The organism is Streptomyces sp. HD, from assembly GCF_028369295.1.
Taxonomy (GTDB): Bacteria; Actinomycetota; Actinomycetes; order Streptomycetales; family Streptomycetaceae; genus Streptomyces.
Genome location: NZ_JAQMYP010000056.1, coordinates 1 through 57,075, shown reverse-complemented (window position 1 = coordinate 57,075; position 57,075 = coordinate 1). Strand labels below are relative to the sequence as shown.

52 protein-coding genes (1 of these 52 only partly in view) are annotated in these 57,075 nt (G+C 71.8%); 14 read left to right on the top strand and 38 right to left on the bottom strand.

Going from position 1 to position 57,075, the window contains the following annotated elements:
- A protein-coding gene (locus POF73_RS38000) for a restriction endonuclease (protein ID WP_272123865.1) crosses the window boundary here: on the top strand, window positions 1-876 show its 3' portion. Its footprint begins 159 nt before the window's first position; 876 of the gene's 1,035 nt are visible here — the last part of the coding sequence; the start codon falls outside the window, past its left edge; it ends in the stop codon at window positions 874-876.
- Between the two features lie 94 nt (window positions 877-970).
- On the opposite strand, the gene POF73_RS37995 is transcribed toward POF73_RS38000, so the two are convergent.
- Genes POF73_RS37995 through POF73_RS37970 form a run of 6 tightly spaced genes read right to left on the bottom strand, consistent with a single transcriptional unit; the run spans window position 971 to window position 5,422 of the window.
- Window positions 971-1,747, bottom strand: a complete 777-nt coding sequence (locus POF73_RS37995; protein ID WP_272123864.1) for a class E sortase — start codon at window positions 1,745-1,747, stop codon at window positions 971-973.
- Between the two features lie 6 nt (window positions 1,748-1,753).
- Window positions 1,754-3,073 carry a class E sortase gene (locus POF73_RS37990; protein WP_272123863.1) on the bottom strand — a complete coding sequence of 440 codons (1,320 nt, stop codon included), beginning with the start codon at window positions 3,071-3,073 and terminating at the stop codon, window positions 1,754-1,756.
- Window positions 3,070-3,708 (bottom strand): aminodeoxychorismate/anthranilate synthase component II, encoded by a 639-nt coding sequence (locus POF73_RS37985; RefSeq protein WP_272123861.1) that lies wholly within the window; start codon window positions 3,706-3,708, stop codon window positions 3,070-3,072. Before POF73_RS37985 ends, POF73_RS37990 begins: the two co-directional genes overlap by 4 nt.
- On the bottom strand, window positions 3,705-3,902 hold the full coding sequence (locus POF73_RS37980) for a hypothetical protein (RefSeq protein ID WP_272123881.1): 198 nt from the start codon (window positions 3,900-3,902) through the stop codon (window positions 3,705-3,707). The genes POF73_RS37985 and POF73_RS37980 overlap by 4 nt, the downstream gene beginning before the upstream one ends.
- A 17-nt stretch (window positions 3,903-3,919) precedes the next feature.
- A complete protein-coding gene (locus tag POF73_RS37975; protein ID WP_272123860.1) occupies window positions 3,920-4,627 on the bottom strand; it encodes a class E sortase in 708 nt (235 codons plus the stop codon).
- Window positions 4,628-4,645: 18 nt separating this feature from the next.
- Window positions 4,646-5,422, bottom strand: a complete 777-nt coding sequence (locus tag POF73_RS37970; protein WP_272123858.1) for a DUF881 domain-containing protein — start codon at window positions 5,420-5,422, stop codon at window positions 4,646-4,648.
- Window positions 5,423-5,563: 141 nt separating this feature from the next.
- Between POF73_RS37970 and crgA the strand changes: the two genes are divergently transcribed.
- The gene (crgA, locus tag POF73_RS37965; protein ID WP_272123857.1) at window positions 5,564-5,818 is read left to right on the top strand and encodes a cell division protein CrgA; all 255 of its coding nucleotides are present in this window, start codon (window positions 5,564-5,566) and stop codon (window positions 5,816-5,818) included.
- A gap of 271 nt (window positions 5,819-6,089) precedes the next feature.
- Here the strand turns inward: crgA and POF73_RS37960 are convergent, their stop codons facing one another.
- Together POF73_RS37960 and POF73_RS37955 are read right to left on the bottom strand one after the other, a co-directional pair.
- Window positions 6,090-6,974 carry a rhomboid family intramembrane serine protease gene (locus tag POF73_RS37960; protein WP_272123855.1) on the bottom strand — a complete coding sequence of 295 codons (885 nt, stop codon included), beginning with the start codon at window positions 6,972-6,974 and terminating at the stop codon, window positions 6,090-6,092.
- A gap of 121 nt (window positions 6,975-7,095) precedes the next feature.
- Window positions 7,096-7,629, bottom strand: coding sequence for a peptidylprolyl isomerase (locus tag POF73_RS37955; protein ID WP_272123854.1), 534 nt, complete (start codon window positions 7,627-7,629; stop codon window positions 7,096-7,098).
- 324 nt (window positions 7,630-7,953) lie between these two features.
- Between POF73_RS37955 and POF73_RS37950 the strand changes: the two genes are divergently transcribed.
- Complete coding sequence (locus POF73_RS37950) at window positions 7,954-8,667, top strand: DUF5324 family protein (protein ID WP_272123852.1); 714 nt, start codon at window positions 7,954-7,956, stop codon at window positions 8,665-8,667.
- Window positions 8,668-9,038: 371 nt separating this feature from the next.
- On the opposite strand, the gene POF73_RS37945 is transcribed toward POF73_RS37950, so the two are convergent.
- From POF73_RS37945 to POF73_RS37925, 5 genes are all read right to left on the bottom strand, one after another.
- Entirely contained in the window at window positions 9,039-10,031 is a 993-nt protein-coding gene (locus POF73_RS37945) for an aromatase/cyclase (protein ID WP_443049710.1), read from the bottom strand.
- A gap of 78 nt (window positions 10,032-10,109) precedes the next feature.
- Complete coding sequence (gene fabG, locus POF73_RS37940; protein ID WP_272123851.1) at window positions 10,110-10,898, bottom strand: 3-oxoacyl-ACP reductase FabG; 789 nt, start codon at window positions 10,896-10,898, stop codon at window positions 10,110-10,112.
- A gap of 54 nt (window positions 10,899-10,952) precedes the next feature.
- Entirely contained in the window at window positions 10,953-11,210 is a 258-nt protein-coding gene (locus POF73_RS37935) for an acyl carrier protein (protein ID WP_272123849.1), read from the bottom strand.
- A gap of 65 nt (window positions 11,211-11,275) precedes the next feature.
- Window positions 11,276-12,496, bottom strand: a complete 1,221-nt coding sequence (locus POF73_RS37930; RefSeq protein WP_272123848.1) for a ketosynthase chain-length factor — start codon at window positions 12,494-12,496, stop codon at window positions 11,276-11,278.
- A complete protein-coding gene (locus tag POF73_RS37925) occupies window positions 12,493-13,794 on the bottom strand; it encodes a beta-ketoacyl-[acyl-carrier-protein] synthase family protein (protein ID WP_272123847.1) in 1,302 nt (433 codons plus the stop codon). The genes POF73_RS37930 and POF73_RS37925 overlap by 4 nt, the downstream gene beginning before the upstream one ends.
- A 296-nt stretch (window positions 13,795-14,090) precedes the next feature.
- Here POF73_RS37925 and POF73_RS37920 point away from each other — a divergent pair, with 296 nt between their 5' ends.
- Entirely contained in the window at window positions 14,091-15,323 is a 1,233-nt protein-coding gene (locus tag POF73_RS37920) for a sensor histidine kinase (RefSeq protein WP_272123845.1), read from the top strand.
- A 12-nt stretch (window positions 15,324-15,335) separates the two neighbouring features.
- Here POF73_RS37920 and POF73_RS37915 read toward each other — a convergent pair whose 3' ends face one another.
- From POF73_RS37915 to POF73_RS37900, 4 genes are all read right to left on the bottom strand, one after another.
- Entirely contained in the window at window positions 15,336-16,304 is a 969-nt protein-coding gene (locus POF73_RS37915) for a Gfo/Idh/MocA family protein (protein ID WP_272123844.1), read from the bottom strand.
- Entirely contained in the window at window positions 16,297-17,697 is a 1,401-nt protein-coding gene (locus POF73_RS37910) for an NDP-hexose 2,3-dehydratase family protein (RefSeq protein ID WP_272123843.1), read from the bottom strand. The genes POF73_RS37915 and POF73_RS37910 overlap by 8 nt, the downstream gene beginning before the upstream one ends.
- Before the next feature lie 44 nt (window positions 17,698-17,741).
- Window positions 17,742-19,046, bottom strand: coding sequence for a lipopolysaccharide biosynthesis protein RfbH (rfbH, locus tag POF73_RS37905; RefSeq protein ID WP_272123841.1), 1,305 nt, complete (start codon window positions 19,044-19,046; stop codon window positions 17,742-17,744).
- A gap of 102 nt (window positions 19,047-19,148) precedes the next feature.
- Window positions 19,149-19,766 carry a dTDP-4-dehydrorhamnose 3,5-epimerase family protein gene (locus tag POF73_RS37900; RefSeq protein ID WP_272123840.1) on the bottom strand — a complete coding sequence of 206 codons (618 nt, stop codon included), beginning with the start codon at window positions 19,764-19,766 and terminating at the stop codon, window positions 19,149-19,151.
- 150 nt (window positions 19,767-19,916) lie between these two features.
- On the opposite strand from POF73_RS37900, the gene POF73_RS37895 reads away from it, so the two are divergent.
- Window positions 19,917-20,981: an NAD-dependent epimerase/dehydratase family protein gene (locus tag POF73_RS37895; RefSeq protein ID WP_272123838.1), complete on the top strand. Its 1,065-nt coding sequence runs from the start codon at window positions 19,917-19,919 to the stop codon at window positions 20,979-20,981.
- Here POF73_RS37895 and POF73_RS37890 read toward each other — a convergent pair.
- Entirely contained in the window at window positions 20,956-21,999 is a 1,044-nt protein-coding gene (locus POF73_RS37890; RefSeq protein ID WP_272123837.1) for a methyltransferase, read from the bottom strand. The genes POF73_RS37895 and POF73_RS37890 overlap by 26 nt on opposite strands.
- A 135-nt stretch (window positions 22,000-22,134) precedes the next feature.
- On the opposite strand from POF73_RS37890, the gene POF73_RS37885 reads away from it, so the two are divergent.
- Window positions 22,135-22,641, top strand: a complete 507-nt coding sequence (locus tag POF73_RS37885; RefSeq protein WP_272123836.1) for a PH domain-containing protein — start codon at window positions 22,135-22,137, stop codon at window positions 22,639-22,641.
- On the top strand, window positions 22,638-24,167 hold the full coding sequence (locus POF73_RS37880) for a PH domain-containing protein (RefSeq protein WP_272123835.1): 1,530 nt from the start codon (window positions 22,638-22,640) through the stop codon (window positions 24,165-24,167). The genes POF73_RS37885 and POF73_RS37880 overlap by 4 nt, the downstream gene beginning before the upstream one ends.
- Before the next feature lie 65 nt (window positions 24,168-24,232).
- Here the strand turns inward: POF73_RS37880 and POF73_RS37875 are convergent, their stop codons facing one another.
- The 10 genes from POF73_RS37875 to POF73_RS37830 form a co-directional block, all read right to left on the bottom strand.
- On the bottom strand, window positions 24,233-24,985 hold the full coding sequence (locus POF73_RS37875; protein WP_272123834.1) for an SDR family NAD(P)-dependent oxidoreductase: 753 nt from the start codon (window positions 24,983-24,985) through the stop codon (window positions 24,233-24,235).
- Between the two features lie 52 nt (window positions 24,986-25,037).
- Window positions 25,038-28,190 (bottom strand): AMP-binding protein, encoded by a 3,153-nt coding sequence (locus tag POF73_RS37870; RefSeq protein ID WP_272123832.1) that lies wholly within the window; start codon window positions 28,188-28,190, stop codon window positions 25,038-25,040.
- 46 nt (window positions 28,191-28,236) lie between these two features.
- Window positions 28,237-29,241 (bottom strand): Gfo/Idh/MocA family protein, encoded by a 1,005-nt coding sequence (locus POF73_RS37865; protein WP_272123831.1) that lies wholly within the window; start codon window positions 29,239-29,241, stop codon window positions 28,237-28,239.
- Between the two features lie 64 nt (window positions 29,242-29,305).
- Window positions 29,306-31,015, bottom strand: a complete 1,710-nt coding sequence (locus tag POF73_RS37860) for an FAD-dependent oxidoreductase (protein ID WP_272123829.1) — start codon at window positions 31,013-31,015, stop codon at window positions 29,306-29,308.
- A gap of 61 nt (window positions 31,016-31,076) precedes the next feature.
- Window positions 31,077-32,045 (bottom strand): dTDP-glucose 4,6-dehydratase, encoded by a 969-nt coding sequence (gene rfbB, locus POF73_RS37855; RefSeq protein WP_272123828.1) that lies wholly within the window; start codon window positions 32,043-32,045, stop codon window positions 31,077-31,079.
- Window positions 32,042-33,109 carry a glucose-1-phosphate thymidylyltransferase gene (locus tag POF73_RS37850; RefSeq protein ID WP_272123827.1) on the bottom strand — a complete coding sequence of 356 codons (1,068 nt, stop codon included), beginning with the start codon at window positions 33,107-33,109 and terminating at the stop codon, window positions 32,042-32,044. Before POF73_RS37850 ends, rfbB begins: the two co-directional genes overlap by 4 nt.
- 51 nt (window positions 33,110-33,160) lie before the next feature.
- Window positions 33,161-34,543: an FAD-dependent monooxygenase gene (locus POF73_RS37845; protein ID WP_272123826.1), complete on the bottom strand. Its 1,383-nt coding sequence runs from the start codon at window positions 34,541-34,543 to the stop codon at window positions 33,161-33,163.
- Window positions 34,544-34,595: 52 nt separating this feature from the next.
- Window positions 34,596-35,423: an SDR family oxidoreductase gene (locus tag POF73_RS37840; RefSeq protein ID WP_272123825.1), complete on the bottom strand. Its 828-nt coding sequence runs from the start codon at window positions 35,421-35,423 to the stop codon at window positions 34,596-34,598.
- On the bottom strand, window positions 35,416-36,093 hold the full coding sequence (locus POF73_RS37835; protein WP_272123824.1) for an antibiotic biosynthesis monooxygenase family protein: 678 nt from the start codon (window positions 36,091-36,093) through the stop codon (window positions 35,416-35,418). Before POF73_RS37835 ends, POF73_RS37840 begins: the two co-directional genes overlap by 8 nt.
- 71 nt (window positions 36,094-36,164) lie before the next feature.
- Window positions 36,165-37,718 (bottom strand): class I adenylate-forming enzyme family protein, encoded by a 1,554-nt coding sequence (locus POF73_RS37830; protein WP_272123823.1) that lies wholly within the window; start codon window positions 37,716-37,718, stop codon window positions 36,165-36,167.
- A 330-nt stretch (window positions 37,719-38,048) separates the two neighbouring features.
- Between POF73_RS37830 and POF73_RS37825 the strand changes: the two genes are divergently transcribed.
- The gene (locus POF73_RS37825) at window positions 38,049-38,492 is read left to right on the top strand and encodes a nuclear transport factor 2 family protein (RefSeq protein WP_272123822.1); all 444 of its coding nucleotides are present in this window, start codon (window positions 38,049-38,051) and stop codon (window positions 38,490-38,492) included.
- Between the two features lie 77 nt (window positions 38,493-38,569).
- On the opposite strand, the gene POF73_RS37820 is transcribed toward POF73_RS37825, so the two are convergent.
- The 6 genes from POF73_RS37820 to POF73_RS37795 form a co-directional block, all read right to left on the bottom strand.
- Window positions 38,570-39,412 carry a cyclase family protein gene (locus POF73_RS37820; protein WP_272123821.1) on the bottom strand — a complete coding sequence of 281 codons (843 nt, stop codon included), beginning with the start codon at window positions 39,410-39,412 and terminating at the stop codon, window positions 38,570-38,572.
- Window positions 39,413-39,457: 45 nt separating this feature from the next.
- A complete protein-coding gene (locus tag POF73_RS37815; RefSeq protein ID WP_272123819.1) occupies window positions 39,458-40,288 on the bottom strand; it encodes an AfsR/SARP family transcriptional regulator in 831 nt (276 codons plus the stop codon).
- 190 nt (window positions 40,289-40,478) lie between these two features.
- Window positions 40,479-41,084, bottom strand: coding sequence for a response regulator transcription factor (locus POF73_RS37810; protein WP_272123818.1), 606 nt, complete (start codon window positions 41,082-41,084; stop codon window positions 40,479-40,481).
- 215 nt (window positions 41,085-41,299) lie between these two features.
- Complete coding sequence (locus POF73_RS37805) at window positions 41,300-42,358, bottom strand: methyltransferase (RefSeq protein WP_272123815.1); 1,059 nt, start codon at window positions 42,356-42,358, stop codon at window positions 41,300-41,302.
- 26 nt (window positions 42,359-42,384) lie between these two features.
- Complete coding sequence (locus tag POF73_RS37800) at window positions 42,385-43,539, bottom strand: acyl-CoA dehydrogenase family protein (RefSeq protein WP_272123814.1); 1,155 nt, start codon at window positions 43,537-43,539, stop codon at window positions 42,385-42,387.
- Entirely contained in the window at window positions 43,536-44,567 is a 1,032-nt protein-coding gene (locus POF73_RS37795) for a methyltransferase (protein ID WP_272123813.1), read from the bottom strand. Before POF73_RS37795 ends, POF73_RS37800 begins: the two co-directional genes overlap by 4 nt.
- Before the next feature lie 174 nt (window positions 44,568-44,741).
- Between POF73_RS37795 and POF73_RS37790 the strand changes: the two genes are divergently transcribed.
- Window positions 44,742-46,397 carry an FAD-dependent monooxygenase gene (locus POF73_RS37790; protein ID WP_272123812.1) on the top strand — a complete coding sequence of 552 codons (1,656 nt, stop codon included), beginning with the start codon at window positions 44,742-44,744 and terminating at the stop codon, window positions 46,395-46,397.
- Window positions 46,398-46,507: 110 nt separating this feature from the next.
- On the opposite strand, the gene POF73_RS37785 is transcribed toward POF73_RS37790, so the two are convergent.
- Window positions 46,508-47,710, bottom strand: a complete 1,203-nt coding sequence (locus POF73_RS37785) for a nucleotide disphospho-sugar-binding domain-containing protein (protein WP_272123810.1) — start codon at window positions 47,708-47,710, stop codon at window positions 46,508-46,510.
- A gap of 82 nt (window positions 47,711-47,792) precedes the next feature.
- Window positions 47,793-49,328: an FAD-dependent monooxygenase gene (locus tag POF73_RS37780; RefSeq protein ID WP_272123808.1), complete on the bottom strand. Its 1,536-nt coding sequence runs from the start codon at window positions 49,326-49,328 to the stop codon at window positions 47,793-47,795.
- Between the two features lie 213 nt (window positions 49,329-49,541).
- Between POF73_RS37780 and POF73_RS37775 the strand changes: the two genes are divergently transcribed.
- The 4 genes from POF73_RS37775 (at window position 49,542) to POF73_RS37760 (ending at window position 54,034) form a co-directional block, all read left to right on the top strand.
- Window positions 49,542-50,303, top strand: a complete 762-nt coding sequence (locus tag POF73_RS37775; RefSeq protein ID WP_272123807.1) for an SDR family NAD(P)-dependent oxidoreductase — start codon at window positions 49,542-49,544, stop codon at window positions 50,301-50,303.
- Window positions 50,304-50,361: 58 nt separating this feature from the next.
- Window positions 50,362-51,579, top strand: a complete 1,218-nt coding sequence (locus tag POF73_RS37770; RefSeq protein ID WP_272123806.1) for a nucleotide disphospho-sugar-binding domain-containing protein — start codon at window positions 50,362-50,364, stop codon at window positions 51,577-51,579.
- A gap of 53 nt (window positions 51,580-51,632) precedes the next feature.
- Window positions 51,633-52,769: a nucleotide disphospho-sugar-binding domain-containing protein gene (locus tag POF73_RS37765; protein ID WP_272123805.1), complete on the top strand. Its 1,137-nt coding sequence runs from the start codon at window positions 51,633-51,635 to the stop codon at window positions 52,767-52,769.
- A gap of 68 nt (window positions 52,770-52,837) precedes the next feature.
- Window positions 52,838-54,034: a nucleotide disphospho-sugar-binding domain-containing protein gene (locus tag POF73_RS37760; protein WP_272123804.1), complete on the top strand. Its 1,197-nt coding sequence runs from the start codon at window positions 52,838-52,840 to the stop codon at window positions 54,032-54,034.
- Window positions 54,035-54,070: 36 nt separating this feature from the next.
- On the opposite strand, the gene POF73_RS37755 is transcribed toward POF73_RS37760, so the two are convergent.
- Together POF73_RS37755 and POF73_RS37750 are read right to left on the bottom strand one after the other, a co-directional pair.
- A complete protein-coding gene (locus tag POF73_RS37755; RefSeq protein ID WP_272123802.1) occupies window positions 54,071-55,273 on the bottom strand; it encodes a nucleotide disphospho-sugar-binding domain-containing protein in 1,203 nt (400 codons plus the stop codon).
- On the bottom strand, window positions 55,270-56,481 hold the full coding sequence (locus tag POF73_RS37750; RefSeq protein ID WP_272123801.1) for a nucleotide disphospho-sugar-binding domain-containing protein: 1,212 nt from the start codon (window positions 56,479-56,481) through the stop codon (window positions 55,270-55,272). The genes POF73_RS37755 and POF73_RS37750 overlap by 4 nt, the downstream gene beginning before the upstream one ends.
- Before the next feature lie 245 nt (window positions 56,482-56,726).
- Between POF73_RS37750 and POF73_RS37745 the strand changes: the two genes are divergently transcribed.
- Window positions 56,727-57,075 (top strand): ATP-binding cassette domain-containing protein (locus POF73_RS37745; protein ID WP_272123876.1); only part of this gene is annotated, 349 nt, incomplete at its 3' end.

Sequence of the window (57,075 nt, the reverse complement as noted above, 5' to 3'; positions counted from 1 at the left end):
GCCATCACCTCTCTAGTACATGATCACCGGGAAGAGCTGGAAGCCAATGGCTACCGTGTATTGGCAGGTACAGAACTGACTTCCTTCAAGGAACTCAGTGGGATCCAGTCACGCTCCCGCGCGCTGGCCCTGTTCCCCCGCCGCGCCGTCCTCAACGTCGCCATGTTGCTCCAGGACAGCGAAGTCGCACGCCAGGTGCGTGTGTACCTCCTCGACATGGAGTACCTGGCCCGCACACAGCCTGTGGAAAACCCCGCCCCCACTGAGGTCATCTCCCTCGATGACCGCATCGACCAGCGCATCACCCACATCCTCGGCAAGACCGTCGTCCCCATGTTCAACGCCCTGATCGAAACGTCCGGCGAGCACCGCAGGGAGCTGATCGCGCTCCGCGCAGGAGTCCAGCGCATCGAGCGACGGCTTCGGCACCATCACGCCCGGCTGCAAAGGCTTGAGGCACCGCTGGAGGAACGCCCCCTCGCCGGTGTCATGGCCGCGATGGACGCCATGAACAGCCGCAAGTTCGAGGAGCACATCGCCACACTGCTGAACCGTGACGGCTGCACGGATGTCGTCGTGCAGGGAGGGCCTGGCGATCGGGGCATCGACGTCATCGCGCTCACGGCCGACGGACGGCGCCTCGTCGCCCAGTGCAAGAGGTTCGCACCCTATATCTCCATCACCAGCTCCGATGTCCAGAAGTTCGTCGGCTCAGCCAAGGTTCTGTACAGCGCGGACGTGGCTCTCTTCGTGGCGACGTGCCCCTTCACCCCCGACGCATTGAGCATCGCCACCGACAGCGGCATCACCGTCGTGGACCGCGCACTGCTGGAAAAGTGGAGCGCCGGGGAGCCGCTGAAGGTTCTGGACCATTAACAGCGTAAGGAGCAAGAGGCCCGAAGCCGCAAAGGAAAGTTGCGGCTTCGGGCCTCCGTCATGCTAAGGGACTGAGGTCCTCCCAGGACCTCAGTCAGCCGAGCAGTTCCTCCGGCAACGTCCGCTCCGCGTCCACCTTCTCCACCCGCTCCAGCTCCCCCCACACCACATACCGATACCGGGACGTGTACACCGGCGTGCACGTCGTCAGCGTGATGTAGTGGCCCGCCTTCGTCTTGCCGGACTCCTCGGGGATCTTGGACAGGACCTTGACGTTGTACTTCGAGGTCTCGGGAAGGACGGCGTAGACCTTGTAGACGTACCACTTGTCCTTCGTCTCGAAGACGATCGGATCGCCCTTCGCGAGCTTGTGGATGTTGTGGAACTTCGCGCCATGACCGTCACGGTGCGCGGCGAGGGAGAAGTTGCCCTTCTTGCCGGAGGTCGGCAGGGCCGCCTTGACCGGGTCGGTGTAGTAGCCGGCGACGCCGTCGTTGAGGATCTTCGTCGTCGTGCCCTTCTCGACCAGGATCTCGCCCTTGCTCATCGCGGGCACGTGAAGGAAGCCGATGCCGTTCTTGGAGTCGAACTCGGCAGGACGACCGGAGCTCCCCTCCTGGTGGGCCCAGATGTCACGGACCTTGTCCGCCTGCTTGTCCGCCTCCCGGTCGGCGAGGACGTTCGTCCACCACAGGGAGTAGACGACGAACAGGCCCAGCACCAGACCCGCGGTGATGAGGAGTTCGCCGAAGACGCTTATCGACATCGCGATCCGGCCCATGCGGCGGCGTTCAGGACGCCGCCCCGGGGACTCGGACGCGTCGGTACGCCGCGCGTGCTCGGTGTCGTCGGTGGTCGCTGCCACGTTCATCCGCCCTTAACTGACGAGCGCATCCGGCTTGCCCTTGCTGCGCGGCCGTTCCTCGACCATCTTGCCCCAGACGATCAACCGGTACTTGCTGGTGAACTCCGGCGTACAGGTGGTTAGTGTGATGTAACGACCTGCTTTGGTGAATCCCGCGTCCCGCGGAATCGGGTCCAGAACCCGCACATTGCCTGGTGACGTCACCGGCAGGATCGACGCCATCTTGTAGACGAAGTACTTGTCCTGCGTCTCTACGACGATGTCGTCGCCTTGGGCCAGCCGGTTGATGTACCGGAACGGTTCGCCATGCGTATTGCGATGACCGGCCAGTCCGAAGTTGCCGGTCTTGGCGTCCGGCATCGCCGTCTTCAGCTTGCCCTCGCCGTAGTGACCGACCATGCCCCGGTCGAGCACCTTCTTGTTGCTGACGCCCTCCGCGATCGGAACGACGACGTCCAGCTTCGGAATGTGCAGGATGGCGAATCCCTGCCCCGGCTCGAAGGTCCCCGGGTTCCGCTTGCCGCTCGCCCAGTCGTCCTGGAGGCTGCTCGCCTCCTTGTCCGCCTGCGCATGCGCCCGGACGTTCGTCCACCACAACTGGTAGCTGACGAACAGCAGCATCAGCACGCCGGTGGTGATGAACACCTCACCGATCGCCCGGCTGGCCAGCACCCCCGGACTCGGCTTGCGCGCCCGCGCCTGTCTGCGGGCCTCGACCCGCGAAAGAGGCGCCCCGGACGTCTCCGAGTCGCTCTCGGCGGCCTCCGGCGCCTGGCGGGAGCCTCCATGACGCCCGTGACGCCGCTTGGCGGCCTTTCTGCGGGCCGCACGTCCGCCTGTTGGGGCTCCGGTGGCCGACGTGGCGGAGGAGGCGGCAGAAGCCGATATGGAGTCGCCCACGGGCGGATCCGGTATCCGCAGGGCCACGGTCTCATCGTCCACGGGAGGTATGTACGGCTCCACGTACGGCTCTTGAGGCTCGGCATACGGCTCGTGAGGTTCGGCATACGGCTCGCGAGACGCCGCAGCCCCCTCGGGAATGTGGCCGTCAGCGCCATAGCCCTCGCTGCCGTAGCCCTCCGCCCCGTACCCCTCAGCGTCGTACCCCTCGGCACCGTATCCGTCGGCGGCATACGTCTCAGCGCCGTACGACTCGGCCGTCTGCCCCTGAGCGACGTACCCCTCGCCCCCGGGCCACTCCCCGAGCGCACCGGACCCCTCGTACGGCTGCTGCCCGTACGAGGTGCCCTGGTCGCCGGCGTCGCCGTAGGAGTCCGTGAAGGACTCCCCGTACGCGGCGCCGGACTCGCGCTCGGGGCGCAGCGCGGTCACGCCGTGGCCCTGCCCACCACCGGGGCGAGCCCCGCCGACCTCGCCACCGCACCGTGGTCGCCGCACTCCACCAGCCAGTTGGCCAGCATCAGATGACCGTGCTCGGTGAGCACCGACTCCGGATGGAACTGCACACCCTCGACCGGCAGTTCACGATGCCGCAGACCCATGATGATGCCGTCGTGTGTCCGTGCCGTGACCTCCAGCTCGCCCGGCACCGTCTCCGGCTCGGCCGCCAGCGAGTGGTAGCGCGTCGCCGTGAAGGGCGAGGGCAGGCCCGCGAAGACGCCCTTGCCCTCGTGCTCGACCAGCGAGGTCTTGCCGTGCAGCAGCTCCGGCGCACGGTCCACGACACCGCCGTACGCCACCTGCATCGACTGCATGCCGAGGCACACACCGAACACCGGCACCCCGGTGGCGGCGCAGTGGCGCACCATCTCGACGCAGACCCCGGCCTCCTCCGGCGTCCCCGGGCCCGGGGACAGCAGCACGCCGTCGAAGCCGTCCTGGGCATGCGCCGTCGACACCTCGTCGTTGCGCAGCACCTCGCACTCGGCGCCCAGCTGGTACAGGTACTGGACCAGGTTGAAGACGAAGCTGTCGTAGTTGTCCACGACCAGAATGCGCGCGCTCACTGGTTGTCCACCGTCACATCGTTGAAGGGCAGCAGCGGTTCGGCCCACGGGAAGATGTAATTGAAGAGGAGGTAGACGACGGCCACGACCAGCATGAGTGAGATCAACGCCTTCACCCACGCGTTCCCCGGCAGATGCCGCCAGATCCAGCCGTACATGCCGTCCCTTCCGTCGCACCACGGCACCAGACTCACGCCGTACAGCCAACAGACTAACGGCGCAACGCTTCCGGTTTCCCGGCCTCCACAGGCTGCGTGGAGTCCAGATGGGCCCACACGATCAGCCGGTGACTGTGGCCCCACTCCGGATCACACGTGGTCAGGGTCAGATAGCGGCCCTCACGCGTGTACCCCGAGTTACGGGGCACAGGGTCGATCACCTCAATGTCAGCGGGCACGGTTTTGTAAGGGCCTTTGTCGATCCGATACGTGAACCAGGTGGTCCCGTCCGTCAGCACCACCGCGTCGCCGGGCCGCAGCCTGGGGAAATCCTTGAAGGGATCGCCGTACGTACGCCGGTGGCCCGCCACCGAGAAGTTGCCCTTCTGACCGAGCTGCGCCGTGCTCGCGTAGTGGCCGAGCCCCTTCTTCAGGGTCCCGGTGGCGGTGCCTTCGAGAACCGGCTTGTTCCACGTGAAACCAAGACGCGGGATGTACATGATCGCGAACGGCTTGTCCGCGGTGTACGGAGCGGGCTTCGTGGGGCTCGTCGGCGAGCTCTCACCCGGACTCCCACCACTGCCGGGCGCCGACGGCCGTACCGCCCCCTGGGCCCACTGCTCCTGTAACTGATCGATCTGATCGTCCATGACGCTGTCGGCCTTCACACCGGTCCAGAACAGCACATAGACGACGAAAAGCACGATCACGGTGCCGGCGGTGATGCACAGCTCGCTGACGGTCCTGACGACGACACGCACCGGCAGCTCCAGACAGGCTCACTCCACGGGCTTGGCGTACTGCAGATCCACTGTGCCCGAGTACCCCGGCAGAGTCACCGCCCCGTCCTCGGTCACTTTCCAGCCAAGTCCGTACACATTCACGTACACCATGTAGTTCTGGATCGACGGCGAAGCCGCCAGCGCCTTCTGCAACTTCTCCGGATCACCCACCGCGGTGATCTTGTACGGCGGGGAATAGACCCGGCCCTGGAGAATCAGGGTGTTGCCCACACAGCGCACGGCACTGGTGGAGATCAGCCGCTGGTCCATGACCTTGATGCCCTCGGCACCGCCCTGCCACAGCGCGTTCACCACGGCCTGCAGATCCTGCTGATGAATCACCAGGTAGTCGGGCTGCGGCGCCGGATATCCGGGCAGCTTGGCAGTGGCGTTCGGCGGGGCGTCGTTCAGCGTGACCGAGACCGCGTCGCCCGTCACCTTCTGCGTCCCCGCGCTCCCCTCCAGCGCCGCCAGCTTCTCGTCCTCGGCCTTGGTGCTGCCGTCGTCCCGCTCGGCCAGCGACTCCACGTCATCACGCAGGGCCGCGTTGGACTCATCGAGCCGGCCGTTCTCGTGGCTGCGCTCCTGGATGAGGTCCGAGAGCTTCAGCAGCGAGGCGTCCGTGCGGATGTTGGTGCCCTTGGCGGTATTGAAACTCGTGAAGAAGATGAGCCCCGCGAGGGCGAAGACGGCCGCGGTCAGCACCCGCACCGGCCGGAACCGGCCGCGGAGAGGACTGGATCCGGTCCCGGGGGAGTCGGCAGAATTGCTCAACGTACCCTTATCTCCTTCGGCGCCACGGAAGCACTACGCTAACGGACACCCGGGGGAGCAATCAGAGTCCCCTTGTACGCTGCCCCGAGCCCGACCCAGTTCCCTGCGCGGCCACGCAGCGCATCGACAGGAGAGACCCTCGTGCCGAAGTCACGTATCCGCAAGAAGGCCGACTACACGCCGCCGCCGTCGAAGCAGGCGACCTCCATCAAGCTGAACAGTCGCGCCTGGGTCGCGCCCGTGATGCTGGCCATGTTCATCATCGGTCTGGCCTGGATCGTCGTCTTCTACGTGACCGACGGTTCGCTGCCCATCGACGCGCTGGGCAACTGGAACATCGTGGTGGGCTTCGGTTTCATCGCCGCCGGATTCGGCGTCTCCACACAGTGGAAGTAGCGGTCGCTTCTCGGTGAACTCAGCTCTACCCAGGGCTATCCGCTGAGTTATCCACAGATCGCAAAGGTATCCACAGGCCACCTGGGGAAAAAGAACGACGATCTGTGGATAACCCATCGGGCGTTGACGCCGATACGACTGACACACCGCACATGCGGACAAGCGTTCGCCCCCTGTCTGACCTGCGAAAACACGGGTCAGAGACAGGGGGCACAGTTGTTCGCGCACACTATGCACAAGATTGGCCACCCACTGTGGACAAACGTGCCGCTCAGGCGAGCTGCAGCGTCCTCAGCACGGTCATCAGGACGACCGCGGCCAGGACCAGTGCGCAGGTGCCGTACTGGACCAGTGCGCGGCGTCGGCGCGGGGCGTGGACCATGGCGTAGCCGATGATCACGCCGGCGACGAGGCCGCCGATGTGGGCCTGCCAGGCGATGTTGCTCCAGCCGAAGGTGAAGATCAGGTTGATCACCAGCAGAGCGATGATCGGCCGCATGTCGTACCGGAGTCGGCGCATGAGGACGGCGGTGGCGCCGAAGAGGCCGAAGATGGCGCCGGAGGCACCGAGTGAGGCGCTGGTGGGGGCGGCGATCACGTAGGTGAGGGCGCTGCCCGCGAGGCCGGAGCAGAGGTAGAGCGCGAGGTAGCGGGCGCGGCCGAGGGCGGCTTCGAGGGGGCCGCCGAGCCACCAGAGGCTGAGCATGTTGAAGGCGATGTGCCAGATGGCCTCGTGGGTGAACATCGAGGTCACGAGGCGGTACCACTGGCCTTCGGCGACACCTTCGGTGGGGTTGAAGGGGGCGGGGGGCCAGGCGCCGAGCAGGACGAGGTCGTTGAGCAGTGCGGTGCTGGTCTGGACGGCGATGAAGACCGCGAGGTTGATCCCGATGAGGATCTTGGTGAGGAGGCGGGGGTCTGCGCTGACGGTGCCGCCGGCGATGGTGCGGGGGCGGGCGGCGTCGGGGGCGTGGCCGGTGCCGGAGCCGCCGCGGACGCATTCGGGGCATTGGAAGCCGACGGAGGCGCTGACCATGCACTCGGGGCAGATGGGGCGTTCGCAGCGGGTGCAGCGGACTCCGGTCTCGCGGTCCGTGTGGCGGTAGCAGACGGGCAGGCTCTGGGCGTCCTGCGGGCTGTCTGCCGGCTGGTCCATGAGGTCCCCTAGGTCGTCGTACGCGATGCACGCCGCATGCACCGCCCCGCTCATCCTTACGGACGAGCGGGGCGTTTGGTTCCCTGTGGGAGGTGTTGGACTTCCCCGTGGGGAGCCTGCCTCAGCCTTCGCGGGTCTCGATGACGACCGACTCGATGACGACGTCGTTGAGCGGACGGTCGGTGCGGGGGTTGGTCTGGGCGGTCGCGATGGCGTCGATGACCTTCTGGCTGGCCGGGTCGGTGACCTCGCCGAAGATGGTGTGCTTGCGGTTCAGCCAGGTCGTCGGGGAGACGGTGAGGAAGAACTGCGAGCCGTTGGTGCCCGGGCCGGCGTTGGCCATGGCGAGCAGGTAGGGCTTGTCGAAAGAGAGGTCCGGGTGGAACTCGTCCTGGAACTGGTAGCCGGGGCCGCCGGTGCCGTTGCCGAGGGGGTCTCCGCCCTGGATCATGAAGCCACTGATGACGCGGTGGAAGACCGTGCCGTCGTAAAGCTTGGACGTGGACTTCTCTCCGGTGGCGGGGTTGGTCCACTCACGCTCGCCCTGGGCGAGCTCGACGAAGTTCTTGACCGTGATCGGCGCGTGGTTCGGCAGGAGCCGGATCTCGATATCGCCGTTGTTGGTCTTCAGGGTGGCGTAGAGCTGCTCGGCCACGATCTGCCTTCCGTTGTCTTCCTGTGACCCCCCGATCCTCGCACGGACGGCGGTGTACGTCGCCCGGCGCTCGTTCACTGGCCCGCAACCGTGGGGCCGGTTGCAGAAAACTGGTCGAGAAGGCTCGCGGCGGGGGCGCGACACGGCGAACCGTGGCATTGTCGACGACAAGCCCGTGTTGAACCGCATAAATCCGTTATTGCACTTGATCAAGGCAATCGGCACCCATATGCCCGCCCTCACATGCCGCAGAGCGTTCTGACAGGCATGATCCGTAAAAGGGTGGAAAGTCGAGAACCGTACGCCACCGAGGAGGAGGAACCCGTGACCCGCATCGACAGCGTGCGCGCCGCGACCGGCTCGGCGAAGGACAGCGTGCTGCACGCCGCGGAAGTGGTGGCGCCCTACGCCGACACCGCCAAGGACAGGGCCGCGCAGTATGCGCACGAGGCACGCGTACGGCTTGCGCCTGTGGTGTCGCAGGCCACCGAGCAGGCCCGCGCACAGGCCCTTCTGCAGTACGGCACGCATGTCGCGCCGCGCCTGGAGCAGGCTCGTACGCATGTGCCGCCGAAGGTCGACCACGCCGCTCATGAAGCTGCCGTCCGTACGCGTAAGGCTGCCCGTCAAGCCGCTGACTACTCCCGGCCGAGGATCGAGCAGGCGGTGGCCGCGGCAGGGCCCGTCAAGGACGAGGCCGCGGCACGTGGTGCCGCCGCGTTGGCCGCCTTGCGCGGTCAGGTCTCGCCGAAGGAGATCCAGAAGCTGGCCCGTAAGCATCAGAGGCGCGCCAAGGCCGGTCGTGCCGTGAAGGTGGTGGCGGTGGTCGGCGCCCTCGCGGGCGCTGCTTTCGCCGCCTGGAAGTGGTGGGACAAGCAGGCGAACCCGGATTGGCTGGTGGAGCCTCCGGCCGCGACCGAGGTGCCCGAGTCGGGGCGTCTGGCCTCGGTGGACGGCACTGGCCAGTCCGTCCTTGATCCCGAGGTCCAGGCCAAGGAGGCCGAGGAGGAGGCGGCTCGGCGCGACGAGGGCCGGTGATGTCTGGCCGGTGACGGCCGGCATGGAGAACTGGACCGTGGGGCGGGAGACTTGAGGGTCTTCCGCCCCACGGCCCATGTTTCACGTGGAACATGGGCCGCGCCGGCGGTCGCAGGCGTGGGAGCAAGGGTGGCCGAGGGCGTTGTACAGGCCGGGACTTGGCCCTGGTGGACGTGCTTACGCCGCCCGCCCACGATGACGTTTGCAACAACGACCCGTGTGTGCAAGTCCCGCACGGATTCCATTAACGGGCCGCGTCTTTCTCCAGGGCAGAGCCTGACGGTCGGACAGCCCCCGGAAGCGCGGAGCAGAACATTTGAGGCAGGCCGGGGGCGCGCTCGCCGGGGGAAGCGAGGATCCGGTTGTTCCGGTCATTGCGCACCGGGGCTTCCCGCACCGGCACTTCCTTCAAGAGCCTTCGCGATCTGTTCGGCGTATGCCTTGGCGTGTCCGAGCGTGGCCCTGCTGTTGGCCCCGAGTGCGTCCCGCACGTAGCGCCTGGCGTCGTCGACGGTGGCGTCGGGGCCGAGGACACCTTCGATGGTCGCGGGGTTGAGGACGACGGTGTGCTGCGAGGTGGCCGCGACGGCACCGTCCGCCTGCTCGTCGAAGGTCCACAGGCCGGTGTGCAGCGTCATCAGGGCGGGCAGCGTGACCTGCTTGTACGCGATCGCCCGGTGCGGGAAGGTCACCCGGTACGACTTGGTGGTGTGGGTGGAGCCGTCCTTGGCCCGGGTGTCCATATCCAGTGTCTGCAGGCCGGCGGTGTCCTCCGTCAGGCTGGTTCGAGCCACATGGGGGAGCCGATCCGGCCACCGGTGCGCCTCGTTGATGAAGGCGTAGACGTCCGCGACCTGGCCGTCGACCCGCACCGTGTCCTCGAAGGAGAGCGTCAAGTCACTTCCGGTGCGGGCGCGTTCGATGTTCTTCTTGAGTGCCGCGAGCTCTGTGCGGGAGTTGCGGTCCACGGCCTCGTCGATCCAGGCGAGGCCTTCGGGGTCGTCGTCGAGGGCGCGGTAGTCGTGCAGCAGCCGGACCCGGGCGGTGTGACCGGGCAGTTCCTCGATCACCCAGGCGCCTCCCATCGCGGCGACCGGCGGCGCCGGGATCTCCTGCCGGAAGGCGATACGGCGCCGCTCCGGCTCCAGAACCCGGAGCGAGGTCCAACTCTTGGCCTCGCCGTTGGCTGTGGCCCAGATGCGGATGCGTTCCTCGCGCTCGCCTCGCTCCACGTGCTCGACATGGATGGTCGGCGGGAAGATCCGGGGCCAGTTCTCCACCTCGGCGATCATCCGGTAGACCTCGTCGGCCGAGGCGGCCAGGGTGATCTCGTGCTCGACCTGGCGCCCGCCCAGGTGCGACATGTGCGTTCTCCTTGTCCGGTGGTGCTGGTCCGGCGGTCCTTGTGCTGGTGAGGCTTGTGGCGGTGGCGTTCGGGGTTGTCAGAAGTTGCCCAGGCCGCCGCAGACGTTGAGCGCCTGGGCCGTGATGGAGGCCGCGGCGTCGGAGGCGAGGTAACCGACCAGCCCCGCCACCTCGTCGGGGGTGGAGTAGCGGCCGAGCGGGATCTTGGCCTGGAACTTGTCGAGGATCGCGTCCTCGGAGGTGCCGTACGCTGCGGCGTATCCCGCGCGGACGCGCCGCGCCATCGGGGTCTCCACATAGCCGGGGCACACCGCGTTGACCGTGACGCCGGTCGGCGCGAGCTCGTTGCCGAGCGCCTTGGTGAAGCCGACGACGCCGTGCTTGGAAGCCGAATACGGGGCGCCGAGGACCACACCCTGCTTGCCCGCGGTGGACGCGATGTTGATGATGCGGCCCCAGCTCTTCTCCCGCAGGCCGCCGGTGTTCAGCGCCGCCCGGGTCACCCGGAAGACGCTGTGCAGGTTGGTGTCGATGACGTCGTGCCAGAGCTCGTCGGTGATCTCCGCCGTCACCCCGCCGCCGCTGCGGCCGGCGTTGTTGACCAGGATGTCGACGGTCCCGAAGCGGTCGGCGGCAGACCGTACGAACGTCTGGACGGCCTCCTCGGAGCGGACGTCGACGGCTGACCCCGCGACGTCCAGCCCCTCCTCCCGCAACTGCTTGACGGTCGACGCGACGCCTTCCGCACCGCGCGCGCCGAGGTAGACCCGATGGCCCTGAGCTGCCAGCAGCCGCGCCACGGCGAGGCCGATTCCGCTGGTGGCGCCCGTCACGAGGGCGACCCGGCGCTCGTCATGTGTCGTCATGGAATGTCCCTAGGGGGGTGAGGTGGCCCGGAGGGCCGGAGACATGGCTGGGGGTCAGGCGGACTGTGCGGACGCCAGTCGCGCGTTGACGGCTGTGACGAGCTGGGCGGGGGTGAGGGACGCGGGCACCACCTCGTCGTCGAGCTCGATGCCGAGCTCGCGCTCGATGCGGGTGTACGTCTCCAGCAGTGCGAGGGAGTCGTAGCCCAGTTCCTCGAAGGAGGCGTCGTGGGTGACGGGCTCGGTCTCGCCGGCGCCCGCCAGCAGAATCCGCACGAGATCGTCGAGAGTGAAGGGGCCTTCCTGGCTCATGGTTGTTCGTCTCCTTGAAAGGGGGGGTCGGGCAGGAGGAGGGGAGGTGCGGTGCGAGCGCGGAATCATTGCTGCGGCGCGCGCACCACCAGTGCGGAGTTGAAGCCGCCCTGCCCGCGGGCGACCACCAGTGCGGTCTGTACTGCGGCCGGCCGCGGCTCGCCCACCACCAGGTCGAGGTCGTACCGGTCCGACGGCACGGTGTGGACGGTCGGCGGCAGCACGCCGTCCCGGAAGGAGAGCAGGGCGGCGGTGACGTCCAGCGGGCCGGCGCCGGAGCAGAGCCGGCCGGTCATGGTCTTGGGCGCGGTGACCGGCACGCCGCGCGGCCCGAAGATCTTGGCCAGCGTCTCGGCCTCGGCGCGGTCCAGCTCCGGTAGCGCGGCGGCGTCGGCGAAGACCACATCGACCTCCTCTGGCTGCAACTCAGCGTCGTCCAGGGCGAGTTCGATCGCCTTGTGCAGCCCCGGGGGGCGGCCGCTGCCCGGCCGGGGGTCGAGGGTCGCCCCGTGGCCCGCGACCTCCCCGTACACGCGGGGCGCCCCGCGCCGCCGGGCGTGGTCCGCGTCCTCCAGGACGAGCAGGGCGCCGCCCTCCCCGGAGACCTGGCCGCGGGCCGCGTCGTCGAAGGGCACATAGGCACGCTCCGGGTCCTCGGCGGTGCTCAGCCGCCCGCCCGCGAGCTGGGCCACCCAGCCCCACGGGCAGATCGAGGCGTCCATCGCGCCGGAGACGACGAGCGGGGTGCCCTGGCGGATCTGCCGACGGGCCTGGGCGAGCGCGTCGAGGCCACCCGCCTGATCGCCGACGACCACGCTGCTCGGCCCGCGCATGCCGTTGCGGATGGAGAGCTGGCCGCTGTTCACCGCGTAGAACCAGGCGAATGACTGGTAGGCGCTGACGTACTGGCTGCCCTTGCCCGCCAGGGCCCGAAGTTCGTTCTGGCCGAACTCGAAGCCGCCGCTGGAGGCGGCGGTGATCACGCCCATGTCGAATTCGGGGAGCGCACCCGGATCCACCCCGGCGTCGCCGAGCGCCCAGTCCGCGGCCACCAGGGCGAGCCGGGTCACGCGGTCGGTCTGCGGCAGCAGCCGGCTCGGCAGCAGCTCCGCGTCCGCGAATCCGTGGATCTCCCCGGCGAGGCGGGCAGGATAGGACGAGGCGTCAAAGCGCGACACCTCGGCTATGCCGCTGCGGCCGGCCAGTGTGGCCTCCCAGTACGCCTCCGCACCGAGCCCGTTGGGCGCGGCGACGCCGAGTCCCGTCACCCATGTCGCCCCGGTCACCGGGCACTCCTTTCGGCATCGGCGAGCACCACCGCGCTCTGGAATCCACCGAACCCGCTGCCCACCGACAGGACGGCGTCGGTGCGCCAAGGACGCGCCGTCAGCGGGGTGTAGTCCAGGTCGCACTCGGGGTCCGGGGTGTGCAGATTGGCCGTGGGAGGCACGAGGTCGTGCTCCATGGCGAAGAGCGACGCGGCGATCTCGATCGAGCCGATGGCGCCGAGCGAGTGCCCGACCATCGACTTGATGGAGCTCACCGGTGTCCGGTAGGCGTGCGCGCCGAGGCTCCGCTTGAAGGCCGCGGTCTCGTGGCGGTCGTTCTGTTTGGTGCCGGAGCCGTGGGCGTTGACGTAGTCGATGTCCTCGGGGTTCAGCCGCGCCTCGTCGAGAGCGACGCGGATTGCCTCCGCCATCTCCCGTCCGTCGGGCCGCAGTCCCGTCATGTGGTACGCGTTGGAGCGGGTCGCGTAGCCCGCCACTTCGGCGTAGACGCGCGCACCGCGGCGGCGGGCGCTCTCCAGGCTCTCCAGTACGAAAACGGCCGCGCCCTCGCCCAGGACAAAGCCGTTGCGGCTGGCGTCGAACGGGCGCGAGGCGTGCTCGGGGTCGTCGTTGCGGGGCGTGGTCGCCTTGATGGCGTCGAAGCACGCCACGGTGATCGGCGAGATGGGGGCGTCCGTGGCCCCTGCGACCATGACGTCCACCGTGCCCTCGCGGACGAGCTGTGCCGCGTAACCGACCGCGTCCAGACCCGAGGTGCACCCGGTGGAGACCACAGTGCTGGGGCCCTCGGCGCCCACGGCCCAGGCGACTTCCGTCGCGAAGGAGCTGGGCACCAGGTAGTTGTACAGGTGCGGTACCGCGTACTCGTGGTCGACCAGCTCCAGGCGGCCGCCGTCGCTGACGGTCCGGTACTCCTCTTCCAGGCCCGTGGTGGCGCCGACCGCGCTGCCCATCGTCACCCCCACCCGGTGCGGGTCCAGGGCGGCGAACTCCAGGCCGCTGTCCGCCGCCGCCTCGCGGGCGGTGACCACGGCGAACTGCGCCGCGCGGTCCATCCGTCGGATCTCCTGCGGGCTCAGGCCCAGTGCCGCGGCGTCGAAGTCAACCTCGGCGGCGATCTGGGACCGGAACGGGGCCGGATCGAAGAACGAGATGCGCCGGGTGGCGGTCCGCCCCTCCGATATCAACTGCCAGAAGTCCTTGGCGCCCAGGCCGCCGGGCGCCGTGACGCCGACGCCGGTGATGACCACTCTGCGGCCGTCCCCAGACGCCACCGTCGGCGGGCTGTGTCTCATTGCATCTCCCTGGAGCACGGAAACGTGACGTGCCGCCGTCCCGGACGGTGGCATCCATGGAGGAAAGCTTGCGTACGCCGACTCGTGGGGCCGTCGATTCCGGCTCCAGTGGCAGTGGACCGGCCGCGGAATGTGGCGCTCAGAGAGCCCGCTGTGTGTCCGAACAGCTATACGGAGGCCCACATCTCACCCCAGAGCTAGTATCCCATTGGACGAAATGACAGCCGAAGTGGAAGACCATTGCGGGGCTCTTTCCTCGCAACCGCTTTGGCGGATCCGGACCACGGGGGCGAAGCGTGGGGAAAAGCAGGCGGATCGACAGACGCTGCGCGCAGGCGGTCGACGTCGTTCTGGGAGAACCGGCCGACCGGACCGGGCCCGGTACCACCAGACGGCCCGCACCCAGAACGGCCCAGACCATCCTGGTCACCGTGCTCCTCGGCTACTTCTGCGTGACCGCCTTCGACGTCATCAGCACCGGGCCGAGCGGTATCGAGCAGGCCGTGGCGGGGGCCGTCCTCGTGACGGCCTTCCTGCTCCAGCTGTACCACTCCCATCCCCGCGCCCGCGCCGCCCCCACCGCCTCGAAGGCGTTGACCCTCATCGCGCAGGCGGCCGCGACGTATCTGCCCCTGGTGTTCTTCCCCTGGGAGTGGGGGGCCATGGCCGGATTCCTCCCCGGATCGCTGCTGCTCCTGCTGCCCTCGCCCATCAACTGGGCGGCCTACGGCGTGGTCGAACTGAGCATGCTGGTCATGCCCGTCGACGGCCGGCACTCCGTGCTCGACGGCGTCTACCTCTTTCAGGCGACGCTGCTCACCGGGCTCGTGGTGTACGGGCTCACGCAACTGTCGGCGCTGGTGGGCGAGGTGCACGCGAGCCGTGGCGAGATGGCCCGGACAGCGGTCTCGCAGGAGCGCCTGCGCTTCTCCCGGGACCTGCACGACCTACTGGGTTACAGCCTCTCCGCCATCGCCCTGAAGAGTGAGCTGATACGCCGGATCGTCACCACTCAGCCCGAGCGTGCCACCGCCGAAATCACCGAAGTGCTCGACATCTCCCGTCAGTCGCTCGCCGACGTGCGCATGGTGGCGAGCCTGTATCGCGACATGTCGCTGGCCCAGGAGGTGGGGTCGGCCCGGTCCATCCTGAGCGCCGCCGATATCGAGGTGCGGGCAGAGATCGCCGAGGTGCCGATGGACCGCCGGACCGACACCGTGCTCGCCACGGTGCTGCGGGAGGCGGTCACCAATCTGCTGCGCCACAGCCACGCCTCTACCTGCTCCATCGATGTCACGCACCGGGCGGGCCGGGTGCGTCTGGCCATCACGAACAACGGCGTGCTGCCGCACTCCGGCCCCCCGGTTCCGCACAGCGGCAGCGGACTGGGCAACCTCGCCACACGGGTGCGCGCGCTCGGCGGCTGCCTGGAAGCACGGCTCTGCCCGGACGACGTGTTCCAGCTCGTCGCCGAGGTTCCCGGTGTCCCGAGCTCTCTTTGTGCCGGCCCCGAGATGTGCCGGCCCTGAGACCGGGCGGCGTCAGCTGCCCCCGGCGGCCCGTCTGATCTCGTCGAGGAGCGCCGCCTGGTGCAGACAGGAACGGTCGTCGGCAACGGCGTCGCCCCGGCAGGCGTCGACGAAGGAGCGTACGGTGGCGGCTACTTGGTCGTGCGGTTCGAGGGTCACCCGGCCCGGGCCGCCGGCGCGTTCCACCTCCAGGACGGGGTGTTCGTCCGCCGCCGGGGCGAAGGCACGGCCCACCCGGATGCGTCCCTCGCTGCCGCACAGCTCGTAGCCGGAGCGGTAGGCATGGTCCATGCCGAAGTCGAGCTGGACCGTGACGCCCCCGGCGGTGTACAGCAGCGCCGCCCCGGCCACGTCCACCTCACCGCTCCGGGCCCGGTGGAGCACCGCCCCGGCGACGCTCAGCGGCGTGCCGACGATCAGCTGGGCGGCCCGTACCGGGTAGATCCCCATGTCGAGCAGGGCCCCGCCGCCCAGGTCCGCCCGGTGCCGGATGTCGCCAACGGGTCGACGGGGCACGGTGAACGTGGCGGTGAACGACTGGAGCACACCGATCGCGCCCTGCGCGACCAGCTCCCGCACCACCGCGTGCTGCGGGTGGTGGACGAACATCACGTTCTCCATCAGGACGCGGCCGGCGCCGCGCGCGGCGGCGAGCAGCTCCCTGGTCTCGGAGGCGTTGGTGGCCAGCGGCTTCTCCGACAGGACATGCTTGCCCGCGCCCAGCGCCCGCCGGGTCCACGGAGCGTGCAGGGCGGCGGGCAACGGCACGTACACCGCGTCGACCTCGGGCAGGCCGAGGAGCGCGGCATAGCCGTGCACCGGGCGGCAGCCGTACTCCGCCGCCGTCCGCGCGGCCCGCTCCGGGTCGCGGCTGGCCACCGCGACCAGCTCGGCCCCGGGTTCGCGGGCGATCGCGGGCAGCATTCTGCGCCGGGCGATGTCGGCGCATCCGAGGATGCCTATGCGCAGCGGGTCAGTCATCGCCGCCCACGTCCAGCGCGTGGAGACAGGCCAGCAGCGTCCGCCCCTGGACATTGAGGTAGTGGCCGTGCCGGACCAGCGACGACAGCTGCCCCGGTGTCACCCACCGGTAGTCGTCCCCCGGGTCCGACGGCATGTCGTCGGGCGCTTCGATGATCAGGTAGCGGCTCACCGCGTTGAGGAAGCGGCCGCCCTCCTCGGAGTGCAGCGCCTCGTAGCGGATCCGCGCCGGATCGGCGGTCAGCACCGTGTCGAGGTGGCGGGGGCGGTCGGCGGGTGCCGCATCGGCGTAATTGCCGGGTGTGTACTGCACCGTCGGCCCCAGCTCGACGGTGTCCAGGAAGCCGCCTTCCACGCGGGCGTGCGCCAGCACATGCGTCCGGCCCTCGATGCGCCGCGATAGGAAGGCCACGACGCCCGGTCCGCGCGGCGCGAAGAGCGGCTGGGTCCAGCCGGTCACCTCGCGGTTGCCGGCCTGCACAGCGAGGGCGACGACGTCGAAGAACCGGCCCTGCTCGTGCTCGACGGCACGGTCCGTGCGGATCCAGCCGGGCAGCCCGGCGAGGGGGACGCGGGTGGCGTGCACGTCGTGCCGGGCCCGCACGTCGGTGAACCAGGACAGCAGGTCGAGGTCGCTGTGGAGGGCGCGGTCGTCGGCCCCGTCCGGGGTGTCCACCGGGGCGCAGGCCAGGACCGTACGGGCGTCCATGTTGACCACGTTGTCGTGCCTGAGCAGGCGGGCGAGCTGCCCGAAGGTCAGCCAGCAGAAGTCGTCGTCGGCAGGGACGTCGCCCACCGCCTCGACGATCATGTTCCGGTTGCGCTTGCGGAAGAACCAGGAGCCGTGCTCGGACTGGAGCGAGTCGGCGAGGACGCGTCCGCGCCCGGGCCCCACGAAGTGGCCGAGGTACTTGACCGCGGCGCCCCGGTGCGCCTGGGTGTAGTTGCTCCGTGTGGCCTGCACCGTCGGCGACAGCTGGAGCAGATTCGGGTTGCCGGGCTCCATCTTGGCCTGCATCAGACAGTGCAGCACCCCGTCGAACTCCTTGACCAGGATGCCCAGAATGCCGACCTCCGCCTGGCGGATGATGGGCTGATGCCACTCCTGGCCGGTGCTGCGCACGGTGACGTGGAGGCCCTCGACGCTGAAGAAACGGCCGCTGTCGTGCACCAGGTTGCCCGTGCTCTCCTGGAAGGACCAGCCCTGGAGCCGGGCGAACGGGATGCGCTCCACATGGAACCGGTGGGCCCGCCGCCGCCCGGCCAGCCATGCGGGGAACTGGTCCGTCGGCAGCGCGGCCCCGTCCGTGGCGCCCGCCGACTCGGCGATGCGCCGCGCCGCGGTGCCGTGCCGCGCGGTCAGTGCGTGTGGTGTCCGTGTCTCCGTCACCATGGCGCTTCCTCCTGTCGTCGGCGGGATCGTCCGTACCCGGCCGGTCAGCCGTGCGCGGCGACGAACTCCCGGATCGAGCTCACGATGTAGTCGAGCATCTCGTCGGTCAGCCCCGGATAGACGCCGACCCAGAAGGTCTGCTCGGTGATGATGTCGCTGTTGGTCAGCTCCCCCACCACCCGGTGCGGCCGCCCGACATAGGCGGGCTGCCGGGTCAGATTGCCGGCGAACAGCCGCCGGGTGCCGATCCGCCGCCCCTCCAGGAAGTCCACCAACGCCGCCCGGGAGAACGGCGCCTGCGGATCCACCGTGAGGACGAAGCCGAACCAGCTCGGATCGCTGCGTTCGGTCGCCCGCGGCAGCAACAGCCAAGGGACCCCGTCGAGGCCGTCCCTGAGCCGGCGCCAGTTGCGGCGGCGGGCCGTACAGAAGTCGTCGAGTTTGCGGAGTTGGCTGAGGCCTAGCGCGGCCTGCACATCGGTCGCCTTCAGGTTGTAACCGACGTGCGAGAAGATGTACTTGTGGTCGTAGCCCGCGGGCAGCGTGCCCATCTGGTAGCTGAACCGCTTGAGGCACTTGTTGCTCTCGCCCGGCTCGCACCAGCAGTCCCTTCCCCAGTCGCGCAGCGACTCCACGATCCGGGCCAGCGCCAGGTCGCCGGTCAGGACGCAGCCGCCCTCCCCCATCGTGAGGTGGTGGGCAGGGTAGAAGCTGACAGTGGTGAGGTCGCCGAAGGTGCCGGTGAGCTTGCCGTCGTAGGTGGAGCCCACCGCGTCGCAGTTGTCCTCGACGAGGAACAGATCGTGCTGTGCGGCCAGTTCGGCGATCTCGGTGACCGGAAACGGGTTGCCGAGCGCATGGGCGATCACGATGGCCCGGGTGCGCGGGCCGATGGCCGCCGCCACCCGGTCCGCGGTGGTGTTGCAGGTGGCCAGGTCGACGTCGACGAAGACAGGGACGAGACCGTTCTGCAGCAGGGGGTTGACGGTGGTCGGGAAGCCCGCCGCGACGGTGATCACCTCATCGCCCGGGCGCAGCCGCTGCTCGCCCAGCTGGTGCGAGGTGAGCGCGGTGACGGCGAGCAGGTTCGCGGAGGAACCGGAGTTGGTCAGATGCGCCTTGCGGCGCTTCATCTTGCGGGCGAAGAGCGACTCGAACCTGCGGGAACTGTGCCCCGCGGCGATCCGCAGGTCGACCGCGGCCTCGACCAGCGCGGCCCGGTCCTCCTCGTCAAGTACCGCCCCCGACGGCCAGATCTCCGTGACTCCGGGAACGAACGGCCCCCCTTCTTCCTGCTCCCGGTGGTAGGTGCGTACGTCATCGAGAAGTCGTGCCTTGCGGTCGCTCATCGCTGTCCACGTTTCCTTCCTGGCCGCCAGTAGACGGCTGCGTCCCAGCAGCCCGGCCAGCTTGCGGCGGGGGACTCGAAGCCGCCTCGACCGTCGGTGGGATCACACCGCGCCGCGCCGGTTGCCGGCGTACAGCGCCCGGCACGCCTCGTACGTGGCGAGCAGCCCCCGGTCTGCGGCTTCGGCGAGGGTCGGGGCCCCGGCGTCCTTCCCCGACAGCCGGGGCGGTGCCCCGTCGAGTCCGAGGTCCCAGGGCAGTGCCAGGTCCGGGTCGAAGGGCTGGATCTCGAACTGGGTGCCGGGGACGAACTCGGTGGAGCACAGATAGCTGACGCAGGAGTCGTCGCTCAGCGCCACGAATCCGTGTGCCAGTCCCTCGGCGACATACACCGCGGTGCCCTCGTGGGCATCGAGGACCGTGGTGTCGTACACCCCAAAGGTCGGTGAGCCCAGCCGCAGGTCCACCACGATGTCGAGCAGGGCCCCGCGCACACAGGTGACGAACTTGGCCTGGCCCGGCGGGATGGTGACCCCGTGGATACCGCGCAGCGTATGACGCCTGGACGCGGAATAGTTGACCTGTGCCGGGGTGAAGACGTGCCCGGTCTCCTCGGCCAGCAGGTCGTGTCTGTACGACTCGAAGAAATAGCCCCGTTCGTCGTGCAGCCTGCGGGGCCGGCACCGGTAGCAGTCAGCGATTTTGGTCTCCCCGATCTCCATAGCCCCGGGACCGTACGGAGCTGCGCTAGAGGCTCGGTAGCAAGAGCCGCATCGACCGCGAATTGAGCCGGGCTGTGGAGCATGGGCCCGCACCCGCCGGCGCACGGCTGACGCGCGGCCCTTGGGGTGCACAGGTGAAGGGTGTGAACGATGGCTAAGGTCGAACGGGGAGACGGTGCGCCAGGGGGTCGCGAAGGGGCCCGCTCGGTCGTGGTGGCCGGCGGCACGGGGTTCGTCGGACGCCATGTCTGCCGGGCGTTCGCCGCGGCGGGCTGGCAGGTTACCGCGCTCGCCCGCAGCCGCCCGCGGCGGCGGGTCGCGGCGGGGGACCTGCGGCTGCTCGACATCGGCGCGGCGCCGACCGCTGCCATCACCGAGCTGCTCGCGTCGGTCGGCCCGCACGTCGTCGTCAACGCGGCGGGGGCGGTGTGGAGCACGACCGAGGAACAGATGGTCCGCGCCAACGCCGATCTGGTCGGAAAGCTCACCACGGCGATGTCCGCGCTGCCGTGGCGCGGACGTCTGGTGCAGCTCGGCTCCGTCCATGAGTACGGACCCGTCGCCGAGGGGCACCTCATCGTGGAGACCACCCCCGAGCGCCCGGTGTCCGTATACGGCAGGACGAAGCTGGCCGGAGCCCGGCATGTACTCGACGCGGCGGCGCGCGGACAGCTCGACGCCCTCGTGCTGCGCATCGCCAATGTCTCGGGCCCCGGCACACCGCGCGGCAGCCTGCTCGGTATGGTCGCCGCTCATCTGGCCCGCCCGGCCGGGCTCGGAGGCACCGGCGGCGACGGCGGTGAACTGCGGCTCTCCCCACTGCTGTCGACCCGGGACTTCGTCGATGTGCGCGATGTGGCGGCCGCGGCGGTGGCCGCCGCGGGCAGCGGGGTGAGCGGCCGGGTCGTCAACATCGGCAGCGGCCGGGCAGTGCAGGTGCGCACCCTCGTCCGGCGCCTGATCGAGCTGAGCGGCCGTGAAGTGCGCCTGGCCGAGGACGCCCCGCCGCCCCGGCGCGGCGACAGCGCCGAGTGGCAGCAGCTCGACATCTCGGCCGCCCGCACCCTGCTCGGCTGGCAGCCGGCCAGGGACCTTGAGCAGTCGCTGCACGATCTCCTCGCGGCCGCCATGGCGGAGGCCGCCGGCACCTGCGCCGACGGCCCCGGCCGGCTACCCGGGGGCACGGATTTCAGCGGGCCGCCGTCGCCTCGATGACGTGGTAGTTCGGCAGGTACGGCAGCGGAACGGTCTTTTCGAGCCGGAGTCCGGCCGCGGCGAACAGCGCGGCATACTCGTTCTCGGTGCGCTCCTTGCCGCTGAGACAGAGCAATTGGATATCGCTGATCGCCGCGTACATGAGCGCCGTGGAATTCCCGTCGTCATCCCATTCGGGCGCGAGCGCCGCCACGACGAGCACCCGCCCCCCGTCGGCCATCGATTCCCGGCAGTTGCGCAGAATGCGCGTGCACGAGGCGTCGTCCCATTCGTGCAGGACGTTCTTCAGCAGATAGGCGTCCGCGCCCGCGGGCACCGTGGAGAGAAAGTCGCCCGCCTCGCCCGTGCACCGGTCCGCCACCCCGGCCGCCCTGGCCAGCTCCGGCACCCCACGCACCGCCTCCGCGGTGTCGAAGACCACCCCGCGCAGCTTCGGGTGCGCCGCGGCGAGCGCGGTGAGCGTGGTGCCGTCACCGCCGCCGACATCGACCAGGCGGTCCACCGCTCCCCAGTCGTAACTGTGCTGGAGCAGCGGCAGGAGCATATGGGTGCCGGCCCGCATGGCGCCGTTGTAGGCGCGGGCGTACGCCACGTCCCGCTCGAAGTAGGCAAAGAACGGGTCACCGCTGACCTGCTCGAACGCCGTACCGCCGGTGCGCACCGTCTCCTCCATGGCGCCGAAGGCGCGCCAGGTGAGCGGATCGCCGTAGAACCGAACCAGGTCGGCGATGCCACCCGGCGCCCCGTCGCGGAGCTGGCCGCCCGCGCCGGTCAGGGACCAGGTGTCCGCGCCGTCCCGCCGCACCACGCCGAGGGCCGCGAGGGCCCGCAGCAGCCGGTGCAGCGCGGCCGGGTCGGTCTGCGTCCCGGCCGCGAGGTCCGCCGTGCTCCGCGAGCCGTCGCCGACGGCTCCGGGAATTCCGAGACGTACCGCCGTGGCGAATACGCGGAAGGACAGGACATCGAATATCAGCGGGGCGAAGACCGCGGCGGCATTGTCGTGTTCGGATTCGGTCATGGGATTCCTCCGTTGTCGGACGTTCTCAGGACCGAACCGTAGGTACGGCGACTCAAGTCAGGCTCAAGCGGGCACCTTTGGCGGCATCCGGGGGTGTGGCACCCTGATCTGGTGACCCACTCAACGCATCATGCGGTGACGGAAGATGGAGCGCCCCTACGCATACGGCCGCCGGCACAACGGCTGGAGCGCAAAGTGGTGGGCTACTGGGCGGTGCGCGCGCTGCTCGGCTGGCTCGCTGTGACGGTCGCGGAATGCGCCTGGCTGTTCTTCCGGCACGACGGTCCGGATTCCTGGCACCGGTGGGGTCTGGTGCTCACCGCTGTGGTGGCGCCGCTGCACATCGTGGTCATGCCGCCCTGGCGCTACCGCGTCCACCGGTGGGAGACCAGCGCGGACGCGGTCTACGTCCAGTCGGGGTGGTTCGTCGAGGAGCGGCGGATCGCGCCGTTCGCCCGGGTACAGACGGTGGACACCGAACGCGGGCCGCTGGAGCAGATCTTCGGCCTGACGACGGTGACGGCCACCACGGCGTCGGCGGCGGGGCCGCTGAAGATCCAGGGCCTGGACGACGCCACCGGGCAGCGGGTCGCACGGGAACTGACGGCGGCCGCGCAGGCCACCCAGGGGGATGCGACATGACGACCGCCCCCGAGGCCCCGTGGAAGCGGCTGAGCCCCCGCATGCTCCTCGTCCATCCGCTCCAGGAGCTGGCGAGGATGGCCCCGGCGCTCGTGGCGGCGCTGATCGCCGGATCGGCCGCGGGCGGGCACGGCGACATCTGGACGCTGGCCGCCGCGGCGCTGACCGTGGCCCTCGCGCTGCTCCGGTGGTTCACCACCACGTACCGGATCAGCCCCGAACTTCTCGAACTGCGCAAGGGCCTGGTCAAGCGCCAGATCAGCAGTGTCCCGACGGATCGGGTGCGCGCGGTGGACCTCACCGCTCATGTCGCCCACCGCGTCCTCGGCCTGACCCGGGTCACGGTGTCGACGGGGCACTCCGCCAAGGCGGAGCACGAGGGACTGCGGTTCGACGCGCTCACCCGGGCCGAGGCGGAGCTGCTGCGCGACCAGCTGGTCGACGCCCTGCGGCTGCGTACCACCGGCGCCGGTGACGTCGGCGAGGACGGCTCCGGGCAGGGTGAGCTGGCGCGGATGCGTCCGGGCTGGATCCGCTTCGCCCCCTTCTCGCTCTCCGGCTTCGTCCTGCTCGGGGCCCTCGCCGTGGTCCTGGAGGAGAGCGGCTTCTCCCCCAGCAGCTTCGGGCCCGTCGACCGGCTGGTGCACGGCCTCCGGGGTGCGTACGGCCCGGAGGGTGTGGCGTGGGGACTGCTGGCCGTGCTGGCCGCCGGGCTGCTCGTCAACGTCGCCGAGTACGCCGTCAAACACGGCGACTTCCGGCTGACCCGGCAGGAGAGCGGCACCCTGGAGACCTCGCACGGCCTGTTCACCGTGCGCACGGTCACCCTGGAGGAACGGCGCGTCCGCGGCGTCGAGCTGCGGGAGTCGCTGCCCCTGCGGTTGCTCGGCGGGGCCGGCTGTGTCGCCATCGCCACCGGCATGCGCAGTCCGCGTACCCATGTACACCTCGTCCCCTCGGGGCCGCGCGGCGAGGTGGTGCGGGCGGCGGATGCCGTGCTGCGGGATCCCGGTCCGCTGTCCGCGACGCTGACCGGGCACGGTCCGGCTGCCCGACGCCGCAGGTTCAACCGCACTCTCGTACCGGCCGTGCTGACCTTCGTGGTCCTCGGCGCCGGATGGGCCCATGACGAGGTGCCGTTCGGCGTCTGGTGCGCCTCGCTCCTGCTGCTGCTGCCCGTAGCGGCCCTACTCGCCCGCGACCGTTACACGGGCCTCGGGCACGCCCTGTCCGGCAGCTACCTGGTGGTCGGCCGTGGCTCACTCGCCAGGAGCCGGGCCGCGCTCTCCTGCGACGGGATCATCGGCTGGAACCTCCGGCGGTCGCCGTTCCAGCGCCGGGCGAAGCTCCTGACGCTCACCGCGACGACTGCGGGCGGGCTCCGGAAGTACGTCGTGCAGGACATCGGCGACCAGGAAGCGCTGCGCCTCGTACAGGGCGCGACCCCGGGCATGCTGGCTCCCTTCCTGGAGACGGCGGGGCGCCACCGCCCCGGCCGGACGGAGACGGCCGGCGCCTGCCGCTGAACGCGTCGGGCACCGGCCGGGTCTGTCACCAGGAGGCCCTGGGGATCACCAGAGACCACGAAGGATCACCAGGGGTTCGATATCCCCGACAGCCGGCCGCCGTCAACGACGAATTCGGTGCCGGTGACGTACGAGGAGTCGTCCGAGGACAGGAAGAGCACTGCCTTGGCCACCTCGTCAGGCCGCCCGAACCGCCGCTGCGGCAGCGTGCCGGCGATCAGCGCGGCGGCGTCCGTGTTCATGGTGTTGGTCATGTCGGTGTCGATGACACCCGGACAGACGGTGTTGACCCTGATGTTCTCGGGACCGAGCTCAAGAGCCGCGACGCGGCCCATGCCCACCACGGCGAACTTGGTGGCGCAGTAGGCGGACAGATACTTGTCGCCGCTCAGTCCCGCAGTGGACGAGATGTTGACGATCGTGCCGCCGCCGGCCGCGCGCAGGGCGGGGATCACCGCCTGCATGCCGAGGAACACGCCGAGCTGGTTGACCTCGACGGTGCGCAGGTAGTCGTGCACCGGCATGTCATCGGTCCTGCCGAGGAGCATCACCCCGGCGTTGTTCACCAGGCCGTCGAGCCGGCCGAACCGCTTGACCGCCAGGTCCACCGCCGCCTTCCAGCCGTCCTGCTCCGTCACATCGAGGTGGACGTACACCGCCCGCTCGCCGAGCGCGTCCACCAGGGCGCGCCCCTCCTCGTCCGCGATGTCGCCGACGACGACACCGGCCCCCTCAGAGACCAGGGTGCGGGCGTGCGCCGCCCCCATTCCCCGGGCCCCGCCGGAGACCAGCAGTACTTTCCCGTCGAGCTTGCCCATGTTTCCCTGCTTCCCTTTCCCGCTTCTTGGATTTCCCGGCTTTCCCGGCTTCTCAGTGGGTACCGGCTCCAGGTCCGGCCCGCAGAATGCGGTGGAACTCCGCCGCGAACTCGGCGGCGCACTCCTTCGGCAGCCGGTCGGTCCAGACGGCCGCCGTGACGGTCAGCCCGCCGTCGGCCGTGGTGCGCGTCTGGATCTCCAGCTCCGTCATCGTCGTATCCGCCGCAGGCCGTACGAACTCGGTGGCACAGCCCGAGAGTTCCAGGTCCGTACGCGATTCGGGGTGCACCAGGAGGACCGGGAGGCCGAGGACGGACTGGGAGCGCCCCGACCCGAACAGCGGCGCGGCCGCCTCCAGGAAGGGCACGTCCTGGTGGGACAGGGCCCGGCGCACGGCAGCCGCCGTGTGCTCCAGCAGCCCGTCGGCCCCATCCCCGGCCTCTTCCGGACGCAGCCGCACGCACAGGGAGTCGACCGTGCACAGCACGGACGGCCCGGCATCCGGGGGCACCGGCCGGGCCACCGGCACCATGAGCGCAGTGGCGTCCGCCCCCATGACCCGCCGCACGGCCTGCGCACAGACACCTGCGAGGAAGCCCAGCCGCGGGAGCCCCCGCCGGGCCGCCCACGCATCCCACGGCGCGAGTTGCTCAGGGGTGGCCTCGCGACTCACGGCATGACGGGTCCCGGCCGGGCGGCCGTTGTCGAACCGCCGCGGGTTCGGCCACTCCGGCAGGTCGGCGAACTCCCGTTCCCAATAAGCAAGTTGACCGCTACGGTCCGCGGCGGCGAGCCGTGCCCGGTCGAAGGCGGACCAGTCGGCCAGCGTCGCGGCGGCCCCCTCGAAGTCCGGCCGCACACCGCTGCTCCGGGCCGCGTAGGCCGTGCTCAGCTCGCTCGCCAGCACCGGCTCCGCGCCGCCGTCGAAGGCCACGTGGTGTACCACGGTGCCGAACAGCGTGCGCCCGCCGGCCCGGCTGCGCACCAGGGCGCACCGCCAGATCCGCCCTTCGGCGAGGGAGAGCGGGCGCAGCAGGGCACGGCGCAGCGCGGCCGTGGCCGCGGCCTCGTCGGGCTCTTCGGACAGGCGCAGAAGTTCCGGCCCGTCCCCAGGAGGCAGGACCTCCGCGACCGGCCCGGGGCGCATCGCATAGCGCGCCCGCAGGCCCTCGTGGCGCCGGTGCACGTCGCGCACCGCCTCGGCCAGCGCAGCAGTGTCGGGCGCCCCGTCGATCCACCACGCCATGGGGCACAGATAGGCGGTGTCGGCCTCCGCCGAGACGCCTTCCCACAAATACAGGGCGTGGTGCAGCGGCAGGGACACCGGGCCGGCGGGCCCTTCCGGCTCCCCGGCGCGCTCTGGCACCGTACGGACCCAGGCCGCGAGCCCGCGCACCGTGGGGTGCTCGAAGACCGCGGAGGCGGGCAGGACGACGCCCAGGGCTCGGCCGAGCCGGGCGCAGAGCCGCCCCACGCCGAGCGAGCTGCCGCCCAGGGCGAAGAACGAGACGTCGAAGGGGACGGCGGTCGTCTCCAGCACGCCGCGGAAGGCGGCGGCCACCTCGGCCTCGATGTGATCCGCCGGCTGCCCGCCGCCTCCGTCCGGTCCCCCGGCGCCCTCCCGCCGCCCCCGCTCCCCGTTGGCGCGCCGCTCCCGCGACAGCTCCTCCAGGCGCCGCAGGTCGGCCTTGGCATTGGCCAGCATCGGCAGCTCGTCGATCCGGTAGACCCGGGAGGGGACCAGATACGGGGCGAGGTGCCGGGCGAGTTCCGCGCGCAGTTGCTCCTCGCCCGGGGCCGCGGCACCCGAGGCGACGTAGAAGAGGTCGAGCGCGGTGCACCGGCCGTCGCGGTCTCTGACCGGCACCACCGACGCTGCGGTCACCGCCTCGGACGACTGGGCGCACCGCTCGATCTCGCCCGGCTCTATCCGGTGGCCCCTCACCTTGAACTGCCGGTCGTCGCGGCCCGCGAAGTACAGCACCCCGGCCGGGGACCAGTAGCCCCGGTCCCCGGTCCGGTAGACGCGCCGCCGCGCGCCGTCCAGATCCAGTTCGGGGAACTTCCGTGCGGTCAGCTCCGGATCACCGAGGTAGCCGTCGACGAGCCCCTGGCCCGAGACGCAGATCTCGCCCACCTCGCCAGGCCCGCAGGGCCGCTCGCCGTCGAGGACATGCAGACCGGTGTTGTTCAGGGCGGTGCCCAGCGGAACGCCCTCCGGGGCGGTGCAGTCCGCGGCGGTGACGAGATGCCCGGAGACCAGTGCCGTCGACTCCACAGGGCCGTAGACATTGCGCAGTTCGGTGCCGGGATGCAGGTCCAGGAAGCGCCGCATGTGCCTGCCCGAGGCCCGCTCCCCGCCGGTGAGCACCCACTTCATGCCCGTGAACGCGTACGGGTCCTCGTCCATGACCGTGTTGAACAGGACGGTGGTGAGGAACGCCCCGGTGACCCCCTGATCCCTGACCAGTCGGCCGAGTATCGCGGGCAGCAGGACCGGATCGTCCACGAACAGCGACGTGCCGCCGCTGAGGAGCACGCTCCAGCAGTCCAGGGTGAATCCGTCCCACGGCATCGGAGCCGTCTGCGGGACCACGGCGCCGGGCCCGAAGTCCGCGAAGTCGCAGTCGTCGAAGAGCCGTACGGTGCCCGAGTGCGGGGAGACGACGGCCTTGGGCAGGCCGGTCGAGCCCGAGGTGAAGAACACCGCGCAGGGGTCCGATGCCGAGACGGCGACCGGTTCCGGGCGCCGGTGGCGGGCGGCCGCCGCGTCCAGCCCGGGCGGAGCCAGCGCGGCGACACCGGGGACCCCCCGCCCGGTGATGTCGGTGACGATCCGGGCCGCGCCCAGCAGGCCGACGAGGTGCGTCAGGCGGGCGTCCGGCCAGCGGGGGTCGAGCGCGGCGTAGGCGGCTCCGCGCTTGAGTATCGCCAGGAGGACGGCGATGAACTCCGGTGTCCGTGCCATGAGTACGGGCACCCGATCGCCCGGCCCGACCCCGGCCCGAGCCAGGTCGACGGCGTAGTCGTCGGAGGCGGCGTCGAGCGCGCCGTAGGTGACCCGCCGCTCGCCGTGCACGACGGCGACGGAGTCCGGTCTGCGCGCCGCACACCACCGGAACAGCTCGTGCATGGTCTCGCCCCTGCGGGGTGCGCGCGAGGCACGGCCGGCCCCCGGGGCGGTCGGCTCGGTCTGCATGCTCATCGTCTCTCTCCTCCTGGGTCTGCGGACCGGCGGGGGCGGCGGGCCGTCAGGGCGCCACGCGCGCCTGCCGTCCCACGGCCTCCACCAGCCGTGCCTGGCGCAAGATCGCCGTGTACTGCGACGCGAACGGGCCGCCCGAAAGGACCGTGTGGGCGAAGTGGCCCACGATGTTCACGAACTGCCGGTCGGCGGCGAAGGTGTGCTCGCGCACCCCGTCCTGGCGCTCGATCCGCACCGTGGGGCGCAGCGCGTCCGGCGGGGTGAACGCCCGGTCGAGCACCAGCCGCCCCTCGCTGCCCCACAGCGCGTAGGTGCACCGGTAGGAGTGTTCGAGGCCGAACGTCAGGTGCGCGGAGACCCCGTCGGGCAGGCACAGCAGCGCGCTGCCCGACACATCGGCGTCGCGCTCGGGGTCGCGCTTGAGCTGCGCCCCGACGATCTCCAGGCCGGGGCCGAGGACGAACTGCGCGGCCCGGATCGGGTACACCCCCACTTCGAGAAGCGCGCTGCCGCTGCGCGCGAGGTAGCGGCTGTGCTCGCGGGGCAACGGCGGGAAGGCGAAGTCGCAGGAGAACGAGCGCAGTTCGCCGATCGCCCCGCTCGCGACGAGCCCCCGTACCTCCTCGTGCTGGCGGTGGTGCAGGAACATGAAGCTCTCCATCAGGAGCAGCCCCGTCTCCTGCGCCGCGCGCACCGCGCGTTCCGCCTCGCCGAGGGTCGCGGCGAGCGGCTTCTCACACAGCACGTGCTTGCCCGCGGCCAGCGCCTTCTCGATCCAAGGTGCATGCAGCGGCGGCGGCAGCGGGAGGTAGACGGCGTCGATGTCGTCCCGGTCGAGCAGCGCCTCGTAGCTGCCGACGCCCGCACAGCCGAAGCGGGCCGCGAACCGGGCGGCCTTCCCCGCGTCGCGGCTCGCCACGGCCACCAGGTCCACGAGCGGCTGGCGCAGCATGGAGGGGATCATCCGGCGCTCGGCGATGTCCGCGCAGCCGATGACCCCCATCCGCAGGGCTCGGGACGGCCGTGTCGCACGCTGTGCACTCACACCCATGGCTCCTCTCCGCACGGCGAGTTGGTGTCTTGGTCCACGCTCGCAGCGCCGGATGGAAACTGGCTCAAGCCCGCCTCGCAGCCTCCGACCGGGCGGGAGCCGGGTGGCCGTCCAGGTGCCCGGCGGAGCTGTCCGCCGCCCGCACACGGTGCGCGCCCAGCGCCGCGCGCAGCCGGTCGGGTGTGCTTTCCTCGCCGCGCGCCGCCGCGTATCCGTCGGGGCGCAGCAGCAGCCAGGCGCCGCGCGCGAGCCCGAGGTCGGCCCGCAGGAACCCTTCGGGGTCGGCCAGCGAAACGGCCGGCGCGCTCTGCCGGGCGGCGGCCGAGTCCGCGCCGACCACACGCACCGCCACCCGTCCCGCGTACTCCTCCGCGATGCTCCGCGCCACGGACCCCGCCTCGCCCCCGTCCGCGATCAGCAGGGTCCATGTGGGGCGGCGCAGCGCGTCGAGCAGCTCCCGCCAGCCGAGGGACTCCCGGCAGCGGTCGGCGGTCACCCGGGCCGCGCGACCCCCTGGTGGCAAGGGGTCCGACCGTCCGGCGCCGCTCGGCGGCGGATCGCCGTAGCCGAGGCCGAGGGCGGACATCCCGCCCATGATCTTCCGCTCGATCTTCGACTTGAGCAGGGGCACGGACCTGACGACGGTGAAGACCGTACGCAGCGCCATGGCGGCCGCCCTGCTGCGCAGCTGCACCAGGAGGGTCGCCATCCGCGTGGACTTCAGGAGCTGCACCCCGACCGGCACACGCTCGGGGCCGTAGCTGTCGAGCAGCTCCTCGTCGGCCTCCTCGCGGATGACGGCCGCCAGTTTCCACGCCAGGTTGAAGGCGTCCTGCACGCCGGTGTTCATGCCCTGCCCGGAGGCGGGGCTGTGCACATGGGCCGCGTCCCCGGCCACGAAGCAGCGGCCCACCCGCATCTGCGGGATCATGCGCTGCTGGATGGTGAAGACCGAGACCCAGGTGGGTTCCCCGACGCGGACCCGCTGCCCGGTGCCCGCTCCGATCTTCCGGGTGAACCTCCGTGCCACGGCCGCGGCATCCTCGTCGCGCGACACATCGGCCGTATCGAGGAGCCGCCACTTTCCCGGCTCGGGGAACGGCACCATCATGACCGTGCCGGCCGGGGTGCGCATCCAGTGGATGCTGTCGCGCGGCAGGTCGCAGTCGACGACCGCGTCGGCGATCAGCCAGGTGTCGTTGCTGTCGCCGACCAGACGGAGGCCCAACTGGTCGCGTACGGTGCTGTGTCCGCCGTCGCAGCCGATCAGCCAGTCCGCCTCGGCCGTCTCCACTTGACCGTCCGGGCCGGCCAGCCGCGCCCGCACCCCGCTGCCCGTATCGGCCAGGCTGTCCAGGCGCGTACCCCACTCCACCGTTACGCCATGGCGGGCCGCGGCGCCCCGGAGCACCTCCTCGGTGATGACCTGGTCGACCATGAGCGTGAAGGGGTAGCGGGTGGGGAGTCTGCTGTAGTCGGTGTCGAACCGGACGAGTCGGCTGCCGTTCTGATGGAGCGTGAAGTGCTCCACCCGCTGCCCCCTTCCGAGGAGCTCACCGATCACGCCCATGTGGTCGTACGTCTCCAGAGTGCGGGCGTGTGTGGCCAGCGCCCGGCTGGTCACGGCGGGCCCGGGGGCGGCGTCTACGAGCCTCACCCGCACGCCGTGCCGGGCGAGTTCGTGGGCGGCGACGAGCCCCACCGGGCCCGCCCCCACCACCAGGACCTGAGGGTGCGGCCTGTCGGTCCCGGCCTTCGTGGTCGTTGGTGTCATTCCTGATCCTCGCGGCTGGTGCGGTAGCTGTAGGGGCGCGGGGCTGCGGTCGTCCCGGGCCTCACCGGTGCTTGGCCGCCTTCCACCAGGCGGGGTTGTCGCGGTACCAGGCGACCGTGTCGGCGAGCCCCTGAGCGAAGTCGACCCGCGGCGCATAGCCCAGCTCGCGCCTGATCTTGGTCTCGTCGAGCGCATAGCGCCGGTCGTGGCCCTTGCGGTCGGCGACGTGGCGGACACTGCTCCAGTCGGCGCCGCACAGGTCGAGGAGGCGCTCGGTGAGTGCGCGGTTGCTGGCCGCGTTGCCGCCGCCGACGTTGTAGATCTCGCCCGCCCGGCCGCGGGTGAGGACCAGTTGGATGGCCCGGCAGTGGTCGTCGACGTGCAGCCACTCGCGGACGTTCGCCCCGTCGCCGTACAGGGGCAGCGGCCGACCCTCCAGGAGGTTGGTGACGAACAGCGGGATGAGCTTCTCGGGGTGCTGGTACGCGCCGTAGTTGTTTGAGCACCGGGTGATGGAGAGGTCGAGGCCGTGGGTGCGCCAGTACGAGCGGGCCATCAGGTCGGAGGCTGCTTTGGAGGCCGCGTACGGGGAGTTGGGCAGCAGCGGCCGGTCCTCCGTCCAGGAGCCCTCGCTGATCGAGCCGTACACCTCGTCCGTGGAGACGTGGACGGCACGGGGCACGCCGGTGCGCACGCAGGCCTCCAGGAGCTGCTGAGTTCCCGTCACGTTGGTGCGGGTGAAGGCGGCGCCCGAGTCCAGCGAACGGTCGACGTGCGACTCCGCGGCGAAGTGCACCACCGCGTCGTGGCCGGGCAGCAGATCGAGGAGCAGCGGCAGGTCGCAGACGTCCCCGGTGACGAAGTCCAGGCGGGGGTGGCCGGCCGGCAGGTTGCTCCGGTTCCCCGCGTAGGTGAGCTTGTCGAGGACGGTCACCCGGGCTGTCTCATACGCCGGGTAGGCGCCCGCCAGGAGGGAGCGGACGTAGTGCGAGCCGATGAAACCGGCCCCTCCGGTGACCAGGAGTCTCATGCGGCGACCTCCACCCGGGTGTGATCCCCCACGACCAGCCGGTGGCGTCCGCTGCCGCCCTCACTCGATGTCACGTCGGCGGCCCGCCCGATGAGCGAGCCGTGCAGCCCCGAAACCCCGGTCACCCTGGCGCCGTCGAGCGCCACGGAGTAGCCGATGCCGGCGCTCCGGAGCACGCAGTCCCGGCCGATCGAGGTGTGCGGGCCGATGCGGCTGTCCGCCACCAGGCTGCCCGCACCGATGACGGCAGGCCCCTCGATGCGGGAGCGCATCACCGCGGCGCCCGGCTCCACGACCACCGCTCCGGTCAGGACGCTGCTGTCGTCGACGGCCCCGTCCACGCGCCACTCCACGGCGTCCAGCAGCTCGCGGTTGCAGTCCAGGACGTCTTCGACCCGGCCGGTGTCGCGCCAGTACCCGTGGTACTCCTGAGCCCGCACGGTGTGGCCCGCGTCGACCAGCCACTGGATGGCGTCGGTGATCTCCAGCTCGCCGCGTGCGCTGGGCTCGATGGCGGCCACCGCCTCGTGGACGGCGGAGGTGAAGAAGTACGTCCCGATCAACGCGAGATCGCTGACCGGCCGTTCGGGCTTCTCCACCAGGCGGGTCACCGCCCCGTCCGCGCGGATCTCGGCTACGCCGAACGACCGGGGGTCGGGCACCCGGTGCACGACCACCTGTGCGGCGGGGCGCTCGGCCCGGAACCGCTCGGCGGGACCGGCGATGCCCTGGGGCAGCATGTTGTCCCCGAGGTACATCACGAAGTCGTCGTCCGCGAGGAAGTCGCGCGCCACGGTCACACAGTGGGCGAGGCCGAGCGGCGCCTCCTGGCGGAGGTAGCAGATCCGTACGCCGAGCCGGGATCCGTCACCGATGACCGCCGCTATCTCGGCGGCGCGGTCGCCGACGATCAGCCCGATGTCGGTGACGCCGATGGCGCGGATGTTCTCCACGACATGTTCGAGCACGGGCCGGTTGGCAATGGGGATGAGCTGTTTGGGCATGGAGTAACTGAACGGCCGCAGACGGGTTCCCGACCCGCCGGACAGCACCAGAGCCTTCATGTTTCCTCTTCTCACCTTGGTCTCGCACGAGCCCGGCGGTTGCGGGACTCCTCAGTCGGTTCCGGGACGCCGCCGTGGGCGTGGCCCGTCGGTGAAGCACTCCTCGGAGATCCGGATCGCCGGGTTGCCGAAGGCGATGACATCGAGCACCTTGCGGTACAACGGGGTGTGCCGCAGAAGCCGGGCGAGCCGGGGGCGCACCTGGGTGGCGAGCGTGCCGTGCGAAAGCATCGCCTTGCTCTGCAGCCGCTGGACCCGCATGACCCGGTCGATGTCCGGGGCCCTGCGCCGCTCGAAGTCCGCGAGAGACGCGGCGCCCGTGTCGCCCGCGGCCAGCGCGGACACCAGTACGGGGTGCGCCACGACGGCGTCCTGGATGGCCAGGTTGATGCCCTGCGCGCCGATCGGGCCGTGGGTGTGCGCGGCGTCGCCGATCAGCAGCAGACCGTCCTGGGCCCACCGTTCGGCGCGGCCCGAGAACACGTCGAGCAGGCTGAGGTCGTTCGCGGTGCGGATCTGGTCGCGGATCAGGTCCGCGTAGGGCGGTGCGGCCGCCATCAGCCGGTCCTTGACGTGACCGAGCCCCTGCCCGGCGATCCGGGTGTAGCTCCGGTGCGGCAGGGTCCAGCCGATCTGCAGTCGGTCCGGATACGAGTGGTAGACGAGCACCGGACTGCCGGATGCGCGGAACACCCGCACATCCCGCTCCACCGCCTGTCCCGCCCAAGACACACGTTCTGCCCTCGGCCCGGCCGCCTGCTCGCCGGGGGCGCCCTGGTTGAGCTTGAACCACAGCACGTCCTGGTCGAACACATCGGACCGGCCCGCCTCGATGCCGGCGAGCGCACGCACCTTGGAGAACCGGCCGTCCGCCGCGACGACGACGCGCGCCGCCATGTCACGGACGCCGTCCGCACCGGCCGCCCGCACTCCGGTGACCCGGCCGGCGCCGTCCCGCACCAGGCCGTTCACCCGCCATCCTGCGAGCAGCGCGAACCCCGGCAACTTCCGGCACTCCACAAGCAGTTGGTCGAGCACATGCGCCTGCGGGATGCTCAGCAGGTGATTGTGCGGGGCGGGCAGCACCTGGTAGTCGATATCGAGGAGCACCCGGTCGCCCTCGACCAGACGGAACCTCTGGTGCGGGTGGCAACCACGGTCCTTGGCCCCCGCCAGGACGCCGAGCCGGTCGAGCAGTGCGAGGGCGCCGGGCTGCAGGATCTCGCCGCGGAACTCCCGCCGGTGGCCCGCCGTCTTCTCCACCACGGTGACCCGCAGACCGGACTTCAACAGCAGCAGGGCGAGTACCAGCCCGGCCGGCCCCGCGCCGACGATGCAGACATCCGTCTGAGTCAGGCCCGCGCCCGTGCCGCCGCCCGGCTCCGTACGGACCGCGCTCCCACTAGGGCCCGCGGCCACCCGTCCCGCTTCCATCCGTGCTCCTCCCTGGTCGTCCGTCGTCCCTCTGCGCGTCGCCGCCGGCGTCCTAGGCCAGCAGGCTCAGACCCCCGTCGGCCGTGATGACCTGCCCCTGGATCCAGCCGGCCTCCGTGGTGCACAGCAGGGCCACCACGTCGGCGATGTCCTCCGGGACGGTGAGCCGGCCCGCGGGGGTCCGGGCCGCCAGCGCGCGGGCCGCGGGGGACGATGCGGTCGCCCCGCCCTTGTCGATCTTCGAGGTGGAGACCGCGTTCACGGTGATCGCGCGGTCGGCCAGCTCCACGGCCAGATAACGGACCAGGCTCTCCAGGGCCGCCTTGGCCACCCCGAGTCCCACGTACCGCGGGACGGTTGCGCGGGCCCCGATGCTGGAGATGACGACCACCCGGCCGGGGCCCGGTGCCATCAGCTCGGCGAGGGCCGGCACCCCGTTCAGCAGGGGGTCGACGGCGGCTGCCACGTCGGCCTTGACCCCGCCCGGGTCGGCGCCGACCGCGGGCATGGGGTGCCAGTCGGCGGCGGCGTGCACGAAGATGTCGAGCCTGCCGTAGCGCTCCCCGGCCATCGAGAGGAGCCGTTCAAGATCCTCCTTGCGGGTCACGTCGGCGCGGACCGGGAGCACACTGCCCGGCAGCCCTGCCATGGACCGGGCGGCGGACCGGGCGTCCTCGTCGCTGTGCGCGTAGTCGAGCAGCACCTGCACTCCCGACGCGCACAGCCGCCGGGCCACGGCACGGCCGACGCCGCGGCTCGCTCCGGTGACCACGGCGACCTTTCCCGCCAGGCCGAGGCCGGCCGGCGCACCGGGTGCCGCGGACGCTTCCGGTGCGCCGGGGCCGGTCCGTTCCTGTTCCGCCGGAGGGGCGCTAGTCACGGCCGGACACCACGGCCGCGCGGTCTCCCGCGAGCGGGGCGGCGGACAATGCACGGATCCCGGCGATCCGGCCGAGGACCGCGTACTGGCCGCTCCGCTCGGCTTCCCGCCGCCCCGTCTCGTCCCACCACCACGTCGCGGCGGTGTATCCGCCTGGCCGCCGCACGGACCGGGCCAGATCGAGGTGCCCGAAGCCCTGGCCGGTCCGGGCCACGGCGGCATACGCGTCGTAGGCACGCTCGAACTCCGCGGCGTCGCCGGCAACCGTGAACCGCTCCACGCGCACGGTCGCCGTCGCCCCCGCCCCGAGGTACCCGCCGCCCTCGGCGTCGTACCGCAGCACGGACAGGGACGGATCGGCGTCGACCTCCACGAGCGTGTGGAACTCGGCGGCGTGCGCCCGGAACACGTCGTCCGCCATGACACGCTGGAAGCTCTGCGGGTCGCTCCACCAGCCGAGGTTGAGGTACACGTCCCGCTCTCCGGCCACCCGGACGGCCTGGTGGGCCTGGTATCCCGCCTGCTGCCGCATCCATGAGACGTGGTCGAGGAAACGCTCCTCGAACTCCGCTGCGCGGTCCGGGTCCTTGAGCGTGAACTCGTTGACGACGGTGAAACGAGGCGCGGTTTGCGGCTGTGCCGCACGGGAGCCGGTGTCGATGTCGGTCACCTTGGTTGCCCTTCGTGTGAACGTAAGTGGTTGGGTGGCGGCGTGCGGGCGGGGTGCCCGCGGCGGGCGGCTCAGCCGAGGCCCAGCCGTCCGGCGAGGGCCGCGCCCAGGTCGCGGCGCTGGATCTTGCCGTTCGCCGAGCGCGGCAGGGCCTCCACCGCCTCGGCGTGGCGCAGCCGCTGGTAGTACGGGACGCGGTCGTTGACGTCCTCGATCACGTCCGCAAGGGCCGCCCCGTCGGCGAGCGCTTCGGGCCGCAGCGCCACCAAGGCGCCCGCGACGGCGCCGCTGGACGCATCGGGGAGTTCCACGACGGCGCACTCCAGGACGCGCGGGTCCCGTAGCAGCACCAGCTCGATCTCGGAGGGCGAGACCAGGAAGTTGTCGCACTTGAAGATGTCCTTGAGCCGGTCGACGAGGAACAGCCGGCCGTCCTCGTCGAGCCGCCCCACATCACCGGTGGAGAACCAGCCGTCCCGTTCCAGGCCCGCCCCGTCGGGGCCGCCCAGGTAGCCCTTCATGACCTGCGGTCCGCGCACCTGGATCTCGCCCGTTTCGCCGGCCGGCAGCTCGGACCGGGACTCGACGCCCACGATCCGGCACTCGGTGCCGTGCACCGGGCGCCCCACGGAGCCGGGGACGGTGTCGTCCGGGGTCCCGGAGTGCGTCAGGGGTGAGGTCTCCGCGAGGCCGTAGCCCTGGAAGACCGGGACCCCGAAGTGCTCGCCGAGCGTGTTCGCCGGTCCGGCCGGCAGCCCGGAGCCTCCGGAGGCGATGGCGGTGACGGTCGGCAGCCGCGTCTTCGGCAGGTCCGGGTGGGCCGCGAGGCGGGCCAGGCGGACCGGCAGGCTGTAGAAGTGTGTGGCCCCGTGCCGGCCGGCCTCCGCGACGGCGGCCAACGGGTCCGGCTCCCGGCACAGGATCTGCGTGGCGCGGGCGGCGATCGCCGAGTTGAGGTGCATCGGATGGTAGGTGGGCAGATGGTTGACGGACACCGACCGGTGGTCCAAGCGGTGGGCGGCGGCGATCTGGGCCGCGTTGGTCACGAGATTGCGGTGGGTCAGGCGCACCCCCTTGGGACGCCCGGTGGTGCCGCTGGTGAACTGGATGCAGACCACGTCGTCGGGATCGGCCGGAGCGGCTGTCCGCCGGGTGCCCGGCCCCTTCCCCGGACCGGTCAGGTCCGCCAGCCAGGGCGCCGGGGCCCCGGAGCGGCCGTCGTCCGGGACGGCTCCCGTCAGCACCACCCCGGTCAGCTCCGGCAGTTCGTCCTGTGCCGCCTTCAGGTGCTGGTAGACGGCGATGTCGACGAACGCGAGGCGCGCCCCGCTCAGCGCCAGGACGTGCCGGAGGTTGTCCTCCCGCAGCAGCGGGTTGATCACGGCCACGACGTTGCCGCTGCGCGCGACCCCGTAGTAGGCCGCGGCGAAGTCGGGGTGCAGCCCCGCGGAGACCGCCACGGTCGCGCCGCCCCCGGGGAGCAGCCGGTCCACCTCGCAGGCCACCACGTCGGCCCGGCGGTCCAGGGACGCGAAGTCCCAGCGGAGACCGGAACCGACGACGGCCGTACGGTCCGGTTCGGTGTGTGCGGCCCGGGCGAGCAGACCGGCCAGATCCTCAGACACGGCGGCCGCCCTCCCCGGCACGGCAGGCGCTCGGCCAGGCCCTGGGGCCCGGGTGAGCGCGGCGTCGCGTGAAGCGGTGGTCGAAGACGGGCATGCTCCCGGCCTTCCTCTCCTGAGTTCCGGGCTCGGTGTCCCTCCGGTCCCGGGGTCGGTACGGCCCCGGGGCGTTCGGCGTCGAGTAGCCTCACCGTCCGCTCTCGAACGGCGATGGAGTGGCGGTGGACGCCGGGCGCTCGATGCGACCTCCAGAAAGAACCGAGCCGGAGGAGGGAACGTAGGCCGCAGCGGGTCGTGCCGCAGCAGGCGGAGACAGGCAGAGAAAGGAACGTCATGACCATGACGGAGCGGGCGCCGACCGCCTCGGGCGCCGAACTGTATTACCAGGTCCAGCAGTTCTACGCGGAGCAGATGCAGCTCCTCGACGCCGGGGCGGCGGAGGACTGGGCCGAGACGTTCACCGAGGACGGGGTCTTCGCCGCCAACGCGCATCCGCGGCCGTCGGTGGGACGCGACGACATCGCGCGGGCCGCCCGCGAAGCGACGGACGTGTACGCGGCCAAGGGTGTCCAGCGCCGCCACTGGCTCGGCATGGTCCGCGTCGAGCCGCGCGATGCGGACACCGTGGCCGCGCAGTGCTACGCGCTGGTGATTGAGACACCGCGCGGCGGCCAGGCGGCGATCCGGGTGAGCACCCGGTGCGAGGACCTGCTCGTCCGCAGCGGCGGCCGCTGGCAGATCAAGGAACGCCGGGTCACCCGCGACGACTTGGTCTGACCGGCCGCTTCCCCGAACCGCAGCGCCCGAACCGACTCCGACCCCCGGGAGCGGTCCGGGCGCTGCCTCCGCGTTTCCTACGCCGCGGCGGCGGCCGCGTGCGCATCGTCAGCGACCGCCGGTCCTGCCGCGCCGTCCGCCGGTGACTCGTCAAGAAGCGCGACCGCCCGGGTCCAGCCCGCTCCGCCACCCGTGATCTTCACCGGGAAGCAGGCCACCTGGAAGCCGAAGGGCGCGGGCAGCCGGTCCAGCCCGGAGAGACGCTCGATCTGGCAGTACTCGCGCCGCCGCCCCGCGAAGTGCGCGGGCCACAGCACCGACCGGTCCCCGGTCTCCCGGAACCGGCGGATCATGTGGCCGAACGGTGCGTCGAGGCTGAACGCGTCCGTGCCGATCACCCGGATCCCCAGGTCGAGCAGGAAGTCGGTGGCCGGCCCGTCGAGTCCGGCGAAGTCGGTGAAGTAACGCTGTGTGCCGCAGAACCGGGACGCCCCGGTATGGAGCACGACGATGTCCAGCGGCCGCGGCCGGTAGCCGATCCGGGCGAACTCCTTCTCCAGGACGTCCACGCCTATGGTGCCGGTCCCCGCATCCCGCACGTCCAGGACGACAGCGGGCCGCAGGAACCAGTCGAGCGGCATCTGGTCGATGGTCCGCGGCGGCTTGCCGTACGCGGTCCGGGTGCCATAGTGCGACGGCGCGTCCACATGGGTTCCGGTGTGGCTGGTCAGCGTGAGGGTGTCGAGCGAGAGGAGCTCGCCGCCCGGGAGGTCGGCGGGGTCGAAATCCAGGCCGAAGTGCGCGCGCATCTCCTCACTCATGTGCCGGGCGCCCTCGGCGGGCGTCATGACCTCGTGGATCAGCGGGTCGGGCTCCCAGCCGGCCGCGTCGACCGGCGAGGAGAGGTCGATGATGCGCAAGGCGTTCCCCTGTCATGTCTGTCATGGGTGTCGTACGGCGGTCCGTCATGCGGCGGGGCTGGCGCTCGCCGGGATGCGGCGGGCCCGCACTCCGCCGTCCGCGAAGTCGAGGCCCGGGTCTCCGGAGAGGACCGCCTGGTGGATCAGCTGCAGCCGGGGCGACGGCTCCAGGCCCAGCTCGCGCACCAGCCGCTTTCTGAGCTCCTGGAAGATCTCCAGGGCCTGCCAGCGCCGCCCCGAGCGGAACAGCGCCGTCATGCACTGCGCGTGCAGCCCCTCGTGCAGTTGATGCCGCTTGGTGAGCCCGATCAGCTCGGTGAGGAGCTCGGCGTGCAGGCCGAGCCGCAACTCGGCCTCGATACGGCGCTCCAGGACCCCGAGGCGGCTCTCCTCCAGCCGCGCCAGCTCGATGTCCAGGATCGGCCCGACCTGGACGTCGACGAGCGCGGTGCCGCGCCAGATGCCGAGCGCCCGCCGGTAGACGGCCGAAGCGGTCCGGTCGTCGCCGCTCTCGAAGGCCGTACGCCCCTCCGACACCAGCCGGTCATACACCTGCACATCCACCGACTCGGGCGGCAGGGCGAGGAGGTAGCCGCCGTGCCGCGTGACCAGCACGTCCTTGGCGGTGACAGGCGACTGCGGCGGGAGCGCGCCGGCGAGCAGCCGGCGCAGCTGGAGGATGTAGGTCTGCAGCGTCGTCATGGCGCTGCGCGGCATCTGTGCGCCCCAGATCTCCTCGATCAGTTTGGGCACCGGCACGACCTCGTTGGCGCAGACCGCGAGCAGCGCCAGGATCTGCCGAGGTTTCCCCGCGCTGGGCACGATCGATGTGCCGCGTTCTTCGGCGGTCAGCGGCCCCAATACCCGGATGTCCATGCTTCCCCCATGGTGCTGTGTCGCAATGGCAACGAAGAGCCGGAGGCCCGGAGTGGCCTCGACGGCGTTCCCAACGTTTCACTTCCGCACCACGGACAACAGTGTCCATGTCCCCTTCCGCACATGTATCCGTACTGCACCGCATATGAATCCGTCACGATTCCTAGGTGAGCGGTCCACGGAGCGCGGATCAGATCCAGCCGGCCTCCCGGGCGATACGCACCGCGTCCATGCGGTTGCGGGCGTTGAGCTTGGTGACGACGGAGGTCAGGTAGTTCCGTACGGTCCCGGAGGACAGGCAGAGCCGGGACCCGATCTCGCCGGCCTCCGCGCCCTCGGAGGCCAGCCGCAGCACCTCCAGCTCACGGGCCGTCAGCGGGGTGGGCCGATCGTCGAGGGCGGCAATGGCGAGGGACGGGTCGACGGCCCGCCCGCCGGCCACCACGTCCCTGATCGCGGTGCACAGCCGCTCTGGGTCGCTGTCCTTGAGGAGGAACCCCGCCGCCCCCGCGGCCAGCGCTCTGCGCAGATTGCCCGGCCGGCCCAGGCTGGTCAGGATCACCGAGCGGCACCCCGGCACGGTCGCGGAGAGCGCGGCCGCCGCGGTGATGCCGTCGCAGCCCGGGAGGTCGATGTCGAGCAGCGCCACGTCCGGCTTGAGCTCGATGCCGCGGGGCACGATCTCGTCCCCGCAGGAGACCTCGTCCACCACTTCGAAGTCCGGCTCCAGTTCGAGCAGGGCCACCAGGGCCTTGCGCAGTATCGTCATGTCCTCGGCGATCAGGATCCGGATCATTCGTCCCTCTTGTTCGCATTGCTCGTCCCGTGAGGTCCCGTTCGGTCGCGCGCCCTGCGGTGGCGTCACGGCGCCTCCGTTCCGTCATCCTCCCTCGCCGTTCCGTTTCAGAGCGCCCGGCGCAGGATTTCGGTACGACTGCCCGGTGCGTGCACGCATGCGGGCCGGGAGTCCGCGGTGCGCGGAGTCCCGGCCCTCGGGTTACCTGGCAGTGCTCACTCCTCCCCGGGAACCACCGCCTCCAAGAGGTGGACGACGGAGCCCGTCGGCGTGACCCCCCGGAACGTCAGCCCGGCCCGGGCGAAGAGCTCCTCGAACTCCCCGGTGGTGCGCTCCCGGCCGCCCTGGCTGACCAGCATCAGCAGGTTCATCACACTGGCGACGTGCGCCGACTCGGCTACGTCGAGGATTTGCTCGGCCACCACGATGCGTGCCCCGGCCGGAGCGTGGCGCCCGATGCGGCGCAGGGCCTCGACGGCGGTGTCGTCGTTCCACATGTGCAGGACGCCCTTGAGCACGTACACATCGGCGGTCACCGGCACGTCCTGATGACAGTCGCCGGACACGATCCGGCAGCGGTCCGCCAGGGAGCCCGGCCCGGCCAGCTCCGGATGCGCCCGCGCGGTCACCTCGGGCAGGTCGAACAGCACCCCCTGAACCGCCGGACGGGTCTCCAGCACGGCCTTCAGGAGGGTGCCGTGGCCACCGCCGATATCGGCGACGGTCGCGGTTTCCGCCAGGTCCAGGGCGCGCGTCACCGCCGCCGCGGTCGCCTCGCCGTTCTTCGCCATGGCCTGGCCGAACAGCTCACCCAACTCCGGTTCGTCCTCGCGCAGATGGGCGAAGAGCTCCTTGCCGTAGGTGTCCCGGAAGACGTGCGTGCCCGAGCGCACCGCCTCGTCAAGCCGGCCCCAGATCCGCCAGGCGAACGGTGCCCCGGCTAGCAGCGCCATCGCGCGCCGACTGCCCGGCTCGTCCGACCGCAGCAGCCGGGACATCTCCGAGTGCGCATACGCTCCGTCAGCCGTCACCCGGAACACCCCGTGGCAGGCCAGGGCGAGCATCAGCTGGCCGAGCGGCTCCCGCTGCGCCCCGGCCCGCTCCGCCAACTCCGCCAGGGACAGCGGCTCTTCACCCAGTACGTCGGCGAGGCCGAGCCGGGCAGCGGCGGTGACCGCGGCCGTCAGCCCCAGACTGTAGGACAGTGCGTGCAGCCGCAGCGGCGCACTGTCCGGAGCGGGCACGGTCTCCCGGGCCCCGGCGGTCTCGTCCACGTCACTCCCCTGTCGCCGCACAGTCATCAGCAGGCCAGCGCATGGCGGGCGTACACCGCGGCATTGGCATCGAATTGCAGCGCGGCGTGCGACGCCGCGGCGTGCACATCGCGCCAGGCCCGTTCGACCGGGCCGCCCTCCGCCTGCCCGCCGGCGCCGCTGGCCCGCTGCAGCCGGTCCACCGCGTCCCTCAGCGACTCGGCCACGACGGCGTAGTCGCGGTGGCTGCGCGGAACGGCGCCGGGGTCCGGCGGCGCGTCGGCGTCCGCGTCCGCGGCGATGCGCCGAAGCAGCAGCCCGGCCGCGTCCAGCGCGGCGGAGGTACGGGCCAGGGCGGACTGCACGGAGCCCTTGTCCGCCGCGGCGACCGTGCGCCCCATGAGCACCTCGGTCTTGCCCGCGATCCACTCCGTCCACGCGTGCAGCGCGTGCCGGGCGGCGCCCAGCGCGGGGGCCACAAGGGCGATCCCGTTCACCAGCCGGAAGGGCACGTCATGGCAACGGGCCGGGGGAGTGTCGGGGGCCCGGCCGGCCAGCAGGACCGCCTGTGCGACGGTCCGGTGGGCGGGCACATGGACGCCGTCCAGCTCCACGGTCCGGCTCCCGGTGCCCCGCAGCCCCGTGGTGAACCAGGTGTCCCGCACGGTGAAGTCCCGCCGCGGCACGGCGAAGAAACGCAGCCTGCGCTCCGCCGGGTCCGGCTCCCATGCGGCGAGCAGCGCCCAGTCGGCGAAGTCCACGCCGCTGATATAGCTCCAGGAGCCCGAGAGCGTCCATCCGCCGGCTGCCGCCGACACCGTGCCGGAGGGCACGAACCCGGCGGAGACCAGGGTGTCCGGCCCCTGTGCCCACAGCTCCCGCTGCGCCTCGACGGGCAGATACGCGGCCAGGCGGGCGTGCGTGGCGAAGAGTGCGGCACACCAGCCCGCGGCCGCGCAGCCCTCCGCCACCAGCGCGGCCGCGTCGAGGAACGCGGTGAAGGTACCGGACGCGCCGCCGAAGCGGCGCGGCACGAAGTGGGCGGGGAACCCCGCGTCCTTCAGCGCACGGATGACCTCGGGGTCGAGGATGCGGTCCCGGTCGGCCGCCGCCGCGCGGCGTGCCGCGGCCTCCCGCACCGGTTCGGCGGCCTCCAGGAGCGTCCGCGCCGGTACCTCCGGCCCGGCCGGCCCGGCGCTCATGGGCGCTCCGCGATGAACAGCCGGTGCATCGCCTTCTCTCCCGCATAGCTCCGCGGGTTCTCGAAGCCTGCCGCCGTCAGCATCTTGTGGTACGTCGGCACGGAGTGCGTCTGTCCCTCATGGGTCTGGACCAGCATGATCACGGAGAACATGTACGGCAGCGGGTTGGTCTCCGGGGTGTCGCCCTCGTCGTAGGTGTGCCCGACGACCGCGATCCGGCCGCCGGGCTTGACGGCCTGTGCCGCGCGCGTGAGCAGCTCGGTGGCCTGGCGCTCGGAGAAGTGGTGCAGCACGTTGGTGAGCATCACGATGTCGTACGGGCCGCCGAAGTCCGTCGTGAACATGTCACCGGAGAGGGACCGGAACCGGTCGGCCACGCCGAGGCGTTCGGCGTTGCGACGGGTGATCTCCAGGACGTTCGGCCAGTCCAGGCCGCAGATGGTGGCCCGGGGTTCGCGCTGGGCGAAGGCGAAGCCGTACGAGCCGTGGCTGCAGGCGATGTCGAGGACGTCCACGGAGTCGCGTTCCGCGGCCCACGGCACCAGCTGCTCGGCCATCAGCTCGGCGGCACCGTTGTTGAACCAGGAGGTGTGGTTCGCGAACTCCTCCCAGTAATCGAATTCCGGCGTGAGAGCGTGCGTGTCGGCGACCGTACCGCCGTGCCGGACGGCATCGACCAGGTGCTTCTGGGCATCCCACTCCCAGTCGCTGGCCCCCAGGCGCACCGCGCCGCCGAAGAACTGCGGGCTGCTGCTCACCAGGTAGGTCTCGCCGCCGTCCGGCAGCTCATAGCGCGTACCCCGCGTGCGGAGCAGGCCGATCCCCGCGAGCGCATCCAGCAGGATGCGCATCCCGCGCGGGTGCGCGTCGGTGCGCCCGGCCAGCGTGTCGGCGTCCAGCGGGCCGTCCGCCAGCGCGTCGAACAGGCGCAGTTCGAGGGCGGTACGCAGGAGCGCGGTCTTCACATAGCCGCGGGCGATGTCGTGGAGCTGCTTCGAGTCGATCCTGGGCGGTTCCGTGTTCGTCATGGGTACCTTCCGTGGCTGATGCGTCGCCACATGATCGGCAGCCCGGCTCGGCAGCGGCTCGAAGGCAGCTTGAGATGGCCGTGTCCAGCCCGGCTCGACTGGGAAACCACGCACGCGTGCCACCTTGGCCGTCCTGTCCTTCTCCGACGAAAGATCCGACGAAAGAGGTGAGGCATGAAGAGCAGCGTGCCCGTACTGATCGCGGGCGGCGGTCTGGTGGGCCTGTCACTCGCCGTGTTCCTCGCCGAGCACGGGACTCCGGCTCTGGTCGTCGAGCAGCACCCGGAGACCTCACGGCTGCCACGGGGCCGCGGTCTCAACCTCCGCGCCATGGAGGTGCTGCGGGCCGCGGGCGTCGAGCAGGAGCTGCGGGCCGCGCCACGCTCGGTCCTCGCCGGGCTCCCCGAGATCGTCCGCGCCCGCTCGCTCGGCGAACCGGAGGAGCTGCGGATGACGCGTCCCGCCCCAGGTTCCTTCGGCCGACTGAGCCCGACCACGCCGCTGACCATCGACCAGAACGTGGTGGAGCCGGTGCTGCGCTCACACGCCGAACGCCGGGGCACCCGGATCCGCTTCCGCACCCGCCTGAACTCCTTCGCGCAGGACGGAGCGGGAGTGACCGCGACGCTGCGGGACCTCGGCACCGGCACGGAGCACACTGTGCGGGCCGACTACCTCGTGGCGGCCGACGGGCATCGTTCACCGGTCCGGCAGGCGCTGGGGATCGCCACGCGGGGCGCCGGCGGCTCCGTGCACTATGCGAACATCGCCTTCGAAGCCGACCTGTCGGAGCCCCTGCACGGACGCCGGTTGGCCCTCGCCTACCTGGCCGAACCCGTGCCCGGCACGATGCTGACGCGGCTGGACGGTCCGCTGCGCTGGGTGCTGATGGTCCCCTACCGGCCCGAAGCGGGCGAGGGACCGGAGGACTTCACCGCGGAGCGCCGCACCGCCCTGATCCGCAAGGCGACCGGCGTCCCGGATCTCCGGCCGCGGCTGCTTCGAGCGGACCACGGCGGCCCCGTACCGGTCTGGGAGCTGGCCTCCTGGACCGCCGACCGCTACCGGTCCGGGCGGGTCCTGCTGGCCGGGGACGCGGCGCACGTCATGCCGCCCGCCGGGGGCCTCGGCGGCAACACCGGCATCCAGGACGCGCACAACCTCGCGTGGAAACTGGCGGCAGTGGTCCGGGGAACTGCGGGCGAGGAACTCCTGGAGAGCTACGAGGCCGAGCGTCGCCCGGTCGCGCTGGCATCCGGTGCGCTGTCCCTGCGCCAGCAGCGGCGCCGCCAGGACGGGGCGGATGCGGCGGGCACGGCCGCCGCCCAGGATCCGCTCGCGGTGGCCCTGGGCTACCGCTACAGCTCCCGAGCGGTCCTCGCCGAACAGCCCGGAACGCCCCCGCCCCCACCCTCGCTCTCCTTCGACGGCACACCCGGCAGCCGGGCCCCCCACCTCCCCCTGCTGCGGGACGGCGCGGCCCTCTCCAGCCTCGACCTCTACCGCGCCCGGCACGTTCTCCTGTGCGGGCCCCGCGCGGCCCGTTGGGCCGGTGCGGGCCGCTCCGTGGGCCTGCGCCACCCGCTCGACGTGGTGCTGCTCGGCACGGACGTGACCGACCCGACGGCCAGGTGGGCCACGGCCCACGGCGTGACCGACTCCGGGGCCGTCCTGGTCCGGCCCGACGGATATGTGGCGTGGCGGGCCCTCGACGACCGGCACCCCGGGTCCGCGGACCCCGAGTCGGCACTCGGCCTTGTGCTCGACCGGCTCCTGGACCGGCCCCACGAGCTCACCGGGACACGGACCGGAGCGGCGCCGGCCGTGTAAGGCGGGGCGGGCCGACCCGCCTTACACGGCCGCGCTTCGTCCGGCGACGGAAGCGGGGCGGGCGCCCGCCGGCACCCGCCCCGCCTCACCGGTCCGCCACCGGCCCCGTCTCACCGCGCCGCAGCGCCCGCGATCTCCTCCAGCCGGGACACCAGGGTGGCGGGCGCCGGCTGCTCCTCGATCTCCGTACGCAGTCCGAGCGCGCCGTCCCGGTACCCCGGGTCGTCCAGGAGCGCGGCCACATGCTCCTGCACCGCCGTCTCGCTGACCTCGTCCTGCGGGAGCAGGCGGCCCGCTCCGACGGCCGCGAGACGCTCGGTGTTGAAGCGGCCCTCCGGGATCTTCGTGATGCCCAGCTGCGGTACGCCGTGGGCCGCCGCGGTCATCATCACTCCCGAACCACCGGTGTGCACGATGGCCTGCGACCGCTGCGCCAGCATGCCCAGCGGAACCCAGTCGACGGTCCGCACGGTGTCGGGCAGCTCACCCAGGTGCCGACGGTGCGCCGAGTCCATAGCGCCCACGGTCAGGACCACTTCCGCGCCGAGCGCGGCAACACTGCGGGCGATCCGGCCGAACAGCTCGATGACCTCAGTCCCCTGCTTCTTCTGCTGAGAGGTGCCCCAAGTCACCAGGACCCGGGGCCGGCCGGAACCTTCGTACCCCCAATCCGGCTCCGTACCGGGGCCGTTGTACGGGATGTAGCGCATCTGCATCCGGTTGATCTCCCGCTGGCCGGGCCAGCGCAGACCGGGCGGGCACGGGTCGACCCAGGCGGCCGGGTCGAGGAGCGGCTCGACGCCCCACCGGTCGAAGAGCTCCAGATACCCGGGCCGGTGCTCGGTGCCGACCCAGTCCTTGATGTCAAGCCGCAGCAGGCGTGCGAGGCCGTACAGATGACTGACCGTCGGCACGCCCGTCACCTGTCCGGCAACCGGCCCGGCGAAGGTCACGGGGTCGTGCACGATGAGGTCGGGCCGCCACCGGCGGCAGAATTCCACGAGTCCGTCGACCATGTGCTCGCAGACGCTGAACTGTTTGGCGGCGAGCCGGTCCGTGACCCGCATCCAGGTCGCGGTCTCCGGCTCCCCCTCGACCGGTCTGGGGACGAATGTGCCGCTGCGGTACCACGCGTCGGCGTCGATGTCCGTGCCGACGGACACCCCGGGCAGCCCGGACTCCGCGACCGCGGGCATCAGCGACGGCGTGCTGGCCACCCGCACTTCGTGGCCCGCGGCCAGCGCCGACCAGGCGAGGGGGACGAGCGGGTAGAAGTGCGGCCGGGCCGCGTAGCTGGTGAACAGGATGCGCATGGGTGGGTCTCCCGGAATCGGAGAAGCGGGACGGGAAAGCGGAAGGAAGGCCGGACGGGAGGCCGGACGCGGGCCGGGACCGTCAGTCGCCCGGGGCTCCGAACCACTGGGTGAGCGCCGCCCGCAGACCGGGCCGGGCCGGCGCCTCGAAGGCGCCCGGACCGGCCGCCCATGCCACATAGCCGTCGGGGCGCACCAGCAGGGCGGCGCAGCCGTTCGCCCCCGGTGGCGCGGCACGCACCACGTCCACCCGGCCCGCCCAGGCGGCGGACACGTCGGCGGCACCGCCGTCGGCCGCATCCACCAGGACGGGGCGCCCGGCACGCAACAGTTCGGCGACCCGCACCGGCCCCGCCGCGGTCGTGAAGCTCAGTTCGGGCACCCTGCCCCCGACCAGCGCATGCGCCCCGGCCGGATCCTCCGTGCCGGTGTCCGGCGCCGCGTACCGTACGTCCAGGCCTGCGGTGAGCCCGGCCAGATGGGCGTTGACCGGATCCAGGGCCAGCAGCTCCGAGAACATCTCCCGCAGCGGGTCGATGCGCTCGTCGGGGTTCATCAGCGCCAGCTGCGCACGGGTCTCGCGCAGCACCCGCTCGGCCACCGGCCGCCGTTCCGCGCCGTAGGTGTCGAGGAGACCGCCGGGGGCGCGGCCGCGGACGGTGTCGGCGAGCTTCCACCCCAGGTTCATCGCGTCCTGGAGCCCGAGGTTGAGCCCCTGCGCGCCGATCGGGAAGTGCACATGGGCGGCGTCGCCGGCGAGCAGCACCCTGCCCGCCCGGTACTGCCCGGCCAGGCAGGTCGCGTCGCTGAAACGGGAGAGCCAGCGCGGGTCGCGCAGCTCCACCTCGGCACCGGTGACACGGCGTACCGCACCGGTCAGTTCGGCCAGGGTCACGGGGGCGTCGCGGGCACCCGGGTCGCGGCCGAACTCGGTTGTCAGGATCCGCGTGACGCCCTCCTCCAGCTTCACCGCCATCAGCAGACCCTGCGGGGTGCGCAAGGTGCCGGGCACCCCCGACGGCAGCGCGGCGCGGTCCGCGAGGACGACGTCGCCGAGCAGCGCGGAGACCGAACCGCCGATCCCGGGGAAGGGGATGCCGGCGAGGCCCCGGATCGTGCTGCGTCCGCCGTCGCAGCCGACGACATGGCTCGCCTCGATCTCCGCCTCCCCGTTGGGCCCGGCGAACCGCACGGTGACGGAGCCCCGGTCCGGGTCCTCTCCGGGACCGGCGTTCTGCCGGAGCCCCACGACCTCGTGTCCGCGGCGTACGTCCGCCCCCAGGACGACGGCGTGCTCCTCCAGCAGCGCCTCGGTCCTGGCCTGCGGGATGAGCAGGGAGTGCGGATGGGCGCTGTCGAGGGCGCCGAGCTCCAGCAGCGGCCGGAGGCCGGCGAAATGAGCGCTGGGCCACGTCGTACGGCCGTCCGCGAACCGGTCGAGGAGCCCCCGTGAATCGAGGATCTCCAGGGTCCGCGGCTGCAGCCGGAACGCCCGGGAGTGCCCGCTCGGCGCGCTCAGTTTCTCCAGTACCACGACGTCTACGCCGTTCAGCCGCAGCTCGGCTGCGAGCAGCATGCCGACCGGCCCGCCACCGACCACCACCACGTCGGTCACCATCCGCGCCTCCATCCTTTCGCCGTCGGGAAGAGCAGGAAGAACGCGGCGAGCCTGCAGGCCGCGGCTCGGCCGGCGGTCGAGCCGCGATGGGGCGCCGTCATGGGCCCCGCGACCGGTGCGGCCCGGTTCCACCAGAGCTCCATCCCTCCTCCAGCGGGCGTGGCGACGGTGACAGCGCAACCTGCCGACCCCTGCCCCCGCTGGAGGAGCACCGTGGATCTGGGACTGTCCCGACGTGTCGTCGTGGTGACCGGCGCGACGGGTGGCATCGGACGCGCCGTCGCCCGGCGTTTCGCCGGCGAGGGAGCGCGCGTCGCCGTGGCCTACCGGACCGGCAAGGACGCGGCGACCGCGCTCGCCGACGAGCTGGGCGCCGCGGACGGCCGCGCGATGGCCGTCCGCCACGCCCTGGACGAGGCGGCGTCCCCGGCCGCCATGACCGGCGAAGTCCTGGACCACTGGGGCAGGTTGGACACCCTGGTGACCTGCGCCGTCACGCGTGGCCGACGGCGCGCCCCCGGCGAGCACTTCGAGGACGTGCCCGCCGACGAGTGGCGGACCGTCCTGCAGGAGAACCTGACGGGCACCTTGAACACGGTGTCCGCCGCGCTGCCCGCCATGCGCGCCGCCGGCTGGGGCCGCATCGTGCTGCTGTCCTCGCACATCGCCCGGCACGGACTGGCCGGGCAGGAGTTCTACGGGGCGGTCAAGGCCGGATTCGAGGGCCTCGCGCGGAGCCTCGCGTGGGACGCCGGCCCGGACGGAGTTCTGGTCAACGCGGTCTCCCCGGGGCTCACGCTGACCGACGGTGTCCTGGCGAAGCTCCCGGAGGCCGCCCGCGAGAAGGAGCGGGTCCAGACGCCGACGGGACGCCTGAGCACCCCCGAAGCGGTCGCCGACGCCGTCCTCTTCCTGGGATCCGGCGCGAACTCGAACATCTGCGGCGAAACGCTCCAAGTCACCGGCGGCAGGTGACCGCCCGGCGGCACGCCACGCCCACAAGGCCGTTGTTTTCGGAAGGACTTGGCAGATCATGCGCGTACTCTTCGTCACCTGGGCGACGCCCGGCCACTTGTTCCCCATGGTGCCGCTCGCATGGGCCTTCCAGGCCGCGGGGCACGACGTCCGGGTCGCCGCTCCGGACTCCTGCGCCACGGCCATCGGGCACGCCGGGCTGTCCGCCGTTCCCACGGGCGCCCCGGTCGACCTGCGGGCGCTCTCCCGCCCCGAGGACACCGCGGTCTGGGACACCGACAAGCACTGGCCCGCCGGCTGGCCGGGCCGCCCCGAGCTGCTCAGCGACGGGCAGACCCGGATGCTGGCGTTCGCGGCCGAGCGGCAGCACGCCGTCGCCGGTGCCATGCTCGACGAACTCCTGGCCTTCGCCCGCTGGTTCCGGCCGGAGCTGGTCATCCATGACCCGCTCGCGTTCGCGGGCCCGGTGGCCGCGGCCGTCCTCGGCGTCCCGAGCCTCGCGCACGGGTGGGAGGTGGCCACGGTTCTCGGCTCCGAGCGCAGCCGGCGGCGCGACGGATACGCCCCGGGCTACGCCGCCCTCTTCGAGAGGTACGGCGCCGAGCCCCGCCCGTGCACGGCGCGGGTCATCGACCCCAGCCCGCCGGGCATGCGCGGCGCGATCTCGACGGGCACCGAGGTCCTCGACATGCGCTACGTCCCGTACAACGGCCCGAGCACGGCTCCGTTCCCACCAGCAGCCCAGGGCGGCAGACCGCGGATCTGCTTCACCAGCGGGGTCGCCCTCGGCAAGTACGAGGCCTCCGACCTCACCAGGGCCGTCAGCAGCATGCTCGACCTCACGTCGGGGCTCGACGTGGACACCGTCCTGGCCATCGGGCCGGGCCAGCGGGACCTGTTGCCGACGCTCCCGCCGGGCACGCTGGTGGCCGAGAACACGCCGTTCCACCTCCTGCTGCCGCTCTGCGACGCGGTGGTGCACCACGGCGGCGCCGGCACTGCGATGACCGCCGTGGCCACCGGAGTTCCCCAGCTGGTCATCGCCCAGTCCCCCATCTACACCGAGGTCGGCCGCAGCGTCGCCGCCGGGGGCGCGGGCATCGTCCTCACCGAGGACCAGCAGCGGCCCGCCACCGTGACCGAGGCCCTGTCACGCCTGCTGGACGGGGCCTCGCCCTACCGCGCCGCCCTCGCCGCCGTACGCGAGGAGATGGCGGCCATGCCCTCACCGGCGCAGGTCGCGGCAGACCTGGCCCGCACCGTGACAGCGGCCTGACGGCCCGCCGCCCCGCCCGCCCCGGACTACCCCCACTCCGCCAAGGAGGAATCGTGCGCGTGCTGCTGAGCGCGTTGGTACCCAGTCATCTGATGCCGATCGTCCCGCTCGCCTGGGCGCTGCGGTCCCGCGGCCACGACGTGCTCGTGACCGGCGACGCCCCGGTGACCGCCGCGGCGCACCAAGCAGGCCTGGCGACCAGCGCATTGGCCGTGCGCGAGGTCGCACCGGCCACCGGCCGCGGACCGGAGGAGGAACGCAATCCCGGGACGGTGCGCACGGAGGCCTACCTGCCCGGCTATCTGGACGCCGCCCGGGCATGGGGCGCGGAGCTGGTGGTGACCGACCCGCTGGAGCACGCGGGGTGGATCGTGGCCGCCGCGCTCGGCGTTCCCCTGGTGGTGCACCGCTACGGCCCGGAGGACTTCAGCACCGCGCTGCACCACGCCATGCGCGAGCCGCTGCGCCCCTACGCTGAGGCGGCCGGTGCCGCACACGGCCTGCCCGACCCGGACCTGCTGCTCGACCCCTGCCCGCCGGGCCTCCAGTCGGATGCCCTCGCCCCCGCGCGGGCGGTGCGCTTCGTGCCGTACAACGGGCCGGGCGGGATACCCGGGGAACTCCTGCGCGCTCCGGCCGGACGCCGGGTGTGCGTGTGTCTCGGGGTCCGCGGCAGCGAGCAGCTCCGGACGGAGTCGCGGCTGCCCGCGGGCTTCGCCCATGTCCTGGCGGCGATCGAGGCGACCGACCGCCTGGAGGGCGTACTTGCGCTGCCGGCCGGAGACCCCCAGCCGGCCCTCGCACTGCCGCCTTCGGTACGTCCCGTACACGGGATGCCGATCGCGCCTGCCGTGCGCCACAGCGACTTGGTGGTCCACCACGGCGGCGCCGGCACCGCCCTGACCGCGCTGGCGTCCGGTGTGCCGCAGCTCGTCCTGCCGCAGGGAGAGCCCTTCCTGGCGGCGAATGCCGAGCGGGTGGCGGCGACCGGCGCGGGACGCGCCCTCCTCTCCGAGGAGGAGCAGCACGACGCGGCGCTGGTCGCGCGGGCGGTGACCGACGTCCTGGACACCCCGGAGTACGGCACCTCGGCACAGCTCCTGCGTTCCGGCATCGAAGCGCTGCCCACACCCGCCGAGCTCGTGGAGGAGCTGGAAGAGCTCGTCGCACGTCGCACGCCCGCCTGCTGACGAACCACCACCGACGCACCCGACGCACCCGACGCACCTGACGCACCTGACGACAAGGACGACCGCCCATGCGGGTACTGCTCGTGGCCCAAGGCCCCTCCCACGTCCCCTGGCTCATCCCGCTGTCCTGGGCCGCCCGGCTCCAGGGCCACGACGTGCTGCTGGCGACCCGCCCGCCGCACGTCGGCCAGGTCACCCGGGCCGGGCTGCCGGTCGCGGCGGTCGGCAGCGAGGACCGGATCGCCGCACTCCAGAACGAGGTGAAGCAGAGCTTCGTCGCGGAGGTCCGGCAGCGGATGCGCGAGGAGGGGGCCGAGGACGGATTCGCCCCGACCGAACGCGAGGTGCTGATCGCAGGCGGCCGGAAGATGATCGCCATCGCGGACGGGATGGCGGACGAAACGGTCGCCCTGGTGCGCGCATGGCGGCCCGACGTGATCGTGCACGACACCGGGGCCCTGGTGGGGCGGGTGGCCGCCGCGGCCGCCGGAATCCCGGCGGTCGGCCATACGTGGGGCACCACGATGGGCGGTTTCCTCGACGTGGCGGACGAGGGGATCATGCCGCAGTTCGCCCCGCTGTTCCGCCGTTTCGGCGCCGAGCCGGTCACCGGCACGGCCGGATGGATCGACCCGAGTCCGCCGAGCCTGTGCACGCCTCTGCCCTTCCGGCGGATCGGCCTGCGCTACACGCCCTACAGCGGCCCCGGCGAAGTACCGGACTGGCTGCTCGCACCGGGGCACCGGCCGCGCGTCTGCCTCACCCTGGGTGTCTCGGAGGCCGGGGGCGGGGGACTGCACGGGGAGGAGGCGCAGCGCCGCCTCCTGCATGCCCTGACCGCGTACGGCGCCGACGTGGTTGTGGCGGTCAAGGACGCCCGCGATCTGCCCGGGTCCGCCGTGCCCTCCGGGGGCCGCGTCGTCGAATCCTTCCCGCTCGATCTGCTGCTGCCGACCTGCGCGGCGGTGATCCACCACGGCGGCGTGGGCACGGGGATGACCAGCCTCGCCCTGGGCGTACCGCAGCTCGTGATGACCGGGCACATGGTCCAGCGGCACTGGGGACAGCTGGTCCGGAACGCGGGCGCGGGGCTGACGGTGGAGGCGACGGCGGGCGCCGACGAGGTGCGGGCGGCCGTCAAGCGGCTGCTGACCGACCCGGCACTGCGGTCCGGGGCGGCCGGGGTGCGCGCCGAGATGGCGGCCATGCCCTCACCGTCGCAGGTCGTCGGGTTTCTGGAGGAGTGCGCCGCGGGCGCGGTCTGACGCTCCGGCGGCGCTCGGCAACCGGCCCAGGGCCGCTCAGGCGGCCCGGGCCACCAGTGCCTCCAGGACCGACACCGTCGCCGCGGGCGTCGGCTGGGCGGCGTTCTCCGCGGCGGCTTCCCGGGCGTTCCGGGCGAACCGCTCGTCGTCGCTCACCGTGTCCGCCGCCTTCCGCAGCCCCGCCCGCAAGGCGACGGGGTCCGCCCCGTCCGCGGGTACCCGCACGGCCGCACCACGGCGCACCAGTCCGTCGCCGCACCCTGCGAGGGCGGGGTGCGGGGTGCCGCACACGATCTGCGGGAGGCCGTGCGTGAGGGCGGTCATCGCGGTTCCGGTACCGCCGTGGTGCACGACCACGTCACAGGTGTGCAGGAAAGAGTCGAGCGGAGCGGGCGCCACCAGCCGTACACCGGGCGGCAGTTCGCCGAGCCCACGGTGCAGCTCCGGGGGGAGCGGTACGACAACATCGTGGTCGCGGCCGAGCGCCTCCCCCACGGCACCCAGGAGCGCGGGGAGTTCACCGCCGTTCGCGAGGGCCTCCCCGCCGAACGCGCCGAACGACACACAGGCGCGCCGCCGCCCACGGGGCGCACCGGCCCAGCGCGGTACGGCCCCGGCGCCGTTGCTGGGCACGAACCGCATGGGCTGCGGGGGTTCTTCGTGCGAACCGGGCAGCCGCAGGCTCGGCGGGCAGGGGTCGATCACGAGGTCGGGGCGCGGCAGTCCCCCGGCGAGGCCCAACTCCGCGCAGAGCGGTGCGAGGATCGGCCCGGCTCTGCGCAGCGCCTCGGCCGACATCCGGTCAGGCGCACCCCACCAGTGCATCACCGTCGGAATGCCGAGCAGGCCTCCGACGATGAGCCCGGTGAACTCGGCGGGATCGCACAGCACGAGGTCGGCGCGCCAGTACCGGGCGGCCGTCAGGCAGTCATCGATGACCGCGCCGACGCGCGCGGGCCACTTCTCCGCCGCCGGTCCCCAGATGTCGGCCGCCTCGTCGGACCAGCGTGCCGACGAATGCACCGGCGGGGGCGCGACGCGCGGAGCCGGCGCCGGACGGCCCCTGCGCCCGCCCCCGCCCCCGGCCCCCACCGCGTCGAGACCGGACCGCCCGGCCATGGCGGCGACGTCCGCGCGCCCGGCCACCAGCACCTCGTGCCCCGCGGAGCGCAGCGCCCAGGCCAGCGGCGTCATGCACAGCAGGTGACTCGGGGCGAGCGCCGTCACGATGACCCTCATGCCGCACCCGCCACGAGCCGCTCCAGCCCGTCGACGACCCGCGGCGGCGCGGGCATGGCCGCCATCTCCTCCACGAGCCTCCGCGCACCGGCCGCGTACCGGCCGTCACTCAGCAGTACAGTGAGCGCCTCCCTCAGCACTTCGGGATCGTTCTGGAGCGCGGGCTCGGTCACGGCGCGCGCGGCGCCGGTGGCCGCCATCTGCTCGGCCCACACGGCTTCGTTGCCGAGCTGCGGGAGGATCAGCTGCGGCACTCCGAGTGCACCGGCGGTGAGCGAGCTGCCGGTCCCCCCGTGGTGGACGACCGCGTCGCAGGTACGGAGGAACAACGTCAGCGGAAGCGGGGAAACCACCCGCACTCCGGGTCCGACCGGTCCGAGCTCCGCTCGGTGGGCGTCGGGCAGTGTCACCAGTGCTTCCACACCGTCCAGCCCCCCGATGGCGTCGATGACGGCCCGGTAGAGGGGGATGCCGTTGAGTTCCGCGGTGAGCGCGCCGAAGGTGACGGCGACGCGCGGACGGCCCGGCGGCTCCTGTACCCAGTCCGGCAGGGAGGCGACTCCGTTGTAGGGGACGTACCGCATGGGCTGCACGGGAGGGCCTCCGGCCGGCGCCCCGGATTCCACTGCCTGCGCATCCTCCGGCCCGAGCCGGAGGGCGGCCGGTGCGGTGTCGATGACAAGTGCGGGCGCGGGGAGTTCACCGTCGAGGCCGAGCCGCGCGAGCCGGGCGCCGAGCACTGTGCGGGCGAGCCCGAGCGCACTGTCGTCCACCGGATGCAGGTCCCATCGGTGGTGCACCAGCGGCACGCCGAGGATCCCTGCGACCGCCGCCGCGCTGAACTCGTAGGGGTCGCTGATCACCAGGTCCGGCCGCCACTGTCGGGCGAAATCGAGGTAGAACGTCGTCAGGTAGCGGGCGTGGAACAGCCAGGGCTGCACGAGCGTCACGGTGTCCGCACCGGACGCCTGCGCGCGGCCCGCCTCGTTGGGCCGCTTGCCCGCGGGCAGTTTGGCCCTGATTGCCTCCGTGGCGTCGAAGAGGTCACCGATCACGGCGGTGGACAGCCCCGCTGCCGCCGCGGGACCCGTGATGTCGGGCTGTCCCGCCACGACGATCTCGTGCCCGGCCGCGCGCAGCGCCCAGGCCAGCGGGACCATGACCGTGAGATGGCTGGCGGCCGGGGTGGACATGATGAGTACGCGCATAGGTGCTCCCTGAGGGTGGGCTGGTGCGCCCGGGCCGGACGTGGACGGAGCGGGCCACGGGCCGTGCCGAAGGTAGGCAGCCGCCCTCAAGGCTCCCTAGGGCGCGGCCGGAAAGGGCCGTTCGAGCGCCGCTGCACCCAGACTCCAGCGCCCGTTCCTACGGTCCGGTGCGTCCCTGCCCCACGGCGCCGGACGCGCCGCGCCCGTCTGCGAGGTACAGATTGTCCACGCCCATCGACGAGCCCATGATCCTTGCCGAGGAGGTGCGGAAGCGGTACGCGGGCACGCAGGCCCTGGACGGATTCGATTTGCACGTCCCCAGGGGCACGGTCTGCGGCCTGCTCGGCCCCAATGGCGCGGGCAAGACCACCGCGGTCCGGGTCCTGTCCACCCTGACGGCGTTCGACAGCGGGCAGGTCAGGGTCGCGGGCCTGGACGTCCGGCGGCAGGCGCACCTGGTCCGGTTCCACATCGGCCTGGTGGGCCAGCACCCCGCGGTCGACCCGAAATTGAGCGGCCGCGAGAACCTGCGCATGTTTGGGCGGCTCTACCACCTGGGCGAGGGGGGGGGCCCCCCCCCCGCCCCCCCCCCCA

Coding starts and splice junctions, on each gene's coding strand:
- POF73_RS37995 (WP_272123864.1), bottom strand. CDS start 1,747: ATGAACGTGGCAGCGACCACCGACGACACCGAGCACGCGCGGCGTACC.
- POF73_RS37960 (WP_272123855.1), bottom strand. CDS start 6,974: ATGGACCAGCCGGCAGACAGCCCGCAGGACGCCCAGAGCCTGCCCGTC.
- POF73_RS37945 (WP_443049710.1), bottom strand. CDS start 10,031: ATGTCGCACCTGGGCGGGCGCCAGGTCGAGCACGAGATCACCCTGGCC.
- fabG (WP_272123851.1), bottom strand. CDS start 10,898: ATGACGACACATGACGAGCGCCGGGTCGCCCTCGTGACGGGCGCCACC.
- POF73_RS37935 (WP_272123849.1), bottom strand. CDS start 11,210: ATGAGCCAGGAAGGCCCCTTCACTCTCGACGATCTCGTGCGGATTCTG.
- POF73_RS37925 (WP_272123847.1), bottom strand. CDS start 13,794: ATGAGACACAGCCCGCCGACGGTGGCGTCTGGGGACGGCCGCAGAGTG.
- POF73_RS37915 (WP_272123844.1), bottom strand. CDS start 16,304: ATGACTGACCCGCTGCGCATAGGCATCCTCGGATGCGCCGACATCGCC.
- POF73_RS37910 (WP_272123843.1), bottom strand. CDS start 17,697: ATGGTGACGGAGACACGGACACCACACGCACTGACCGCGCGGCACGGC.
- rfbH (WP_272123841.1), bottom strand. CDS start 19,046: ATGAGCGACCGCAAGGCACGACTTCTCGATGACGTACGCACCTACCAC.
- POF73_RS37900 (WP_272123840.1), bottom strand. CDS start 19,766: ATGGAGATCGGGGAGACCAAAATCGCTGACTGCTACCGGTGCCGGCCC.
- POF73_RS37895 (WP_272123838.1), top strand. CDS start 19,917: ATGGCTAAGGTCGAACGGGGAGACGGTGCGCCAGGGGGTCGCGAAGGG.
- POF73_RS37890 (WP_272123837.1), bottom strand. CDS start 21,999: ATGACCGAATCCGAACACGACAATGCCGCCGCGGTCTTCGCCCCGCTG.
- POF73_RS37880 (WP_272123835.1), top strand. CDS start 22,638: ATGACGACCGCCCCCGAGGCCCCGTGGAAGCGGCTGAGCCCCCGCATG.
- POF73_RS37875 (WP_272123834.1), bottom strand. CDS start 24,985: ATGGGCAAGCTCGACGGGAAAGTACTGCTGGTCTCCGGCGGGGCCCGG.
- POF73_RS37870 (WP_272123832.1), bottom strand. CDS start 28,190: ATGAGCATGCAGACCGAGCCGACCGCCCCGGGGGCCGGCCGTGCCTCG.
- POF73_RS37865 (WP_272123831.1), bottom strand. CDS start 29,241: ATGGGTGTGAGTGCACAGCGTGCGACACGGCCGTCCCGAGCCCTGCGG.
- POF73_RS37860 (WP_272123829.1), bottom strand. CDS start 31,015: ATGACACCAACGACCACGAAGGCCGGGACCGACAGGCCGCACCCTCAG.
- rfbB (WP_272123828.1), bottom strand. CDS start 32,045: ATGAGACTCCTGGTCACCGGAGGGGCCGGTTTCATCGGCTCGCACTAC.
- POF73_RS37850 (WP_272123827.1), bottom strand. CDS start 33,109: ATGAAGGCTCTGGTGCTGTCCGGCGGGTCGGGAACCCGTCTGCGGCCG.
- POF73_RS37845 (WP_272123826.1), bottom strand. CDS start 34,543: ATGGAAGCGGGACGGGTGGCCGCGGGCCCTAGTGGGAGCGCGGTCCGT.
- POF73_RS37825 (WP_272123822.1), top strand. CDS start 38,049: ATGACCATGACGGAGCGGGCGCCGACCGCCTCGGGCGCCGAACTGTAT.
- POF73_RS37815 (WP_272123819.1), bottom strand. CDS start 40,288: ATGGACATCCGGGTATTGGGGCCGCTGACCGCCGAAGAACGCGGCACA.
- POF73_RS37810 (WP_272123818.1), bottom strand. CDS start 41,084: ATGATCCGGATCCTGATCGCCGAGGACATGACGATACTGCGCAAGGCC.
- POF73_RS37800 (WP_272123814.1), bottom strand. CDS start 43,539: ATGAGCGCCGGGCCGGCCGGGCCGGAGGTACCGGCGCGGACGCTCCTG.
- POF73_RS37795 (WP_272123813.1), bottom strand. CDS start 44,567: ATGACGAACACGGAACCGCCCAGGATCGACTCGAAGCAGCTCCACGAC.
- POF73_RS37790 (WP_272123812.1), top strand. CDS start 44,742: ATGAAGAGCAGCGTGCCCGTACTGATCGCGGGCGGCGGTCTGGTGGGC.
- POF73_RS37785 (WP_272123810.1), bottom strand. CDS start 47,710: ATGCGCATCCTGTTCACCAGCTACGCGGCCCGGCCGCACTTCTACCCG.
- POF73_RS37780 (WP_272123808.1), bottom strand. CDS start 49,328: ATGGTGACCGACGTGGTGGTGGTCGGTGGCGGGCCGGTCGGCATGCTG.
- POF73_RS37770 (WP_272123806.1), top strand. CDS start 50,362: ATGCGCGTACTCTTCGTCACCTGGGCGACGCCCGGCCACTTGTTCCCC.
- POF73_RS37760 (WP_272123804.1), top strand. CDS start 52,838: ATGCGGGTACTGCTCGTGGCCCAAGGCCCCTCCCACGTCCCCTGGCTC.
- POF73_RS37755 (WP_272123802.1), bottom strand. CDS start 55,273: ATGAGGGTCATCGTGACGGCGCTCGCCCCGAGTCACCTGCTGTGCATG.
- POF73_RS37750 (WP_272123801.1), bottom strand. CDS start 56,481: ATGCGCGTACTCATCATGTCCACCCCGGCCGCCAGCCATCTCACGGTC.